This window comes from Kribbella sp. NPDC002412, from assembly GCF_053592935.1.
This window is the reverse complement of sequence record NZ_JBSFBL010000005.1, coordinates 113,558-167,377: the sequence shown is the minus strand read 5'-3', so window position 1 is coordinate 167,377 and position 53,820 is coordinate 113,558. Positions and strand designations below refer to the sequence as shown.

Sequence of the window (53,820 nt, the reverse complement as noted above, 5' to 3'; positions counted from 1 at the left end):
ACCTCGCCCGCCAGTCCGCGGTCGAGACCCACCTGGTCGCCTGCGCCGACTGCCGCCGGCTGACCTCGGCCAAGGCGCCGGAGGACCTGCTCGCCGACATCTGGCAAGGCATCGAGATCGCCACCGCCCGGCCGCGGCTGCCCTGGCCGCTCCGGCTGGTGCAGAAGCTCGGCCTCGCCGAGACCGACGCCATCGTCCTGCGTGCCTCGAGTGCGCTCTACCGGCCCTGGTTGCTCTCGCTCGTCGGCGCGTTCGTGATCGGGATCGGCGGGTCGATGCTGCCGGCCGCGCAGCAGCGCGCGTTCTACCTGCTCTTCGCTCCGTTGCTCCCGGCAATCACGGTCGCGGCGGCCTACGACACGACTGACCCGATCCGCGAGCTGGCGGCGGCCACGCCGTTCAGCAAGATCCGAATCGCCCTGCTGCGCACCGCATCCGCAGTCGCTGTTGCGCTGCCCGTCGTACTGCTCGCTGGGCTGGTCCTGCCGTTCGTCGGCGCGGACGCCTTCGCCTGGCTGCTGCCGTCACTGACTCTCACGCTGCTCGCGCTCACGCTGCTGACCTGGTGGACCGCACCGGTCACCGCCTGGGTCGTCGCCGTTCTCTGGCTCTCAGTGGTCGGAGTGCTGCGGTCGGCCGATCAGCTCAGTGCAGTCGACACCCCGTTCGCTCAGTTGGCCTTCGCTGTCGCAGCCCTCCTGGCGCTGGCCGCTCTTGCCATCCGGCTCACCTCGCACCATGCACCAGGAGGCTACGCATGACACCCCAGATCGCCGTCCTCGACGGCGTCACCAAGTCGTACGGCGGTACCGAGGTGCTGCACCGCACCGACCTCGGCTTCGACCGCGGTGTGATCGGCCTGCTCGGCCCGAACGGCGCCGGCAAGTCGACGATGCTCCGGCTGCTCGCCACCGCGATGCCGCCGACCGCCGGCCGGATCGTGGTCAGCGGCCACGTCGTCACTGGTGGGATCGCCGACCGTACGGCGGCCCGTCGCCGGCTCAGCTACCTGCCACAGGAGGTCGGCATCCCGCGCCGGATGACCAGCTTCGGCTTCCTCGACTACATCGCCGTACTGAAGGAGTGGAAGGACACCGACGCACGGCACCGCGAGGTCAACCGCGTCCTCGGCCTGGTCGGACTGGCCGACCGGCGCACGAAGCGCGTGGCCGCGCTGTCCGGCGGCCAACGCCGGCGACTCGCCCTCGCGCAAGCGCTGATGGGTGAGCCCGAACTGGTCGTGCTCGACGAACCGACGACCGGCCTCGACCCGGAGCAACGGGCGTCGCTGCGCGGCATCCTGTCGTCGTACGCCGATCGCGGCGCCGTGCTGATCGCGACCCACCAGACCGAGGACGTGTCCGCGCTCTGCGACCGGGTGATCATCCTCGACGACGGCCGGATCCGGTTCGACGGCTCGGTCGCCTCGCTGATCGCGATGGCCGAAGGACAGGTGTGGATCGGCGCCGAGGTGAACCCCGGCGCCTTGTCCTCCTGGCGTACCGGAACCGGTGAGGTGCGATCTCTCGGCGGCGTTCCGGCCGTGGGCAGCCGCCCGGCCGAACCGGCGGTCGAGGACGCGTACCTGCTCGTCCGGAGCGAGACGATGATCGGAGAACCGCGATGACTACCGCTGTGGTCGCCGCCCGGCCGGCGTCGATGCTCGGCCAGTTGGCGCGCAAGGAGATCGCCCGCTACGCGTCCCACCCGCTGTTCCTGGTCGGCGCCGCGCTGGTCGCGCTGAGCTCGATCGGGAAGCCGGACGGGAACATGTCGTCACTCGGCAACGTGATCGCTCCGGCGGCGGGGTTCGGCGTGATCGGCCTGCTGGTGATGGCGTCGCTGACCCGGACCTCCGACCAGATCGCAGCGGCCGCCGGCGCGGTCGCGGTGACCGAACGGACCCGGACGCTTGGGCTGGTCTGTGCGCTGATCGTGCCGTTCGCGGCCGGCCTGTGCTGGCTCGCCTGGGCGATCTGGGCCTACCGGCACTGGCCGCCGCCTCCCTACGGGGCGCCGTTCGGCGGCATCGGCGACGGCTGGGTCGTCGCGAACTTCGTCGCGCTCGGCGTGCTCCCGGCTCTTGGCGGCCCGGTCCTCGGGCTGTTGGTCGGGCGCTGGGTGCCGCGGCGTGGTGCCGCACCGCTGTTCGCCGTACTGCTGGTGGCCGAGACGATCCTCATGCAGGGGCTGTTCGAGTCGCTGCGGTACATCCGGCTGGTCGTGCCGTGGACCTACTTCAGCGGTCCGTACGGCGTGGAGGGCGACGCCGACCGGATGATGATCCTGACCGGGTCGCCGTACTGGTACTGCGTGTACCTGGTGGTGCTGTGCGCGCTGGGCGTCGTACTCGCGTTGCTGCACGACCGTGAGCGTCCACGCCGCCCGTTGCTGATCCTGCTCGGTGTCATCGCGCTGGTCGCGGTGGTCACGGCGACGCTGGCGATCACCACCGGGGTGCAGAACGTCATGATCAACCCGCTGCCGTCACAGCCATGATCCGGTACGCCGCCCGCGCCGTCCCCTGGGGTCTCCTCGGGATCGGCACAGGGCTTGTGGTTGGGCTGCTCTTGCTGGTAGAGCGCTGGCCGTACGAGCTGTGGCCGTTGCAGGGCGCCGCTGTCGGGTTGCTCGCGGCAACAGTCGTCTGGTGCTACCCGGAACCGGCCGCCGCGGTCGTCGACACGTTGCCGCGTGGTCTCGGCTGGCGTACGGCGGCACGCTCGGCCGGTGCAGTCGCGGTCGTGTTGCTGTGGCTGGTCGCCGTACGGGAGACGCGGCCTGGGTACTTCGGTCACGCGCTCGACGTCGCCTGGCAGGGGATCGCCCTGGCGGTCGCGGCGGCTGGGTTCCTCACTTGGCTGCGGTCCCGCGGATCCGACGGCCCGGCGCGAGCGGTGTCGGCCGGGATCGTCGGAGTCGCGTTGTTCGTCGCCTTGGCCCGCCCGTTCGCGGACGCCGTACCCGTGTTTCCTTACATGGCGGACGACGACTGGGCCAGGAGCCGCTGGCTCTGGGCATCACTGCCCGCGGCCGTCGTCCTGCTCACCCTGGTCAGCTTGGCGCACCCTCGCCGACCAGGCCGTCGATGGACTCGCGGATGAGGTCGGCGTGGCCGGTGTGGCGCGCGTACTCCTCGATCATGTCGACCAGGATGTAGCGCAGGCTCGCCGACCGGCCGTTGCGGGACCGCTTCGCGAGCTGGTCGATGCCGCCGGTGCTCAGCGCCTCCTCGACGGCCTTCCGGGACCGATCGACCGCGTCCTGCCAGAGCGTCATGAGCTGCTCGGGGGAGTCGGCGGCGGCGCTCTCCCACTCCCAGTCCGGGTTCGCGTCCCAGTCCACCGCGTCCCACGGCGCAGGCAGCTCCCGGTCGTGCAGCCGGCCGGTGAAGTAGTCGTCCTCGACCAGGGCAAGATGCTTGAGCAGGCCGCCCAGCGTCAGGGTCGACGGCGGGTGCTTGGCCGCGAGCCCGTCCGCGTCGAGGCCGCCGCACTTCCAGGCGAAGGTCCGGCGGTTGCGCTCCAGCGCGCCGATCAGGGTGTCGACCTCGCTGCCGGCGATCGGCGGCTCCTGCGGAATCCCGTTCTCCATGGCGCCACCCTACAAACTGTTCCGGACGGTTCCCTTCCGGAATAGTGTCCCTATGGCGTACGACGAGAGTCCGACGGCGCGGACGCTGATGGTGCTCGAGCTGATCCAGAACAGTCCGGGGATCACCGCCGAGCAGCTCGGGGACAAGCTCGGCGTCTCCGAGCGAGCCGCCCGGCGGTACGTGGCGATCCTGCGCGAGGCCGACGTGCCGATCGAGTCCGTCCGCGGCCCGTACGGCGGTTACCGGGTCGGACGCGGGTTGCGGCTGCCACCGCTGATGTTCAGCACCACCGAGGCGCTCGGCCTGGTGATGGCCGTGCTCGAGGGGCCGCGTGGCGCGGACGACCCGGTCGAGGTCGCGCTCGGCAAGATCATCCGGGTGCTGCCGGAGCCGATCGCCCGCGCGACGGACGCCGTACGGCGGGTGAGCGCGCGCGGGCCTGACCCGGGGGCGCGGACACCCGACCCCGAGATCACCGCGCAGCTCGTGACGCACAGCACCGCCCAGCGCCGAGTGCAGCTGTACTACGAGCGCTGCCCGGGGGAGGGCTGGACGATGGACGTCGACCCATGGGCGGTCGTCGTACGACGGGGCCGCTGGTACCTGCTGTGCTGGTCGCACACGAAGTCGGCCAAGCGTGTGCTGCGCGTGGACAAGGTCAAGCGGGTCGATCCGCTGGACACGACATTCGTCCCACCCGGGGACCTCGATCCGCTGGCGGCGGTGGAGGAGCATCTCGCGCTGGGCTGGAAGTACAAGATCGAGGTCGTCATCGACGCTCCGATCGCGGACGCGGCCTGGTGGATCCCGCGCAGCATGGGCCGGCTGGAGGCGATCGACGCGGACCACACCCGCCTGCTGGCCAGCACCGACGAGCCGGACTGGTACGCGTCGCAGCTGACCGCGATCAAGGCGCCGTACCGTATTCTCGGCTCGCCCGAGTTGCAGGAGGCCAGTCACGCGCTGGGCCGACGTTTGCTGGAGGCAAGCAGCTGTGACTGAGATCGAGTTCGCCGGGGAGATCTGGTACTGGCGCGGGCCGGCGCCGTTCTTCTTCATCACGGTCCCGGAGCAGGAGAGCGCCTACTTCGAGGCCGAGTCGAACTTCGTCACCTACGGCTGGGGGATGATCCCGGTCCAGGCCGAGATCGGCGGCACCGTCTGGGACACCTCGATGTTCCCGAAGGACGGCCGGTACATCCTGCCGGTCAAGACCGCGGTCCGGCGGGCCGAGGACCTCGACGACGGGGACGTGCCGACCGTGCGGCTCCGGCTGCGCAGCTGGAAGGTCAGCTGAAAAACTGTCGGCGGCCCGGTCTAGCGTTCTTCGAGCACTCGGCAAGAGGGAGGGAACCCCCAGATGTCCACGTTGTCAGGACGGCCAAACACAGCACTGCTCGTCATCGATGTCCAGACCGGCGTCGTGTCGGAAGGGCACGAGCGCGACCAGGTGGTGGCGAACATCAACACACTGGTCGACAAGGCCCGTGCCGGCGGCGTGCCGGTGGTGTGGGTTCAGCACAACAGCGAGAACCTGGTGAAGGACAGCGAGGACTGGCAGCTCGTCCCGGAGCTGAAACGGTCCGAGTCCGAGCCGCTCGTCCACAAAACCTTCGCCGACTCCTTCGAGGACACCGACCTCGAGAACGTGCTCGCCCAGGCCGGGATCGGCCGGCTGTTCGTCAGCGGCGCGCAGACCGACGAGTGCATCCGCTCGACCATCCACGGCGCCTTCGTCCGCGGGTACGACGTGACGCTCGTCGGCGACGCGCACACCACCGAGGACCTCTCCGAGTACGGCGCCCCGACGCCGGACAAGGTGATCGCCCACACCAACCTGTACTGGCAGTACCACAAGGCCCCCGGCCGGACCGCCGCGGTCGAGAACACCGCGGAAGTGACCTTCAAGGAGTCCTAAGCCGACGTCTGCCCGTCGACCCAGGCAGGGAAGCCGTCGCGCCAGCTCGGGTACTTCGGCGTCCAGTCGAGCTCCTTGCGCGCCTTCTCGTTGGATGCGCCGCGCACACTGGTCATCTGGGCGAGCACGAACTCACCGGCGAGCAACCGGCCGAGCCACCCCGGCACGTGCATCGGCGGCTTCGCGCCGGCCACCTCGGCCAGGTACGGCAGCCACTCGGCGACCGGTGCCGGATCGTCGTCGACGATGTTGTAGACGCCAGGTTTCCCGCGCTCGATCGCGGCGAGCGTGGCGGCTGCGGCGTCCCTGGTCTCGATGAACGACCAGATTCCGGCGCCACCGGCGACGACCGGCATCTGCCGTTTGCGCACCATCTCGACCATCGCGTCCGAGGCGCCCGGCCCGTAGAAGGTGCCGTAGCGCAGGACGATTCCCTCCGGGGCCTTCTGCTGCACGGTCGCGTCGACGTACTTGATCGCGGCGAGCGTCTGGGCCGCCGACGGCACCGGCTTGCTGATGACCGGATCGGTCTCGGTCTTCACCGGGCCGCCGGACTGGTCGTAGATGAAGTTGTGGCCCTGGGCGACGACCCGGCGGACGCCGGCGCGCTCCGCGGCCGCCAGCAGGTTGTCCGTGCCGCGGGTCCGCAGCTCGTTGGTCGCCGCGAACACCTGGTCGACCTTGCGGAGGCTGCGCATCTCGGTCAGCGCGGTCATCTGGTGCACGATCACCTCGGGCTCGGCGGCGCCGACGGCGGCGATCACCGCCTCGCGATCCAGCCCGTCCACGACGACCGCCTCGGCGCCCGCCGTACGCAGCTGCGCGACCTTGCCGGGGGACCTCGTCGTGGCAGTGACCTGGTGACCCGCCGCGACCAGCCCGGTGACCAGGTGCCGGCCGAGTGCGCCGGTCGCTCCGGTGACGAAAACACGCATTGTCGTTCCCTTCCCATCGTGTTGTCGTCTTCCAGACACCGCCTGCCGCCTCCCTGTGACATCCGGTCTCCGGAGGATCCCCCAGGCGGGTCCGATCGGCGCGGACATAGGATCGGCGGCATGGCGACACGGCTGGTTCAGGTGACGATCAAGGCGCGGGACGACTCCGCCGTCGGCAGGTTCTGGGCCGACGCGCTCGGCTGGGGCATCGACAGCGAGGGACCCGGCGTGACCAACGTCGAGCCGGAGGGCTTCAGCTACCCCGATCCCGTCGCCGTGTGCATCGACGTCCTGGCCGTCCCGGAGCCCAAGACGGTGAAGAACCGCGTGCACCTCGACCTCGCCACCACCTCGGCGGCCCACCAGGAAGAACTGGTCGCACGCCTGAAGGAGCTCGGCGCGACGCCGGCCGACGTCGGCCAGGGAAACGTGCCGTGGACGGTCCTCGCCGACCCGGAGGGCAACGAGTTCTGCGTGCTCGAGCCTCGAGCGATCTACCAGGAGACCGGACCGATCGCCACCGTGGTCGTCGACTGCACGGATCCGCGGGCGATGGCCCGGTTCTGGGGCGAGGCGATGGACTGGACCGTGCACGAGGTGACCGACGATCATGCGCGGTTGCGTTCGGCCAAGGGCGTCGGGCCCTACCTGGAGTTCGTCCCCACGCCCGATCAGAAGACGGGGTTGAACCGCGTCCATCTCGACGTCCGGCCGTACCCCGGTGACGATCATGCCGCGGAGGTGGCACGACTGAAGGCTCTCGGCGCCACCGACGCCGACGTCGGCCAGGGCGACGTCCCGTGGGCCGTCCTCGCCGACCCCGAGGGCAACGAGTTCTGCGTCCTCACCCCACGCTGAAATCCGGTGCCCCGGTGGCCGGGGCACCGGTAGGCTGACCGGACACGACTGGCGCGGGTGGGCCGACCACCGGGGAGTGACAGCAGGGCATCGACCGCCTGGGTGCCCGAGGCAACGATGCTGAGGAGCCTGGTCGTGCCCCGTGTTCCGCACCGTGTTCTGCACCTGTCCGATACCCATGTCAGCCGGACCGGACCGGATGAGGACGGCGTCGACGGCGTCGCCGCACTGCGGCAGCTGCTGTACGACGTCCGCGACGTTCCGGCGCTGGACCTGGTGGTGGTCAGCGGTGATGTCGCCGACGACGGTTCCCGTGAGGGATGTGAGGTTGTCCGGTCGCTGGTCGGCGCGTTCGCGGCCGAGCGGGGGATCCCGCACATCTACAGCACCGGGAACCACGACCGGCGGGAAGGCTTCGCGGCCGCTCTCGGCTTCGGCCACCTCGGCCCGGATGGCTCACCGATCGGGCGCCGGGCCGACGTCGAAGGTGTGATCGCGGGCGTGAGCGAGGTGGACGGGCTGCGCGTGATCACGCTCGACAGCCTGGTCCCTGGTGAGACGCACGGCGTGTTGGGTCGGGATCAGCTCGACTGGCTCGCCGCGGAGTTGGCGACTCCGGCGCCGGCCGGCTCGATCGTCGTACTGCACCATCCGCCGATCTTCGTGGACGCGATCCCTTACATGGAGGCCGTCGTACTGCAGGAGCCTTCGGCACTGGGCGACGTACTCGCGGGGACGGATGTGCGCGCCGTGCTCTGCGGTCATCTGCATCACCAACTGTCGGGCGCGGTGGGGGACAAGCCGGTGTGGGTGACGCCGGGTGTCGTCACCCGGATCGACCTGACTGCTCCGAGCACGCTTGCCCGCGGTGTTCTCGGCGCCGGCGCGAGCGTCGTCGACCTGGGCGCGTCGCCGATGGTCTACACGTTGCACGCGCGCGACCCGCGCGCCAACACCGAGGTCTACACCTACAACCCGCTCACCGGCGAAGTTCTATGAGACTGCCGTCGGCGGCCATCCTGGACCGTCCACGGCGACAGGGACAGCCGCTCGGCGAGGACTTCGGTGCACAGGCCGACCCCGGCCACCAGGCGATCTGCTTCCCAGGCCGCCATGAGCGCATTGTCAGCCCGGCGCTGTCGTGGCCGGCAAGCCGCGTGCGGCGTGGTTGCCCGGGGCGACGTGGTCAGCGGTCGACGGCGAGCCGAGCGACGGCGGCGTCGAGGTCGTCCTCGGTGGGCAGGGTGTAGACCCGGGTTGAGTCGAGCGAGGCGTGGCCGAGGAGTTCGGCGACGGTGACCAGGTCGATGCCGGCGCGGACCAGGTCGGTGCCGAAGGAGTGTCGTAGCACGTGTGGGGTGACCTGGTCTGTCAGGCCGGCGGCGTGCGCGATGCGGGCGATGATCGTGTCGGCCGCACGCGCAGACAGTCGGCCACCGGTGCGGTTGAGGAACACCGCGGGGTTGGTGTCGCTGCCGGGCCAGCTGGGCCGCTCGGCGAGCCAGGCGTCGAGTGCGGTGCCGAGTTCGGTGTGGACCGGGACGCTGCGGTGTTTGCGGCCCTTCCCGCGGATCCGCAGCCGGCGTCGCCGCTGGGTGGTGGGCAGGTCGTTCAGGTCCAGGCCGACGGTCTCGGCGATCCGGGTGCCGGCCAGCCGCATCAGCGCCGCCACCGCGCGTTCCCGCGGCGGCGCGGACTGGGCGGCGCGTTGCCAGCGCAGGTCGTCGCGACCGACCAGTGCCCTGGGTGCCCGCCGGGCGGGGAGGTCGATGCGGGCGACCTGGTCGCCGTCGAGCTTGCCGAGGCCGCGGCGGATCGCCAGGTCCGATACGGCGGCGAGCGCGCCGTTCACGGTCGCCGGCGCCCGCTGCAGCGTGCCGTGAAGGTAGGTCTTGTAGTCGCGGGCGGCCCAGGTGGCCGCGGCTGGGTCGGTGAGTGGGTCGCCGTCGACCGCGGCGTCGGCCAGCCAGGCCAGGTACATCCTGACCCTGGACAGGTAGGTACGCCGGGCCTGCGCGGTCAGGTCCGCCCGGGCGAGGTCGCCGGCGTATTGGTCGAGCACCGCCATCAGCGGCGTCGGCAGAGACGTCGGTCTGCGACCCCGCCGGCCGGGCACCTTGTTCGCTGAATCGGTTGTGGGTGGTTCCACCGGCGCCGGGGAGGTGTTCTCTGAACTCACAAGAGCGATCGTATTAGAGAATCCATGTTCTCTGAACCGGCGTAGGATAGAGGGTGTCCGGACCGACGACACTCCAATCCTGAGGTGCCAGCCACACCGGCTTCCCGCAAGGAAGACGCCATGTCCGTCTTGCACCGCAACCGAAAATCACCGAAGACCCCGGCGGATCCCGCTGATACGGCCGCTGCGGATCCAACACCCGCAACAATCCTCACCCCTGCAACCTCGACCGAGCCAGCAGCGGCACCGGCGCCTCGCACCCGCACGGGTGCCACCTGGGTCGGGATCAGCGCCGCCGTGCTCACGCTCGTGGTGCTGATCGTCATCTTGCTGCAGAACACCGGCAGCGTCGCGGTCAGCTTCCTGTGGATGGACGGGTCCGTGCCGCTGGCGCCGGCCCTGCTGATCGCCGGCGTCGGCATCGGCGCCATGGTGGTCGGCACCGTTCGGAGTGCGTCGTGATCGTCATCCTGGGGCTCATCATCTTGCTCGCCGCGGTGATCGTCGGCGTGGCCGGTGTTCTCGGCAACGGTGGCGGAGCGCATACGCTCACCGACGACGGGTTCGCGGTGTTCGGCTACCACGTGACCGGCTCCACAGGCACGCTGTTCCTCTACGGCATCGTGGTCGGGGCGGTCGCCCTGTTCGGGTTGACGCTGCTGCTGGCCGGCGCGCGCCGTACCTCCCGCCGCGGCAGCGTGGCGCGCCGCGGGCTCAAGCAGTCCCGCCGCGAGACCGCCGCTGCCAGCCAGGCTCGCGACGACCTCATCGATGAGCGCGACACCGCCCGCGCCTACACGGCGAGCGCGCTGGGGAGCGGCACGCCCCGCGGCGACCACCGCCAGCTCAACCCAGACGACGGTCGCCGGAGCAGACTGCACCTGTTCGGACGGCGATCCGCTCCCCGGCAGGGGGACGCCACACACCCAGAGTCGCCGACCGTCAGGCCGCCCTCCGATGGCCCTGGCGATCCGCCCGCTCCCGCAGAATGACTCACGAAAGGTCGCACCCATGGGTATCGCCAAGAAGATCGCGCAGAAGGCCGAAGCGGTCAAAGGCGGCGCCAAGAAGATCGTCGGCCGCGCCACCGGCAACCGGCGCCTGCAGGCCGAAGGCCGCGGTGACCATGCCAAGGCCGACGCCAGACAGGCCGGCGCGAAGATCAAGGACGCCTTCAAGGCCTTCAGGCGCTGACCACTCCCCACCGTCGACCCGAATCCACAGCCGGCGGCGCGAGCCAACGTCCTCCGTCGGGCGATGCGTGACAGCTGTACGCCACCTGATGCGCGTAGGTGAGGTTGGCGCAGTCGGACTCGTCCACGACGTACTCGACCTACGGGCCCGACCTGAGCGCGGTCGTTACCTGCGCCAGTGAACACGCGGCCACAAGACGCGTGAGACGTGGCTGACGCTCCCGCATGCCGGCCATGTCAGTGAGCTCAGGAGTAGTCGCGCGTTTCCAGTTCGGTGTGGGCGAGGGTGTCCACCAGTTGGCCGACCGTTCGCTGTCGCAGCAGAGCCTCTGGCAGGGGTTTGTCGACCTGGACTCCGTAGCGGTTGCGGCGGCCGTGCTTGTCCTTGACCACGTATCCGGCTTCCACCAGATCGGTGACGATGCCGAATGCCGCGCGCTCGGTGATGCCGAGCGCGCTCGCGATCTCCCGCAGCCGCACGCCAGGGTCGTGGGCGATGCACAGCAGCGCCAGCGCATGGTTCGTCAGGAAGCCCCAAGCCATGACCTAGAGCATACCGGATGTCCAGATCTAGGAACTGTATTGCCAGTATTGAAGTACTAGCGTAGGTTCGGTTGTGGAACTGGTTTACGGGTCTACGTGAGCCGCTCCACCACAGGAAGGCACATCATGCGCTGCACGCGCGTCGCTCTGTATGACATCAAGTCCGGCACCTTCGACGAGGTAGTCAGCCAGACCAAGTCCGGGATGGTTCCCTTGTTCAAGGACAGCAACGGCTTCGTGTCCTACGGGGTTGCCCAGGTCGACAAGGCCGCTTTCGTCTCCATCAGCACCTGGGAGACCCGGGCGCAGGCTGACGCGGCCGCCGAGAAGGCCGCGGACTGGGTGAAGGCCAACAGTCGGGACCGTTTCACCCTTCGCGACAACTACGTCGGTGACCTCGCCATCGACACCGGCCATCGCGAGCCGGCGCCGATCACCCACTAGATCGTCCAGGTAGCGAGCCCCGCCGCGCATCGCGGCGGGGCTCGCCCCATTGTCTGACCGCCACCAGGGCGCTGCGACGTGCTGACGCCGACGCAGACGCCGGCGGTCTGTGAAAGCCGGCGGCGTTTGTTCGTCGAATCGGAGGGCAGTTGCGCTGGCCGGTGGCAGAAGTCAGCGGGTCGCCTCGGCGGCCTCCTCGATCAGGCCGGCGGTGGTCTGGGGGTGACTGATCATCACGACGTGGGACGAGGTCGGCACTTCGACGACTTTGCGGAACTTCGCACGGCGGTACATCCAGCGCTCGCACTCCGGCGGGATAGCCTTGTCCTGGCCGGCGACCAGACCCCACGACGGGATCGTCCGCCACGCGGCGGCTTGAGTCGGGTAGATGAACGAGTCTGCATCGAACGGACGCTGCGTGGCCTGCAGCAGCCGGAACGCACTTGTGGACAAGTCGGCGGCGAAGGCTGCCTGGCCATCCTTGCTCAGGTACAGGTCGATGCCGGTGGTGCCGTCGGGCTTGGTGTACGGGAGGCCGACGCTTACTGGCGCGACGAGGCTGCCTGGGAACTTGTTGATGAGCTGGCCCTGTGTCTCGCCCACATCGGGCGCGAACGCCGCGACGTAGACCAGCGCTTTGACGTTGCTCTTTCCGGCAGCGGCGTTGGTGATGACAGTTCCACCCATGGAGTGTGCGACCAGCACGATCGGTCCACTGATGGAGTCCAGCAGACTCGCGATGTACGGGGCGTCTGTGGGGATACCTCTCAGCGGGTTCGATCCCGCGATCGTGGTGTAGCCCTTGCGCTGCAGTGCCTGGATCGTTCCGTTCCAGCACGACGAATCGGCGTAGCCACCGTGCACCAAGACGATGGTCGGCTTGGCCCTCGACCCCGACTTGACAGTCTGGCTTGTGGCAGCGGTTGCTGCGTCCGCACCGAGGGCGGTCGTCATGAGTGCGGCTGACCCGGCGATCGCGGCGCCGGACGCCAGCACCTGGCGGCGTGAGATATTCGTGCCCATGGTGATTTCCTCATTTCATTGACTGTGCCGACTTGGTTGGGCGGCGCCAGCCTGGGTCAGCTGAGTGACTGGACGGCGGTGTGGATGAGGTCGGCGACCGCGTCGGGTTGGGAGATGTAGACCGAGTGGCTGCCGCTGATCTCGCGGACTGTGGCGCCGGTCCGCTCGGCCATGGCCCGCTGTGCCGGTGGCGGGATCATCCGGTCGTCACTGGCGACGAGGTACCAGCTCGGCTTGAACCGCCACGCAGGCTCGGTGACCGTGCCATCGAGGGCGCCGACTCCCCAGGGGACTTGCGATTCGGCCATGAAGGCCGCCTCGTCGGCGGACAGGTCGCCGGCGAATGAGTCGTGGAACTTGTCGCGGTCCAGGAACAGGTGGCCGTCTCGCGGCGGCAGGATCGGCGGGACCGGTGCCCCCGGCGGCGGGTCGGCGATGAGGCTGTTCACCGACTCGCCCTTGTCCGGGGCAAAGGCTGCGATGTAGACGAGGCCGGCAACCCGGGAGTCGCTGCCGGTCTCGGTGATCACCACGCCACCGTAGGAGTGACCCACCAACAGCACACGCCCCTCGACGTCGTCGAGGACCTGCTTCGTCGCCGCGACGTCGCCTTCGAGGGAGACGGTGGGATTTTGGACGACCGCGACGCGGTGTCCTTGGGTGCGGAGCCGGTCGTAGACACCTCGCCACCCCGACCCGTCGACGAAACCGCCGTGCACCAGCACGACCGTAGGACTGCTGCTCATGGTGACCTCCTTGTCACAGGAGTGCGACGCCTGCGCACTGACGACCTGTTGCCATCAGCCTCTGCGCGCCACCGCCGCGATCCACGGACGAAAGCGCACACGTTGCGGACCACAGTGCACACCCGAACCGGACGATTGCCGGGTGCCTGTGGCGGTGGTCTACTGGGCTCGTCGAGGAGGAAGGCATGGGGGAGTCTGTTGTCAGCACCGACACGGTCGATCCGTCCGACCGCGAAGCCTTCTGGCACCACGTGCTCGCCGACACCTTCGCCGCGGTCCAGCTCGGGCAGTGGACCGGTCACGGATTGGAACCAGCCGCCCAGCTGAGCGCGACACGGCGCGGGCGGCTGCTGTTCGCCGAGTTGGAAGCCACTCCGCACGTGCACCGGCGGACGCCTCGACAGATCCGGCAGGCAGATGCCATGTTCTTTCAGGCGGCGATCCTCACCAAGGGTGCAGCCTCGCTGGAACAAGAGGGACGGATCGCACAGCTCAGCCCCGGCGACCTGGTGGTCTACGAGAACTCGCGACCGTTCACGTGGACCTTCGCCGATCCGTGGGCGGTCACGGTCCTGTCGATCCCTAGCGAGGCAGTCAGCCTCACCGACTCGGAGCGGCGAGCCATGAGCGCGCGGCGACTCTCCGGGCAGAACGGTCTGTCCGGCGTCGTCGCGCGGCTCGTCCTGGATCTCACTCGCCATGCCTCCGAGATTCCTGAGGGTCAGTCGGAGCGCTTCCTCGCGCATACGACCGACCTGGCAATCTCGCTGTTCGCGACCTCCGCCAACGCCGAGTACATCGACGCGCGGCATCGCACCATGCTCGATCGCATCAAGGGGCACATCGATACGCACTTCCGCTACCCCGGCCTGACACCCGACGACATCGCGGCGGCCGCGAACATCTCGACGCGTTACCTCCACAAGCTGTTCGAGGCCGAGCACCAAACCGTCACTCTTTACCTGCGGGGCCTGCGACTGCGGTGCGCACGACAAGAACTGCTCGACCGGCGGCTCGCTCACCGCAGCGTCGCCGACATCGCGCACGGCTGCGGCTTCGGCGACCTCAGCGGCTTCAACCGCGCCTTCAAGGCTGCATACGGAACGACTCCGAGCGACCTACGACGCCGAGCTGACTCCAGGTCCCCCTAGCCCAGGCCACTCCGATCTGTCGCGGCCGGTCACTGCCACCAGGCGGGCCGCACGGTGCCGGCGGTCCCGCTGCTGGCTTCAGTTGCTCCTCGGCTTCGGTGCGGCGCTGGCGCAGGTGCTTCAGGGAGTCCTCCAGCGCGGCGACCTCGCCAAGCCAAGCGCGCGTGCGGACCACGTCGGCGTAGAGCAGCAGATCCTCGTCCTGAAGCTGGTCCAGGCGCTTCGCCCGGAGGCGGATCATCGGAACCTGCTGCTGAAGTCATGGTTCACTCCTAGATGCTGGTCTCCTCGGACCGGCACCCGAGCACGGATGGGGCACGCATGACCACCTCCGTGGTTCCACGCGCTCAGACCGACCCGTGGACATCGCGAGGCGGGGACGCGCAGGTCGACCGCTATGAGAACAGAGTCCACAGTGTGGTGCCCGATGTCCATGGACCAGAGACCCGGTGAACAGCGGACAGCGCGGCTCCTCAAGGCCGAACCATGGCGCCCGGGCGCCGCCCCGGGCTGCCTCGAGGTGCACCCGGCTGTGCGTCGTCGCGCAACCGGATGACCCTACAGCACCGATTCGTTGCCCTCAGCCACGTCGAGTCTGGACGCCACGCTGGCCGCGGTGAGGTCGATCCGGCTGTCCCTGTCGAGTCGGAACCGCCCGTATGGGTTGGTGTGTGACCAGAACAGCGGGCCGCGGCGGCTGGTGACCTTCACACCGCCGGCGGTGCCGTCGACCAAGGCCTGGTCCAGCCGGGTGAGCGCATCGGTCAGTCGTTGCTTCAGGCCCGTGATGAAAGCGGTCGGGTCGACCGGCTGCCGCAGCGCGGCGTAGTGCACCTCGCGGGCGTGCTCGAAGTCGCCGGGCAGGTCGTCCTCGGAGTTGCAGCGAGCCAGTCAGCCTTGGGCCGCTTCGGTGAGGGCGGCGACGAGGGCTGCGGTGGCGGGTGGGTCGGGCGGTTCGCCGTACGTCGCCGCGTAGACGTGGCGACGTGATCCCGGGAGCTCGGTCGCGAAGATCCCGTCGGTCCGATGGGCACGGAGGGCCAGTCCGGGCATCGTGGTCACGCCGAGACCGGCGGCGACCAGGGTCTGCATGACGACCATGTCGTCGGAGGTGTAGCCGATCGTCGGCTCGTAGCCTTCCTCGGCGCACACCGACAGCAGGTGGCTGCGGCACCGGGCACAGCCCGCGATCCACGTGGCGTCGTGGAGGTCGGCAAGTTGTTGCTCTTGGCTCGGTGACAGCAGGTAGACCGGGTCGTCGAGTAGGTGGTGCAATCGGACGCCGCTCGGTTCGGGCTCGGTCTCGTCGTACCGGAAGATCACCGCGACGTCGACCTTGCCGGTGCGAAGCAGCTCGAGCGCCTCGGGTGGATGCATGTCGGTGAGACCGATCTGCAGACCGGGATGCGTCCCGGCGAGCGCAGTCACCGCGTGCGGGATCAGCGATCCGATCGCGGACGAGAACCCGGCGAGCCGGACTCGCCCGGCGGTGAGCCCGACGTGCGCGGCAAGCTCCGCGTCGACGGCATCGATCCGCCCGAGGATCTCGGCCGCCCGGTCGGCCAGCAGCTGACCGGCCGCCGTGAGCCGGATACCGCGTCCGACCCGTTGCAGCAGCTGCGCACCCGTCTCGGCCTCGAGCCGAGCCAGATGATGGGTCACCGACGGCTGCGAGTAGTGGAGCTCCCTCGCGGCTGCCGTGACGGAACCGTGTCGCGCGACCGCCTCGATCACGCGCAAGCGAGTGACGTCCAGCATGCATCAACTCTATCTATCGATGAGCATGAAGATTGGCATTGGACGTTATAGGTCCGCCGCGCGCACGCTCGATACATGACAACCACACTGATTCACCCACTGACCGCGTTGATCGACGGCGTACGGACTGCCGTCAGCAAGCACGCGAACTGGTCGGACACTGCCGAGCTCGTGTCCGACCAGCTCCGCCTGCACCTGCCGCGCCCGGAGGACGTCCTGACCGCCGAGCAGCGCGACGGCTCACCCGAGAGCTACCGCAGCCACACCCTGCACGTCGAACCCGACGGCTCGTTCTCGATCATCGGACTGGTCTGGCGACCCGGCCAGATCACCCGCATCCACGACCACGTGACGTGGTGCGTGTTCGGCGTACTCCAAGGAGTCGAGCACGAGGAGCTGTTCGACGCCGACCTCCGGCTGCTCGGGGAGAGCGACAACAACGTCGGCGACGTCAGCGGCTTCGCCCCACCCGGCGACATCCATCGCGTCCACAACACCACCGACACCACCGCGATCTCCCTCCACATCTACGGCACCGACGTGACCCGCATCGGCTCGAGCGTCCGCCGGTACTACGACTGACTAGTCCTTGAGCGCGTCCAGTACTGCGACCTGCTCGGGAGTGAGCTGGATGTCGCCGGCTGCCACGTTCTCGGCCAGGTGGTCGCGGTTGCCGGTGCCCGGGATCGCGAGCACATGCTGCCCACGGGTCAGCGTCCAGGCGATCCGGATCTGGGCCGGGGTCGCGTCGTGGTCACGAGCGATGGCGAGCACGGTGTCGTCCGCGGAGACACCGCCCGCCTCGCGACCAGCCGCTGTCACCGCGAAGAACGGGACGAACGCCATCCCCTCCCTGCCGCAGAAGTCGAGAACCTCGTCGTTCACCCGGCCGAAGCCCACGCCGTACCTGTTCTGCACCGCCACCACCGGCGCGATCGCCCGCGCCTCCTCGATGTGCTGCATCCGGACGTTCGACACCGCCAGGTGCCGGATCAGGCCCTTGTCCCGAAGCTCGGCCAGGACCCCGAAATGCTCGGCGATGGAGTCGAGACCTTGCTGCCGCAGGTAGACGATGTCGAGCGCTTCCCGACCGAGCGAGCGCAGGTCACGCTCGACCAACCCCGGCAACTGATCCGGTCGCGCCATCCCGGCCTTGGTCGGCCCGACCTTCGTGGCGACGACGATCTCGTCCGGGTACGGCGCCAGCGCGCGGCGGACCACGTCGTTCGCCCAGCCGAGGCTGACGAAGTCGTTGTGCGGACCGGGACCGACGGTGGCCGGGTCGCGTGGACGGGACACGCCGTACGACGGGTAGAAGTCGGCGGTGTCGATGTGGTCGACGCCGAGCTCGACGGCGTAGCGGAGCAGGACGATCGCCTGCTCCTGCGCGTCCGGCCCGTTGCTCCCGGCCAGCCGCTTCGTCCCGAACCCGACCCGGCCGACGGCGCGGTCGCCGATCACCGACTTGCGCCGCGCATTTTCTGGTGCTAAGTTAATTGGTAAGAGCGTATTCTTTTGCGCTTTCTGCATTTCGCCAGGATAAGCCCGGCTGTGAATTCCGTCCAGCTTTTGCGGCGACTTTTTCTCGCCATTGGCTCGTTGCCGGCCGAGCCTTGGGGGAGGCGGCGTGGAGTTCGGGGCGCATCTGCCGTTGATGGAGTTCGGCGCCGAGCGGGTGTCGCTGGCCGGCCTGCAGGCGACCGTCGACGCCGCGCGCGACTGCGGCTTCACCACCATCTCGGCCAACGATCACTTCCTGTTCTCGACGCCGTGGCTCGACGGGCCGACCGCGCTCGCCGCCGTACTGGATCGCTCCGGAGACCTGACGCTGGCCACGACGATCTCGCTGCTCGCCCTGCGTGGACCCGTGCCGTTGGCAAAGACTCTGGTTGCTCTTGACGTGCTGTCGGGTGGGCGGGTCGTTGCCGGGGTCGGGCCTGGTTCGTCACGGCGTGACTATGACGCGGTCGGTGTGCCTTTCGAGGACCGCTGGAATAGGTTCGACGAGGCGGTGACGATTCTGCGGGCGCTTCTCGGCCGCGGCCCGATGCCATCGCAGACGCGCTTCTACGCGTTACCGGACGGCGAATTGCAGCCTGTTCCGGTCCGGGACGGTGGAATCCCGGTGTGGATCGGAAGCTGGGGCTCGCCGGCGGGGCTCCGGCGGGTCGCCCGGCTCGCGGACGGCTGGCTCGCGTCGGCGTACAACACCAGCCCGGAGGAGTTCGCGACCGCACAACAGCTCTTGGCCGGCCTCCCGAACGCGCTCGTGACGATGTGGACCTGGATCACCGAGGACCCAGCGGAGCGCGAACGCGTCCTCCACGACATCCTCGGGCCGCTGCTCAAGCGCGACCCCGGCGAGCTTCGCGACCGCGTGTGCGTCGGGCCGGCAGGTCACTGCGCCGACCTGCTGTCCCGCTACGCCCAGGCCAACTGCCACCGGGTCCACCTGTGGCCGCTGGGGGAGTCGCCCAGGCAGCTGGAGCTCTTCGCCGCCCAGGTCGCGCCACGCATCGACACGGTCTATGGATAACCGGTGGCATTGGCATTAGACGCCATAGTCCGGAGCGGGCAGGCTGTTTGACACCCAGCAGAATGCTCCGGAGGGAAATGACCATGGGCAAGCTGATTTACTCGATGCAGACCTCGCTCGACGGTTTTGTGACCGCTGAGGACAGCAAATCCGACTGGAGCGGACTGGACGCGGAATCGCACCAATTCATCAACGACAGGAGCCGGGCGATCGGCACGTATCTCTACGGCCGGCGAATGTACGAGACGATGGTCTATGGGAGGACCCACCCGCCGAGGCGGATGCGCCGTACCTGCGGGAGTACGCGCGGATCTGGCAGGCGACCGAGAAGATCGTCTACTCGACCACCCTGACCGACGTCAGCAGCAAGCGGACCCGGATCGAGCGGTCGTTCGACCCGGACGCCGTCCGCAAGCTCAAGGCCGAGTCGGAGCTGGACCTCGGCATCGACGGCCCGAATCTGGCGGCCCAGGCGATCCGGGCCGGACTGGTCGACGAGTACCAGCTGTACGTCGGACCGGCGATCGTCGGCGGCGGCAAACGATTCTTCCCCGACGGCGTCTGGGTCGACCTGGACCTTCTCGACCTCCACCGTTTCACCAGCGGCGCCCTGTACCTGCGCTACGCCGTCAAGCCCTGAATATCCACTTGGCAGCGGAGTTGTTCACCCACCAGCATTCGGAGCATGAGCGACCAACCCGAGCGCTGGAGCCAGGCGACCGTCTACCCCGACATGTGGGCCGACCCCGACCAGGACCCACGCAACAACGACTCGAGTCCGGACGGCGAGCTGGCCACATTGCTGGACTTTCTCGACGGCTACCGCCTGACGCTGCTGATGAAGTGCGAGGGCCTGGATCCGGACCAGCTCGCTCGTCGCTCGGTGCCGCCGTCCACCATGTCGCTGCTCGGACTGCTGCGCCATCTCGCCGAGGTCGAGCGGGACTGGCGGACCTGGATCGACGGCGAGCCGCTGCCGAAGCTGTACGGCAAGCGTGACGCCGACTTCGACGAGGCAGTCGCCGACCAGGCGATGGTCGACGCCGCCTACGCCGACCTCGCCCGTGAACAAGCCGCCACCGACGCGGCCCTGGCCGAACACCCGGACCTCAGCGAGCGCCTGCCCATGGACGACACCGCGGTCCGGGAGCTCATGGTCCACCGCATCGAGGAGTACGCCCGGCACTGCGGCCACGCCGACCTGCTCCGAGAGTGCGTCGACGGCCGCGTCGGCCAGTAGGGCTACCTGATCGGCGCCACGTCGTACACGAGGTGGGTGACCCGCTTGCCTTGTGCGACCAGCGACGGGTCGGCGAGCGTGACCTCGCCGTCGGCGCCGCCGAAGAACGGCCGGCCCGCGCCGAACACCACGGGTACGACGTTCATCACGACCCGGTCGATCAGGCCCAGCCGCAGTGCCTGCCCGCCGACGTTCCCGGCCGCGACATCGACGATCCGGTCGCCGGCAACCTCGCGGGCCTGGGCGATGGCCGACTCGACCCCGTCGGTCACGAACGTGAACGGCGCGGTGTCGATGAACTCCCAGCTCTTCGGCTCCTCGTGGGTGACCACGAAGACGCGGTCACCGGCCACCGCCTGACCGTCCCAGCCGTTGGTCTGGTCGAACACGAACCGGCCGACCACCATCGCGCCGATGTCATTGGGGTAGACGGCCTGGATGAAGTCCTTGGAGGCCTGGCTGGTGCGCATCTCGCCCCCATTCCACTCCCAGACCACGTCGCCGTTCTGGAGCCAGTCGAAGAGCGGGCCGATCCCGCCGTCGGGTGTCGCGACGTAGCCGTCAGCCGACACGACGGCGTACATGATCGTCTGTGCCATCATCCTGCTCCGTTCAGGCCCCGGCCGGCCGGTAGCGCAGCCAGACGACTCCGGACCGGTACGGCGTGAGCGACACCAGCTGGAGGCGGATCGGGCCGACCCCGTCGAGGATCCGCGGTCCGGACGGCCACAGGTGCGGGTTCATCCAGAACCAGTACTCGTCGACGAGTCCCTCCTGCGCGAGGGTGTGCGCCAGCTCCCCGCAGCCGGAGACGACCAGGTTGCCTTTGTGCTTCTCCTTGAGCGCGGGAATCGCCTGGACGACCTCGCCCTCGACGAGGGTGGCGTTCCAGTCCAGCGGCCCGGTGAGCGTCCGCGAGGCGACGTACTTCGGCATGCCGTTGACCCGCTCGGCGTAGTAGCCCATCGAGGGGTCGTCGCCGAGGTGCGGCCAGACGGCGGCCAGCCCTTCGTACGTCTTGCGTCCGAGGAGGAGCGCGTCAGCCAGGATCAGTTGCTCGAGGCCCGCGTCGCCGCTGTCGGCGTCGAGCTCGAGCCACTCCTCGGGCGAGGGCGCCTCGAAGGCGCCGTTGACAGTGATCTGGTTGTGCACGATGACCTTTCCCATGCCTTCGAGGCTAGGAATCGGGCCGGTCCGTCCGCATCTGTCGAACGACTGGCGCCGCGCCGTCGAACATCGTGCGCCCGGCAGCCGTCATAGGTCGAGGTGCCCGAGCTCGGCCCGTCGTCTGACCCCGAGTTTCGGATAGGCCTTGTAGAGGTGGTGGCCGACTGTGCGCGGGCTGAGGAACAGCTCGGCCGCGATCTCCCGGTTGCTCAGGCCCAGGGCCGCGCGACGCACCACCTGCAGCTCCTGCGGGGTGAGCCCGCCGGAGCTCTCGGCGTCCCCGGGAGCGGTCTCGCCGAGCGCGGTCAGTTCGCCGCGTACGCGCGGGAGCCAGCCCTGGGCGCCGATCCGGTCGAACGTCTCGTGGGCGTGGACGAGTTGTTCCTTGGCTGCGCTGGGACGCCGGTGCCGGCGCAGCCATTCGCCGTACACGAGCCGGGTCCGTGCCTGGTCGTAGGGACCGCAGGACTCGGTCGCCAGGGACTCCTCGAACAGTCGATCCGCCGCCGCACCGTCGTCGAGCAGCGCCTGGCAACGCAGCAGCAGTGCGGAGGCTATCGGGCTCTTGGTGTACGTCGCCCAGTCGGTGAGCCCGCCCAGGAACCGCCGGGCCCGGTCGGAGTCGCCGATCCGCACCGCGGCCTCGACCTGGTCAGGGATCGCGCGCACGGTGACGTCGCGACCAGGTGGACCTTCGCAGGCGCCTTCGAGTCGCCCGAGTGCGCGGTGCGGGTCGCCGTTCATGAGGTCGAGCAGGCCGAGTGTCCAAGTGGCCTGCGCTGCCGCCATGCCGTGCTGCCGTGAGTCGTCCAGAACGCGTACTGCGAGTCGCTCGGCGCCGGCGCGGTCGCCACGAGCTGCAGCGAGCCAGGCCGCCATGGCGGAGAGGACGATGACCTCAAGGTGCTGGCCCAGTTCCTCGGCGAGTGCCATTGCCTCCGCGACGTTGCTGTCTGCGTCGCGGAGGCGGCCCGTCACCAGCTGCGCGAGTACCAGTGGCTCCTGAGCGTAGGGCAGCCAGCCGAGCTCGCCGCGGCTGCGCACCTGCGCAACAAGCGCGTCCAGCATCGTCACAGCTGCCTCGTCCTCGCCGATCAGCAAGCCCAGGAACGCCGCGCTCAGTCGCTCCAAGGTGTCGCCGTCCGCAGTCTCCCGGTCGGCAAGTACTGCGCTGCGCATCGGGTCGACCGCCGCCGCGACGTCACCACACAGCAGGTCGGCGAAGCCCACCAGCCCCTCGATCACGGGGGTCGGACCCTCCGGGACCGAGCGAAGCCGCTCCGCGCAGCGACGCAGCAGAACGGGGTCCGCCGCGTCGCGTGCGCACCAGGTGGCCTCGGTCAGGATCGAAACAGCAAGGTCCGGCTCGGTTGCGAGGACCGGAGCGGCGGCCTCCAGCGCGATCCGGGTCGCTTCGGCCGGCGACGTACGCTCATAGGCCACCTGCGCGCGGATCCAGCCGGCCTCCGCCACTTCACCGGGTGCGTCGGTCAGCTCGGCACCTGCGGCTGCCAGCTCGACGGCCCGGTCCAGCTGCCCAGCGTCGTACGCCGCCCGCGCGGCAGCGACCAGCCGCTTGCCACGAAGCGTCGGTGCTCCGGTCAGTTGGGCTGCGCGATCGAGCGCCCTGGCCGCAGCAGCTGCCGCGCCACGTCCCGTTGCTCGCCGGGCTACCTGCTCCAGGCCGTCTGCGGCTGCGTCGTCCGGTCCGCCGGCCGCGGCTGCGAAGTGCCACGCGCGCCGGTCGGCGTCATGTGGATCGGTCAGCACCCCGGCGAGGGCCCGGTGCGCCGCGACCCGGCGGGCGAAGGGCGCTTCTTGATAAGTCGCCGACCGGATCAAGGGATGCCGGAACACCACGCCGTCGGCAGTCACCTGGACGAGTCGGCTCCGCTCGGCCGGCTCGAAGTCGCCGGCGTCGCCCCCGAGTTCAGCTGCGGCCGCGATGAGCGTCGGCAGGGCCGAGCCGTGGTCGGCCGCGGCCAGGAGGAGGACCGTCCGGGTCGGCTCTTCGAGAGCGCGGATCTGCCGTCGGAAGTGTTCCTCGAGCCGTCCCGCGGCAGGCAGCGGCGCAACGGGCGCCGGGACCGCTGAGGAATCGGTCGCGTGGGCCGCCAGCTCGACGATGGCGAGCGGATTGCCCGCGGACTCCGCGAGGATGCGGTCGGCGACATCGCTCGGGAGCGTCGCTGCGGCCGCCGCGAGCCGAGCAGCGTCGGCGGGACCCAGCCGGGGGAGTGTGACGCTCTCCAGCCCGGGCGCGGGGAACGGTCGTTCCCCATCGCGGGCGGCGAAGATCGTCGCTACCGAGTCGGCGTGCAAGCGCCGTACGGCGAACAGCAGAGCGTCGATCGACGACTGGTCGAACCATTGAGCGTCGTCGAGCAGGCACAGGAGCGGCCGGTCGCCGGCGATCTCGGACAGCAACGATAGGGTCGCCGCGCCCGGGAGCATCCGGTCGACCGGCACACTGCTTGCGCCGAACGCGGCCCGGAGAGCCTCCGCCTGCGCGCCGGGGAGCGCGTCCAAGCGGTCGAGATCGCGCACGAACATCAGCTGGAGAGCGGCGTACGCGACCTCGGCCTCGGACTCGATGCCCACCACGCGCAGCACGCGCATGCCACCGGCGACGCTCTCCGCGTAGTCGAGCAGCGCGGTCTTGCCGATCCCGGCTTCGCCGCGCAGCACCAGCGAGCGGCTCCGGCCGTCCTTGGCATCGGCTACGAGGCGATTGATCCGGGACTGCTCGGCGTACCGTCCGACTATCACAGCGGCACGCTAGACGCTCGCCTCGCCGATCAACAGCCCCTCCATCCAGGTCGAAGCCAGGGGAGTGGGCACTACCCCAGCTGGTCGCGGCGGCGGGTCAGGTGGGCGACCTCGGCGGTGTTGCCCGCCAGCTCGATCGCTTTGTCGTACGCCGCGTGGGCCTCCTCGCTGCGGCGCATCCGGCGCAGCAGCTCGGCGCGGGTCGCGTGGAAGGCGTGATACCCGGTCAGCTTGTCCTCGAGACGGTCGATGGTCGCCAGCGCGACCTCCGGGCCGTCGAGCTCGGCGACGGCGATCGCCCGGTTGAGGGCGACGATCGGCGAGGCGTCGATGCGGACGAGTTGGTCGTAGAGGGCAACGACCTGCGACCAGTCGGTGTCGCGCGCCTCGCGAGCGTCGGTGTGTACGGCGTTGATGGCCGCGAGGATCTGGTACGGACCAGGGGCCACGCCGGCCGCCAGGCGCTCGCGCACCAGCCGATGGCCCTCGGCGATCAGCTCCGCGTCCCAGGATCCACGGTCCTGCTGATCGAGCGGGACCAGCTCGCCGGTTGCCGAAACCCGGGCGGTACGGCGAGCCTCGGTCAGCAGCATCAGCGCCAGCAGACCGGCCACCTCGCCGTCGTTCGGCAGGAGGCCGCGGATCAGACGCGCGAGCCGGATGGCTTCGGCGGTCAGCTCGTGACGCACCGGGTCGGTGTCGGGGCCGGTCGCCAAGTAGCCCTCGTTGAAGACGAGGAAGAGGACGGCGAGCACGCCGGAGACGCGGGTCGGGAGATCCTCCGCGGACGGGACCCGGTAGGGGATGCGAGCCGCCTTGATCTTGGCCTTGGCGCGGGTGATCCGCTGGCCCATGGCGGTTTCCTGTACCAGAAAGGCCCGGGCGATCTCGGGCACGGTCAGGCCGCCGACCATGCGCAGCGTCAGCGCCACCCGGGTCTCCATCGCGAGGGCCGGATGGCAACAGGTGAAGATCAGCCGGAGCCGCTCGTCGTCGATGATCCCGAGAGGCTCGGGCGGCTCGTCGTACACCATCTGAGCCTCCTTGTGCTTGTCGTCGCGCTTGCTCTCCCGCCGGATCCGGTCGATGGCCTTGCGGTTCGCGGTCGTGGTCAGCCAGGCGCCGGGATTGGGCGGCACGCCGTCGGACGGCCAGCGTTCGACGGCGGTCGCGAACGCCTCGGCGGCCGACTCCTCGGCGATGTCGAGGTCGCCGAAACGTTTGGTGAGGGAGGCAACCACCCGTGCCCACTCCTCGTGGTGGACCCGGGTGATCGTCTCCTCGACGTCGCTCACTGGAACGGCCGCACCTCGATCTTGCGATCGCAGACCTTCGACGCCTCGGTGGCGAGCCTGAGCGCCACATCGAGATCGGGGGCCTCCCACACCCAGACGCCGGCCAGGTACTCCTTCGACTCCACGAACGGCCCGTCGGTGACGACCGGCTGCTCGCCGCGGTTGTCGATGACCGTGGCCGCGCTGGTGTCGGCGAGTCCGCCCGCGAAAACCCAGTAGCCCTCGGCGATCAGCCGGTCGTTGAACTCGCTGATGGCTGGCTGCCGGTCCGTGCTGCCGGGATTGCTCTTGTCGTCGATCACGGAAACCAGATACTGCATCTCGGTCATCTCCTGTGCTGTGGGCGTCCCTGTGAGCCGCCATTCACCCCTGCAACGAACACCTCGGTCCCGATCCGACACAGCCTCCCAGATTTCATTCGAAGAAGCAGGGGAGTGGCTCGAGCGCCGCGACACCGGCCGGCGGAAACTGCCGCGGGGGATCGACGGACCCCTTCTCGGTGGCCCGCAGGTGCCGGTCCACGAATCGCTGCGTCGTGCTGAGCACGGTGGCGCACTCAGCAGCCGTGATGTGCCCAGCACTGAGCGCATCCGCAAGCTCGTCCAGATCCAGCACGTGATAGCGGTCGGCACCGGGAGGGACCAGGAAGTCCACGTAGCGGTCGCGCACGACGTATCCGCCGTCAGCACGTTCGATGTCGACCAGGTCGACGTACCACCAGCCTTCGACCGGACCTTCGAACACCACAGGCTTCGTCAACTGAATACCTTCACCGAGCAGCAGATAACTGCGATCGATCGTCGGCCGCCCGACCACCTGGTACTCGGGCAGGATCCGCACGTCGTACGCGACAACATCTCCGACCCGCCGTCCAGGACACCACTGACCCGTCCGGTGGAGGACCCGAACGCTCTCCATGCTCTCCCGATCCCCACTAGTTGACATAATGTCGCTTATCGGCGCTCTGTCAGGGGTAGTTCAGAGCGGTGAGTAGTTGACTGTGCAGGCTCGCATTCGAGTACAGACCGCCGCCTTGATCGCTTGCGTTCCCGCCGGTTCGGTCCGTGAAGCGGCCGCCGGCTTCCTCGACCAGCAGAATCCACGGCGCGTGATCCCAGCTGAAATATCGCTCGGCCAGGAACGCGTCGATCTCGCCACGGACGAGTTCGACCAGCGGCAACGGGCTCGCCGGCGCTGGACGAGCGCTCGGTGGCATGCGGGCTCTGGACTCGTTGTCCAGAGCATCGAGTACGGCGGCAGCGAGCGTCTCCGTCGTACTCACCTCGAGACGCCGCGTCTCGCTGTCCACGCGTGGCCAGGACGACTCGAAGGCGCCGCCACCTCGGGTCGCCCACCAACAGCGCCGCAGCGCCGGAGACGCGACGACCGCGACCTGCAGGGTCCCTTCAACTTCTAAAGCGAGCTGGATCCGCCAGTTCGGATCGCGCCGACTGAAGTATCCGGTGCCATCGATCGGGTCGAGGATCCAGACCCGGTCGGACTCGCCGAGCCGACCAAGCTCCTCACCCAGGAACGCATCGCCCGGCCGCGCCGCAGACAACGTCTCGCGCAGCAAGCGCTCAACGGCTCGATCGGCCTCGGTGACCGGCGAACCGTCAGCTTTCAACGTCGCCGAAACTCCGGCCTCGAAGTGCTCGAGCGCAAGCTCGGCCGCCAGATCAGCAGCTTCGAACGCCAGCCGGAGGTCGTCCACAATGTCCATCGCAGCGGACGCTATCAGCCCGGCCTCGTGGGTCAGTCCAGGCAGAATTCGTTGCCTTCGGGGTCTTGCATGGTGATGAAGCCGGCTTCCATGGGGGGCTCGGGTTCGAAGCGGCGGACTCGGGTGGCTCCGAGGGCTTCGAGGCGGGTGCATTCGGCTTCCAGGGCCGCCATGCGCTCGTCGCCTTCGAGGCCGGGGGCCACGCGGACGTCCAGGTGAACGCGGTTCTTGACCGACTTGCCTTCCGGGACTTGCTGGAAGAAGACGCGCGGCCGGTTGCCGTCCGGGTCCTCGATGGCCGACCTGGTGTTCCGCTGATCTTCCGGTACGCCGATGCGCGCCAGCAACTCGTCCCACGCGGCCAGCGGATCGGCGCCCTCGGCAAGTTCGACCCCGGGCGGCCCGGGATGCACGTACCCCAGGACGTCACGCCAGAAGGTCGACAGTGCCCGCGGGTCGTGGGCGTCGAAGGTGATCTGGACCTCGCGGCTCATCAGGTCGCTCCGTTCTTGCGGCTTCGGTGACAGTCACCCTGCCATCCCCGACCGACAAGTTCGCGAACCCACCGAAGCTATTCCTTGACACGAATATTCGTCTCAGCGAATAATCGGGTTCATGGACGGAGTGATCAGTGCATTGGCGGATCCGGCGCGGTGGCGCCTGGTGACGCTGCTGGCGGAGCGGCCGAGGTCAGTCGGCGTACTGGCTGAGCTGGCGCAGGCGCGGCAGCCGCAGACGACGAAGCACCTGCAGACGCTCGAGCGGGCCGGCATCGTGATCTCGCAGCGGACGGGGCAGCGGCGCATCTACGCGTTGCAGTCCACTCCCCTGCGCGATCTGGCGAGCGCGCTCAGCCGGCTCGCCGACGCTGCGGACCAACCGGGTACCTCGCGTACGGCGTTCGACCGCCACGGACTCAGCCTCGAAGCCGAGCGGCTCGCCGCCGAAGCGCCGGGATGGGCGGACGGCCGGACGTTCGGGTTCCACCGCTCGCTGACCGGCGATCCCGAGTTGGTCTGGCGGCATCTCACCGAGACGACGTTGCTGACCCGCTGGTGGACGCCGGACGATCTGCGCGTCTCCGAGCTGATCTTCGAGCCGCGTCCCGGCGGCCGGATCGTCCTGGAGTACCGCGACATCGAGGACACCGGCGCCACCGAGCAGGCCGCCGGACGCGGCGAGGGAACGGTCGACGAGGCGCGGCCAGGGGAGCGCCTCTCCTACCGCCTCTCCCCCACGCTGCCCGACGGCAGCATCGCCTTCACGGCGCAGGTCGACTTCGACCTCCGCCGTACCGAGGCCGGCACCGACTTGGACGTTCTGTACCGCATCACCGACAGCACCGTCGACTCCGCGGACTTCATCGCCGGAATCGAACTGGGCTTCGGCCAGAGCCTCGACAAGCTCGTGGCAACCCTGCAAGACACAGACGTGAGGAGCAAGAAATGACCGAGCAGACCAGCGGCCGCCGGGTCGTGACCAGCATCAACCTGTCCCTCGACGGCCACTACGACGGGCCTGGCGCGCCCACCGACATGCGCTGGGTGTTGCCGTACGCCGTCACGGACGTCGCCCGCAACCACATGACGAGCCTGTTCGAGCCCGCGACGACGGCGTTGCTCGGCCGGGTCAACGCCGAAGGCTTCCTCGGCTTCTGGCCGACGATCATCGGCACCGAAGGCGCCGACCCTCGCGACGAGGCGTTCGCGCAGTGGCTCGTCGACACCGAGAAGGTGGTGCTGTCGTCGACGCTCGGCGACGCGCCGTGGGAGCGTACGACGATCGTCGACAAGCCGGCCGCCGAGGTCGTCGAGGACCTGAAGGCGGGCGAGGGCGGCGACATCGTCGTGTTCTCCAGCGCCAGTGTCATCAAGGCGCTCCTGGCCGCCGACAAGGTGGACCGGCTGGCCCTGATGATCTTCCCGGTCTTCCTCGGCGGCGGCCCCCGCCTCTTCGAGGACGGCCTCCCCGCGAACCAGTGGACCCTGACCAGCCAGACTACCGGCCCGGACGGCGAAATCGCCCTGATCTACGACCGCGCCCGCTGACCAGCCCAGCCGCGCACGACGGACGCGGGCCGGACGACGTACCTTGTGGCAGCCGTCAGGCGACGTACGCTGCCAGGTGCTCTCCGGTGAGGGTGGATTTCTTGGCGACCAGGTCGGAGGGGGTGCCTTCGAAGACGACCTTGCCGCCGTCGTGGCCGGCGCCGGGGCCGAGGTCGATGATCCAGTCGGCGTGCGCCATCACGGCTTGGTGGTGCTCGATGACAATCACCGACTTGCCGGAGTCGACCAGGCGGTCGAGCAGGCCGAGGAGCTGCTCGACGTCGGCCAGGTGCAGGCCGGTTGTGGGCTCGTCGAGGATGTAGACGTCGCCCTTCTCGCCCATCTGCGTGGCCAGCTTGAGCCGCTGGCGCTCGCCGCCGGACAGCGTGGTCAGCGGCTGGCCGAGCGTCAGGTAGCCGAGGCCGACGTCGGCCATCCGGTCCAGGATCTTCTCGGCGGCCGGCGTCCGCGCCTCACCCTCGGCGAAGAAGTCCACGGCCTCGGAGACGGGCATCGCGAGCACCTCCGCGATGTTCCGTCCGCCGAGCGTGTACTCGAGCACCGACGCCTGGAACCGGCGGCCTTCGCACTCCTCGCAGGTCGACTCGACGGTCGCCATCACGCCCAGCTCGGTGTAGATGATGCCGGCGCCGTTGCAGGTCGGGCAGGCGCCTTCGGAGTTCGAGCTGAACAGCGCGGGCTTCACGCCGTTGGCCTTGGCGAACGCCTTGCGGATCGGGTCCAGCAGACCCGTGTACGTCGCCGGGTTGGAACGACGGGATCCCCGAATCGCAGCCTGGTCGATCACGACGACGCCTTCGCGGCCGGCGACCGAGCCGTGGATCAGCGAGCTCTTGCCGGAGCCGGCCACGCCGGTGACGACACACAGCATGCCGAGCGGGATGTCGACGTTGACGTTGCGCAGGTTGTTGGTCGACGCGCGCCGTACCTCGAGCTTGCCGGTGGAGTCGCGGACCGTCTCCTTCAGCTTCGCGCGGTCGTCGAGGTGGCGGCCGGTGGTCGTGTCGCTCTTGCGCAGGCCCTCGACGGTGCCCTCGTAACAGACGGTGCCCCCGGCCGAACCGGCGCCAGGGCCGAGGTCGACGACGTGGTCGCCGATCGCGATGGTCTCGGGCTTGTGCTCGACGACGAGGACCGTGTTGCCCTTGTCGCGGAGCTGCAGCAGCAGTTTGTTCATCCGCTCGATGTCGTGCGGGTGCAGCCCGATCGTCGGCTCGTCGAACACGTACGTCACGTCGGTGAGCGAGGAGCCGAGGTGGCGGATCATCTTGGTCCGCTGCGCCTCTCCCCCGGACAGCGTGCTCGCGGGCCGGTCCAGCGACAGGTACCCGAGACCGATCTCGGCGAACGAGTCGAGCAGGTGCTGCAGGCCGGCCAGCAGCGGCGCCACCGACGGCTCGTCGAGGCCGCGGATCCACTCGGCCAGGTCGCTGATCTGCATCGTGCACAGGTCGGCGATGTTCTTGCCCTTGATCTTCGACGACAGCGCTTCCTGGCTGAGCCGGGTGCCCTTGCAGTCCGGGCAGAGCGTGAACGTCACCGCGCGCTCGACGAAGGCGCGGATGTGCGGTTGCATCGCCTCGACGTCCTTGGACAGGAACGACTTCTGGATCTGCGGGATCAGGCCGGTGTAGGTCAGGTTGATGCCCTCGACCTTGACCTTCGTCGGCTCCCGGTAGAGCAGGTCGTGCAGTTCCTTCTTGGTGTACTTCTTGATCGGCTTGTCCGGGTTGAAGTAGCCGCAGCCGCGGTAGATCCGGCCGTACCAGCCCTCCATGCTGTAGCCCGGGATGGTCAGCGCGCCCTCGTTCAGCGACTTGTTCTCGTCGTACAGCGCGGTCAGGTCGAAGTCGTTGACCGAGCCCATGCCCTCGCACTTCGGGCACATGCCGCCGTGATAGACCGCGTTGCGGACGACGGTCTTCTCGCCGGCGCCCTTGTCGGCGACCATCGAGCCGGTCGCCGTGCGCTTCGGGACGTTGAAGGAGTACGCCGTCGGCGGGCCGACGTGTGGTTTGCCGAGCCGGCTGAACAGGATCCGCAGCATCGCGTTGGCGTCGGTGGCGGTGCCGACGGTGGAGCGGGGGTTGGCGCCCATCCGCTCCTGGTCCACGATGATCGCCGTGGTCAGGCCGTCCATCATGTCGACCTCGGGACGCGACAGGTTCGGCATGAAGCCCTGCAGGAACGCGCTGTAGGTCTCGTTGATCATCCGCTGCGACTCCGCGGCGATCGTCTCGAACACCAGCGAGCTCTTGCCGGAGCCGGACACCCCGGTGAACACCGTGAGCCGGCGCTTCGGGAGCTCGACGCTGATGTCCTTGAGGTTGTTCTCGCGGGCGCCCTGGACCCGGATCAGGTCGTGGCTGTCAGCGGCGTGCTGCGCAGACTTGGCGCTGGCCTTGGGCATCGTGGTCTCCATCCGTCGGGCGGGGGCATGCGTGTGCTGCCCCCGTCGCGTCCCCTGGGTCGATTTAATCAGGTCCGTCGGTCAGGACTGGGCGATCCGCACCATGTTGCCGGCCGGGTCGCGGAACGCGCAGTCGCGGACGCCGTACGGCTGGTCGGTCGGCTCCTGGACGACCTCGGCGTCGGTGGCCTCGATCTTGGCGAAGGTGGCGTCCAGGTCCGGGGTGCCCAGGTTGATGCTGGCGTAGGTGCCCTTGGCCATCATCTCGGTGACGGCGCGGCGCTCGTCGTCGGTGAGGCCCGGCGTGGCCTCCGGCGGGTAGAGCACGATCGACACCGGCTGGCCGACCGGTCCGACGGTGATCCAGCGCAGGCCCTGGTAGCCGACGTCGTTGCGGACCTCGAAGCCGAGCACGTCGCGGTAGAAGGCGATCGCGGCATCCGGGTCGTTGTGCGGGAGGTAGGTCTGGTTGATCGTGATGTCCATGACCGTCACGCTAGTTGGCGGTCACCGGCCGGCGCTTCTCGATTCCTGATCGGTCTGGTGACCTGTTTGGCCATGCACGCCGGGATCCCGTCGGTCGCGTCCGCCTCCTGCTCGCGGTACACGCTCGGCGGCACCCCGACCAGCTCGGTGAACCGGGTGCTGAAGGTCCCCAGCGACGAGCACCCGACCGCGAAGCAGATCTCGGTCACGCTCATCTCGCCCATCCGCAGCAGCGCCATCGCGCGCTCGATCCGCCGCGTCATGAGGTAGCTGTACGGCGCCTCGCCGTACGCCTGCTTGAACTGCCGGCTCAGGTGTCCCGCCGACATGTTCACGCCACGTGCCAGCGCCTCGACGTCCAGCGGCTGCGCGTACTCCCGGTCGATCCGGTCCTTCACCCGCCGCAGCAACGCCAGGTCGCGCACATCCTTCACCCCGGCCACCCCCCGATCATGCCATGGCGAAGGTCGATCACGCTTCGTAGTCAGTTGGCGAACTTTGCGCCCCAGTTGAGGTAGGCGACGTTGGCCAGCAGCCAGCCGAAGCCGATGGCTTGCTGGCCGTCGCGTTCGGGGGTGGGTTGGTAGCGGTTGTAGAGGGCGAGGCAGTGGGTGTGGACTGCCGGGTCCCAGGGGGTGGCTTGCATCCAGCGCGGTGCCTGGTGGGCTACGGAGGCGGCGCCGAGGGTGGTGCCGGCGACGGTGGTGTGGATCGCGGAGAGGCCGTCGGCGGCCGTCGTCGCGACGTTCTGGGTATAGGTGCGGGCGAGCCGGGCCATGTCGTTGCCGGTGAAGCCGAGGCGAGCCCGGAAGGCGCGGACGGCGAACTCGACGTCGACGGCGCCGTGGCTGATGTCCTCGAACTGCCGGGCCGGCCCACCGGACGGCGTGAAGATCGAGACATCCGTGTCCGGCGAGCCCGTCTTCACGAAGCCGTCGTGCACCTTGCCGCCCACCGGCCAGTACCGCCACTGGTAGGCGTCGCCGGCGTCCACAGCCAGCTGCCCGGCGAACATCTTCGCTAGCGCGGCCACCTTCCGCCGATACTCCCGATCGCCGGTCGCCAGGGCGAGCTCGACGAGCGTCTGCCCGAGGCCGAGCGACTGGTTGATCGGCTGCTCGCACCCGTCATACGCGAGCGGCTGCTCCTTCGGCCAGATCAGGTAGCCGCCGCCCGCCGCCGTCTCGCGATACTCCCAGTCATGTACGGCGACCGCCTCGCGGCACGCGGTCAGATACTCGGCCGCCTTCGCCCGGTATCGCTGTCGCAGCGCCGGCGAGCCGCACACCAGCCGTACGAAACTCGCGATCGGGTACGTGATCATCCCGGTGTGTACGGCGAAGATCACCGGCTTGGTCAGCATCGGGAACTGCCCTTGGACCGGCACGCCTCCGGACATGGCGCGCGCAGTCAACTGCAACGGCCCGGGCGCGGCCGCGTAGATCCGGTTCACCGCGAAGTCCGGGCTGGCCGGTTCCATCGACAGATCGGTGTGCGTGACCGTTCGATTCACCTGGGTGTTGCCCAGCTTGACCGTGAAGGTGTCCGGCCGGGATCCCGCCGTCACAGTCACTGTGGTGTCCTCGGCGTACGGCAGCGCCTGCCGAAGCTCCAGCACCGGCTGCCCGTTGCTGTCGGCAAGTGTCGTGTAGCCGGTGGTGTACGGGTGATCCGCACGCCACGCCGGGAGCGACAAACCGCGGTAGTCGGTCACCCCGCGATCGCTGTCACGGACCGCCAGGACCTGGTCGACGTTGTCGATCAACCGGTCCAGGTAATAGATGTCCCGGTACGTCTCGTACATCCGGACCAGCCCCAGCAGCACGTACGACTGGCTCCACGCGAGCATGCCGGACCGGCCGTCGGCGTTGGTGTTGTCGTTCGGCTGGTCCGGCTGACCCGGTCCGCCCTGCTGGAACAGCCGGTCCCAGTCGTCGAACGTCGTCCGGGCCGTGTAGTCGATCTCCGCGGTCGTTGCCAAGGCGGGAGCGGCGGTGAGTCCTGATCCGGCGACAGCAGCGGCTACGCCGCTCACCTTGAGAAAATCGCGACGATTGAGCGGCATGGTGGGCGGCCTCCAGCTGGACGTGGGCGGTACGTGCTGCAGGGAGGCTCACATCTTCTCGCAGCCAGGGGGTTATGGCAGCTCGACCTCGATGTACGGCGTCAGCGCCCGGAGGAAATCGGCTGCGTCGAACATCGCCCCCGCCGAGGCCACACCCGTCGTCCGGGTCTGCCCCTTCAGCAGCCGCTGGACGGCCTCGACCGCGAGCGGCGCGGTCACCGCGTAGATGTCCCGGCCACGCGCGACGGCCCGCCGCTCGACTCCATCGGTCCGCACCACGACGTCGACGACGAAGCTCTGGTCGGGGTCAGCCTCGTCACGCGCCGGCGTGCCGGGCGCCAAGAGGTCGGTCGCGGCCTCGACGGCCATGTACGTGCGCACGTCGCGTACGGCGAGGTGGCTGGGCACCGTGACGATGTCGGCCATGCTGAACTCGGCGATCACCTCACGCCTCCCCAGCGGCGACGGGAAGTCCCAGTCCTGCCGCACCGGCTGGTCCTCGTGGTCCTCCAGCGCGGAGTTCCGGAAGCGAACGCGGCGCCCGGCCCGGCGGTCGTGCGAGACCTGCCCGGCGATCCGGGTGCCCTCCGTCGGACGCCAGCTCGACAGGCCGTAGGCGACGTGCACCTCGTCGGCCGCGGTCCGCTCCCCCATCGCGGCAGTCACGAGCAGGTCGCCGAGGCCGCCGAAGAACGCCATCGCCGGCACGATCGGGATCTCGGCCTCGGCGTGGTCGGCGAAGGTCGAGACGTTCGCCTCGATCTCGGCAGCGACGTCGACGTACGGGATCCCGGCCCGCAGCGCCGCCGCGACCAGCGGTCCGGCCGTGGTGGCGAACGGTCCGGCGGCGTTGATGACCGCCTCGGCGCCGTCGAGCGCGCGGTCGAGCGAGTCCGGGTCGTCCACGCTCGCCCGGCGTCCGGCCTCGGCCCGGCGGCCGGATCCGATCGGCGTGTAGCCGCGGGCGGCGAGCTCGGCGACGACGAACCGGCCGGTGTGGCCGGTGGCTCCGTAGACGGCGACTGCAGTCATGATTTCGTTCCTCCGGTGGTGGGTTCGACCGTAAGTCTCGCGGTCCGGCGACCTCCGGCGTGATAGTCCGGAACGACACCATGCGTACACTTTCGGACATGCACACCGTCGCACTGGCGACCGCCGGTCACCTCCTGCACTTCGAGCTCGGCGTCGCGTACGAGATCTTCGGCAACCCGCCGCGAGAGGCTGCCGAGACGTGGTACGACGTCCAGCTCTGCGGACCGGGACCGGTCAAGGTCGGCCCGTTCTCCGTCGAACCGGACCATGGCCTGGATCGACTCGTCAGCGCCGACACCGTGATCGTGCCGGCCTGTGCCGATGTGGACGAACCGCCGCCGGCTGAGCTGATCGACGCCGTACGCGCGGCCCATGACGCGGGTGCGCGGATCGCGTCTCTGTGCACGGGTGCGTTCGTGCTCGGTGCGGCCGGCCTGCTCGATGGCCGGCGGGCCACGACGCACTGGGCGCACACTGACGTGCTCAGTGCGCGCTATCCGCTGGCCGAGGTCGATCGGGACGTGCTCTACACGGACAACGGCAGCGTGCTCACGTCAGCCGGCAAGGCGGCCGCGGTGGACCTCAGTCTGCATCTGATCCACCTCGACCACGGCGCGAGCGTCGCCAACAGTGTTGCTCGGCGGCTCGTTGTACCGCCGCACCGGTCAGGTGGTCAGGCGCAGTTCGTGGCGACACCGTTGGAGGTAAGCGGTGACAACAGGCTCGCGCAGCTGCAGTCGTGGGTGCTCGACCGACTGGACCAGCCGTTGACCGTGACGGACATGGCTCGGCGGGTGAACACGAGTCCTCGGCATCTCGGTCGGCAGTTCCGGGCGGTGACTGGGCAGACGCCGCTGCAGTGGTTGCTGACGCAGCGGGTGCGGCGTGCGCAGGAGCTGCTGGAGAAGACGGATCAGAGTGTGGAGTCGATCGCGGTCGCCACCGGCATGGGTACGGCGACCACGTTGCGGCGGCAGTTCAAGCGGGTTGTGGCCGTGCCGCCGGACAGTTATCGGCGGGCGTTCCGCAGTACCAGCGCCAACTGACGGCGGGCGCTGGCGTTGGCCAGCAGGGCGACGTTGTCCGAGTGCTGCTCGACGCTGCCTCGGCCTCTGGGGAGGTCGGGTGCGTCGGCCAGGAGTGCGGTGATGATCTGCTCGTTCGGGTGCAGGTAGGGGCGGTCCCAGAAGTCGACCGTCGCCGGACCGGGCGCAGGGAGGCCGATGGCGCGCTGGCGGTTCAGCAGGTGGTCGAGGGCGCGGCCCAGTTGCTGCTGCCGGTAGCGCCAGTGGTCGGCCTTCAATGCCTTCCGGAGCGCGTCACCCACCTCGCGGGCGCAGGGCAGCTCCGCGAACATGATCCCGCGCCATTTCGGGTACGGCGGCCAGCGCCGCTCGATCATGAACGCGAGATGCATCGCGAAGTCGGCCAGCCGGGCCGCTATCACCCGCGAGCCCAGGTCGTCGCCGCGGTCGCCGGCCCGGCTCATCAGCGGCATCTCCTCCGCGAGCCGGATCCAGTCGCAGGCGACGACGTACCGCCAGACGTCGTCCGGGTACCACTGCAGGCAGTCGCGGACGGCGGTGAGGTCGCCGGCGTGATCGACGAACACCGGTCCGCCGACCACCTCGAGGACCGCCTGACCGGTCAACGACAGCCAGTCGATTGTCGACAATCCATCGCGGGGGTCGAATCCGAGCCGGTGGGTGACGAAGCCTTCGACCGAGTCGACCTCGACGTGGTGCACGCTGTCGGTCTGGCCGCTGAAGGGGAACCTGGTCGGCAGGCCGGCGTACGTCTCGGGGAGCTCGGCGGCCAGGTAGTCGTCGACCTCCTGGCGGCGGCTCTCGTCGACCAGGAGCGTCAGGCGCAGACCCCAGTCGTGATCCTTCGACGTGGTGTCGTCGAGTCCGAGCACGTCGGACCCGCCGCCGAGCCGGCCGGCCGCGTGCGGCAGCCCCTTTGCCACCAGCAACGGCCCGACTACGTCGTCGTAGTACCCGCGAGCCAACCCCCGACCGTTCACACTCCGATCCTGCCCGACTGTCCCCGCCACGCACGAGCGGATTTCGGTTCGGGTTCCGGTCGCGGTTACGGTGAGCCCCGTGACGAGGGGTTGGACGCTGGGCGATGGGGTGGGTGTTGTCGCGATCGTGCTGGGGTTGGCGGCGCCGGCAACGCTCGGGCTGTCGCGCACCGTGCGAACACCGCTCCTGGAGACCGGATGGGCAACTGTGACGGCTGCCGTCTTCATGCTCGCCGCCGTCGCGCTGTTCCGTTGGATCGCGCCCCAGCGCGACAGCCTCCGGCTCGCGCGCGACGGCACCCTCGGGCCGAGGCTCTTCGTGTTTCTCGGCTGTCTCTGGCTCCTCTGCCCGTTCCTCTCGATCGTCCGGCTCGCCGACGATCCGTCGGCGGTTGCCTTCGTCGGCCTGTTCCTGCAACTCGCCGCCATCGTCGCTGTCTTTCGGCACGCGCAGCGATCGCCTGCTCGGTCGTAGGGTGAGCTGCGGACGAGGAGGCAACTGTGCAGGCTTATCCGCGGCGGATGCATACGGCGCTGGACACGACCGACGTCCGCGGGCTGGCGGAGTTCTACCGCGAGCTGCTCGGCCTGCAGTACCGGCCCGGTGACGAGCCGCCTGCAGACGGCACCGTGGACGAGGCCGACTGGCTGGTGCTGGTCGACGACGACGGCAACCGCCAGCTCGCCTTCCAGCAGGTCGACGCCCTGCCCCGCTCCACCTGGCCGTCCCAGGACGTACCGATGCAGCTCCACATCGACTACGCCGTACCAACCCTCGAGGACCTGCACCACCACCGCCGCCGAGCCGAGGCGTTGGGCGCCGAACTCCTCCTGGACCGCACCACCACCCCCGGGGAACCCCTCTACGTCCTGGCCGACCCCGCCGGCCACCCCTTCTGCCTCCTCGTCGGTTGATCCCGGTCACCCGGTTCCGCGAACCCTGAGCTTCGGCGTCACAAGCGGGTGGTGGGCGGTGTCTTGTGGCTGTTCGGCAGCTACTAGATGAGGACATGACATGACGGTTGCGTTGGTTACCGGGGCTAACAGGTGACGTTGGACGTGACTGATGCCGGCACGATCCGCGAGGCGGCTCGGTGGATCGACGAGCGGTTCGGGCGGCTCGACGTACTGATCAACAACGCGGGGATCACCGGCTCCGGGCAGGTCTCGCCGCAGGACGCGTACGACCAGGTGCCGAGCACGGTGAACCTGGACATGGTGCGCGAGGTGTTCGAGACCAACGTGTTCGGGGTGATCGCGGTGACCAACGCGATGCTGCCGTTGCTCAGGCGGTCGTCGGCGCCGCGCATCGTCAACGTCAGCAGCCACGGCGCATCCCTCGCGCTGACCAGCGACCCGGACGGCCCGTTCACGGCGCTGCTGCCGTCGGCCGCGTACATGCCGTCCAAGACTGCGTTGTCCGCGCTCACCGTCCAGTACGCCAACGAACTCCGCAAGGACGGCATCCTGGTCAACGCCGCCGCCCCCGGGTACGTCGACACCGACAGCAACAACCACACCGGCTCCGCACGATCGCCGAGGGCGCCACCGCCTTGGTCCACCTCGCCACCCTCCCCGCCGACGGCCCCACCGCCACCTTCCACGCCGAGGAAGGCCCCGTCCCCTGGTGACGCCGTAGGCTGCTGCCCATGTTTCGCGAGGCCGGTGCCGACGATTTCGACGCTGTCATGGGGCTCTACCGCCAACTGCATCCCGCTGATCCGGTACGGCGCGACGGCCGCGACGCCGACGTGTTCGCCGAGATCCTGAAGACCCCCGGGCTGCGGTTGTTCGTCCTCGAGGTCGACGGGCGCGTCGTGGCCACGACGTACCTCAACCTGATCCCGAACCTCACCCGCGCGGCCGCGCCGTACGCGGTGATCGAGAACGTCGTCGTCGACGCGGGCCTGCGCGGAACCGGTCTCGGCAAGCAGATCATGGCCGCCACCCTGCAGACCGCCTGGGACGCCGGCTGCTACAAGGTCATGCTGATGACCGGCTCCCGCCGCGAATCCACCCACGCCTTCTACCAAGCCTGCGGCTTCGACGGCACCGCAAAGACCGCCTACGTCGCCCGCAAGCAGTCAGCCGAGCTCGCGGAAGGTGGTCCGTAGGTCCGGGTCGAACCCGCCTTCGACCCGGACGTCACCCGGCTGGGTTGTCACCCCTTGGCGTGTTCCAGGGCCCAGTCGAGGGACTCGTCGGCGATTCGTTCCCAGCCTTCCTGTGCCGGGATCAGGTGCGCGAAGCCGTCGTACTCGCGGGTTTCAGTGAGCGACTTCGACTTGTAGTGCTTGGCGTTCGAGCGCTGGACCTCGGGCGGCATGATGTGGTCCTCGGACGCGGACACGAACAGCAGCGGCGCGCGGGAGTCGTTGTGGTAGTCGACCCAGGTGTCCTGGTGCCCGGGCTGGAAGTTCGCCAGCACGCTGCCCCACAGGATCCCGCCGTTGGCCGGGATCGCGTACCGCTCGTACGCCCGGCGCGCCTCGTCCTCGGGGAAGGTGTTGGTGAAGGCGTAGTTCCACTGCTCGAAGCTCAGCGGGATAGCCTTGTGCCGGTTGGCCGGCGACTTCAGCACCGGGAACGTCGACTTGACCTGCGACAGCGGCACGACGCGCACCCCCTCGGTCGGCGCCGAGCACATCGCCACCCCGGCCGCGCCGAAGCCGTGGTCGAGCAGGATCTGGGTGAACGCGCCGCCGGCCGAGTGCCCGATGATGATCGGCGGCTGGTCGAGCTCGCGGATCACCGACTCCAGGTGCTCGATGATGGCCGGCACGGTCAGCTTCAGGATCGGCGTCGGGTCGGCGTTCAGCGATTCCACCTCGACCTCGAAACCGGGGTACCCGGGGGCCAGGACCTTGAAGCCGCGCGCCTCGTAGTGCCTGATGTAGTTCTCCCAGCTTCGCGGTGTCACCCAGAAGCCGTGTACCAGCACGATGGTGTCTGCAGGCATGGTGGTGCGTCCTTCCGTCCGGGAGGTTTGCCGGAAACGTAGCTGCCGGCACCGAGTCCTTCGTAGGATGTGCGTGCACGGATCTGGGCTGTGTGTGCACAGTTCGCCCCCCAGATTCCAGGGGTGGAGGGGGTTGGGGAATGGCCGTGCTGCTCGACACCGCCGTACTGCCGCGGCGGGACCGGCTCGAGGCGTTCTACGCGGCGATGATGTCGGCGAGTGTTCCGTCGCGGGTCGAGCACGAGAACCCGGGCGGTGAGGTGCACGCGCGGATGGACTTCTGGCGGCTCGGGACACCGGACCTGTTCCGCAACGAGGGGTCCGGCATCCGCCTGGTTCGAACTCCGAAGCACGTGCGGATCGGCGGTCCGGAGCGGCTCGCGCTGGCGGTCCAGGTGGTCGGGTCCGGGGTGTTCAGCCAGGGCGGCGCGGACCAGCGGGTGCGGACCGGCGAGTTGATGCTGGTCGACCTGACCGCGCCGTACGACTTCGCCTGGAGCGGTCACGGCGCGTCGCAGGCGTTCCAGATCGACTACGCCGATCTCGGGCTGAGTGTCGAGACGGTCCGCGCGGCCGCGCAACGGTTGCCGAGCAGCCCGCTGTACGAGCTGATGCTGCACCATCTGACGTTGCTGCCCGGCATCATCGACGCACTCCAGGGGACGGAATCAGCTGAGATGGTCGGTACGGCGACCACCCAGCTCGTCCGCGCGTTGCTGACGTCGGCGGCGGACGACGTACAGCAGCCCCCGGCGATGGCCGACGTACTGTTCACGCGCATCACTTGGTACGCGCGGCAGCACCTGGCCGATCCGGATCTCACCCCGGCCCGGATCGCGGCGGAGCACAACATCTCGGTCCGCTACCTCTACAAACTGTTCGCCGAGCAGCACCTCAGCCTCGAGCAGTGGTTGATCGCCGAGCGCCTCAAAGGCGCCGCCCGCCAGCTCGCCGACCCGACGTACCGGCACCGCTCGATCGCGGCGATCGCGGCCGACTGGGGCTTCCTGGACCCCGGCCACTTCACCCGGCGGTTCCGCAAGGCGCACGGCATGACGCCGCACGAGTGGCGCCGTACTAACCAACCCTGAACACGGGCCACCCGATCTCGGTCCGCCAGCTCGCCGGATTCGGGTTGTCTCGCGGACCGACGACGTACGTCTCGTGCACCGGACCGGCGACGGCGAGCGCATGCTCGACCACCCACGCGCCCAACCGTCCGTACGTCACGTCGATGTCGTCATGCGCGCCGTCATGCACGGTCGCGGCCAGCTCGACCGCGGGCAGCTGGACCGGCCGGACCCGCCCGTACGTCGGCGGGTCCGCGATCACGCGATAGACCAGGACCCTTCCGTGGCCGGCCGCGAACAGCTCGTTGTCGTAGTGCCCGCCCGGCGGCCCCAACCCCGTGCCACCGACCGCATCGAGCTCGTCCATCGCGTCGTCGTACCACTCCAGCACGTTGCCGAGCTCAACCAGATCGGTGATCGCGGCAACGACCCGGGCAGGTTCGGAGCGGACCGCCACCGGGAGCTCACCGGGCTCGGGACGCAGCAGCCGCTGCAGCGAGTTGACCGCCGCGCGCGTCCGGTCGAGAGACGTCTGCAGCCGGTCGAGGTGGCCGGCGATCAGCTCGGCCCGGACACCCGGATCGTCGGTCGCGAGGATCTTGCCGACCTCGGCCAGCGGTACGTCTAGCTCGCGCAACCGGTGGATCACCTGGGCCGACGGGATCTGACCGGTGCTGTAGTACCGGTACCCGGTCGACGGATCGACCGTGGCCGGCTCGAGCAGCCCGCTCTCGTGGTAGCGGCGAAGGGTCCGCACGCTCAGATGGGTGAGCTGCGCGAACTCGCCGATCGTCAGCCCGCCCCGCACCCAGCCACTGTGCACCCTCCCCCGGGGCGAGAGTCAACCTCCTTGACCCTCTCCCTGCGGGAGACCGCAGAGTCGGAGCCATGTTGCCTTCGACGATCACCAGCTACCTGGCCCAGCCCGCCCTGTCCCTGTACGCCGACGACGCGGTCGTCACCGACGACGGCAAGACCTACCGCGGCCGCGACGAGATCGCGGTCTGGCTGGAGACGGCGGCCGGCGAGTACACCTACACCACCGAGCTCGTCGCCACCCGGCAGGTCGACGCGAACACCTGGGTCGCGGTCAACCACCTCGAGGGGAACTTCCCCGGCGGCACCGTCGACCTCCAGTACACCTTCACCCTCGAGGACGACCTCATTACGCGACTCGTCATCGCACCCTGAGGTCGAAGTTGAGAGGATCGTGCAAGCCGCCGCCAGCAATGGTCTACGAGAACACCAGGCTGGCGGCGTGTACTGGTCGTGTACCCATTAACGACTCAGTAGGAGATTGCACGATCATGCAGGTAGCTGTGGTCACCGGCGGAAGCTCCGGTATCGGGCAGAGCGCGGCCTTCGAGCTGGCGAAACGCGGTACCGGGGTCATCCTCACCTACAACGGCAACCCGGCCGGCGGCCTGGAGACGGCCGACCGCATCGAGAAGGACGGCGGTACGGCGGTCGCGCTGCCACTCGACGTGGGTCGCAGCGACACGTTCGCCGACTTCCGGGCGAAGGTCGAGCAGGCCCTGGCCGAGCGGTGGGACCGGACCTCGTTCGACTTCCTGGTCAACAACGCCGGGGTCGGGCAGCACCCGGTCCCGTTCGAAGAGACCACTGAGGAGCTCTTCGACCAGATGCTCCGGATCCACCTGAAGGGCCCGTACTTCCTCACCCAGACCCTGCTGCCGCTGCTCGCGGACGGCGGCGCGATCGTCAACACGAGCAGCAGCTCGGCACTCGACAACACCAAGCCCGAGCCCGGCTACTCGGTCTACGCCAGCATGAAGGGCGCCCAGCTGGTGCTGACGCGGTACCTCGCGAAGGAGTTCAGCGCCCGCGGCATCCGGGTGAACGCGGTCGCGCCCGGCGTCACCCGCACCCGGCTCGGCGACGACGCGTTCGCGAAGTACCCCGAGCTGATCCCACCGCTGGCCGCCCGCACCGCCCTCGGCCGAATCGGCGAACCCGACGACGTCGGCAAGGTGATCGCCTTCCTCCTCTCCCCCGACGCCGCCTGGCTCACCGCCCAAACCATCGAAGCCAGCGGCGGCTACGACCTCTGACCCGGCGGCCAGGAATCTCCCCAGACGACTGACCGTGCGGCCCGGTAGTCACCGGAGGATTTGCTGATCGTCACGCGTTCCCTGACGCCGGCCGGGAGGCAGACATCCAGCAAGACCTGGCCTTTCGGCTGGGTTGGCCGGCCGATGATGCGCCCCGGAGCCGGCCGGACCGTTCTCCGTGTGGCCACGAGGTAGGCAAACTTCTCGTCCTCGTAGTTGCGCGTGCCGTGCTTGGCAAGGCGGTGAAGTTCGGTGCGAGACAGTCGTACGGCGAAGTGGCACCAGTCGCCTGTGGTCAGCGGGCAGCGCTGCTGATGTGGGCACGGCGCGGCAATCTGCAGGCCGGCCGCGATGAGTTGCCGGCGGGCGTCGAGGATCCGCTGGAAGCCGCGTGGGGTACCCGGCTCGACAATGACCACGGTGCCGGCGGTCGCGGCTGCGGTCGCGATCAGCCGGAGGCGGTCGGCCTCGGTGAGCTCGTTCAGGACGTAGGCGATGGTGATGAGGTCGACTCGGCGATCCGGCTTCCACTGACGGAGGTCGGCCGTCGTCCACCGTTGATTGCTGGTGGCAAGAGTTGCGCCGAGGCGGACGGCGGCTGGTTGCCGCTCGACGGTTTCGGTGGCGATGCCGGGCCACACGTCGGCGGCGGCCCAGGCGGCGGCTCCGGTGCCGCCGCCGAGGTCGAGGTGGGCGCCGAACGCGCCGACGTGGACGTCCGCCGCGAGCAGCGCGGAGCGGATCGCGGCGTAGGTGGCCGGCATCCGGAAGACGGCGTACGCGAGACAGTCGAGGTGATCGGTCATCCCGGGCGTTGTGTCATCCACCTGCTCGGCGCGGTAACGAGCCGACATCGCGGCCGCGCGAGCACGCAAGTCGTCGTACGTCACGCCCTTGAGGGCAGCATGCAGTTGGGTGTCCAGAGCGGACATGCGAGAACTCCGGTTCGGTCGGTACGGGCGCACGCAACTGGGCGTGCAGGACCCGCGGCCTACGCCGCGACGTACCAACCGGTCCGGAGCTTCAGAGGATCAGGCAGCGCACCCGGAGGGGTCGGCACGGAACCGGATAGCCATGCAGGTCATGACCCACCTCCTCGAGAGACAACCCACCCTAGCCAACAACCACGTCGGGGTGCTGCTGGTTTTCAGCGGGCGAGGCAGGTGCAGATGCAGGCGTTGTTGCCTTGCGGATCAGCCAAGACGGTGAACGAGGGCGCCTCCTTGTCGTAGACGATGCGGCCGCCTGCGGCGAGGCCGGCCGCGATGCGTTGCTCGGCTACGTCGTGAGGCACCCACAGGTCGACGTGGAAGCGTTGCCGCGGCGTCTCGTGCGCGTCCGTGCCCTGGAACCACATGTTCGGCACCCGCGCCGTCGGGTCGAACACGTCGTCGCCCTTGAACGACTCCGTGCTTCCCGTGAGTACGGCGGCCCAGAACGGCCCGATCGCCGCGACGTCGGCCGTGTCCAGCGCGAGCTCGAACTGGGTCACCGCCGACGGATCGGACCCGAGCCCCATCGACCGCGCGATCGAACTGATCCGCCGAGCCAGTCCCAGATCCCGATCAGTCACCCCCGGCACGACCTGCTCGGCACCCGAGTCGTCGACGTAGACGGCTTCCTTGCTGATCAGCTTCAGCTCGACGAACCCGTCCCCGATCCTGACCTCCGCACAGCCCTCGCCGACGGCCTCCACGAACCGGAGGCCGTCGGCGAAGGAATCGATCAGAAACCGTGCATGCAGGGCCTGGGCGAGCTTCCGCCAGTCGTCCAGCCCGGCATCCAGAATCACCTGCGTCGTCACCATGTCCATGCCTTCCCCCAATCACGAGAAGGCTAGGACACCCCACCGACAAACCCTCAGATCAGGACTTCCTTGCCGTCCTCGACCACGATGTCGCCGGTGCCGATCGAGCCGAACCCCTCCTGCCGCAGCGTCAGCGACACCGCCCCCGAACCGCCCTCGCGGACCTCGGCCGCGGTGATCTTGTACGTCGACGGCACGGCGCCGTCCTCGAACAGCCGCTTCCCCGTGCCGACCACCACCGGGAGCTGGATCAACCGGTAGGTGTCGACCAGGCCGGCGTCGTGCAGGGTCCGGGCGAGCTGCCAGCTCCCGTGCACCTGCAGCTCACGGCCCGGCTGTTCCTTCAGCCGCCGTACCTGCTCGACGATGTCGTCGCCGCGCAGCACGGTCGTGTCGCCCCAGGCCGCGTCCTCGTCGGACAGCGTGTTGCTGACGACGTACTTCTTCCAGGTGTTCAGCGCGGTGGCGACGAGGTTGTCCTCGACGTCGACCTGCGACCAGAACGTGCGCATCATCTCGAACGTCGACCGGCCGAGCAGAATCGCGTCCGCCTCGCGGAACCACCCGTCGACCGGGTCCAGCTGACCGTCGCCGGCGTGCGGCACGATCCAGCCGCCGTGCTCGAACCCGTTGCTTCGGTCCTCGTCCGGGCCGCCCGGCCCCTGCATGACGCCGTCCAGGCTGACGAAGGTGTTGACGCTGAGTTCCATGGCTTTCTCCCAAGCTCGTAGGTGCGTTCTCGCCTACGCGTCGAACCGCTCGGGCCGGACTCGACATTTTTCAGTGCACAGATTTCTCCAGTACGGCGAGATCGCGCTCGGCGTACATCCGGTGCTCCCACTCCTCGCTCAGGATGCACCCCAGGCAGTCACTGACCTGGTAACTCTCCGAAGCGGGGTACCCGGGCTCGGTGACGGGCTCGGTCATCGTCGCGAGCTGCTCGTCGGTGAGCTCCGCGATGACCGTCCGGACCGTCGCCATCCGGTCCGCCCGGAGCACGAGCACCTCGTCCAGCGACGGCCGTACGGCGCGGTCGCGTGGGATCGGCGGCGTGTCGCGCATCTCGTCGTGCGGCAGGTCCAGCGGGTCCCACGGAGCCGGGTCGCCGAGGACGGTACGCCGTACCCAGGCATCCGTCGCGAACACCAGGTGCCGCAGCGTCTCGATGAACGACCACTCCCCATCCACCGACTCGTGCAACTTCTCCGCCGGCAACCGGCGCGCTCGCTCGACCGTCTCGCCCCACAACCCCTCGAGCAACGCCCAAGCCTCGCGATACCCCTCCGCATCACTCGGCCGCATCTTCTCCCGCCCCGGATACCGCCGATTCAACTCCGCATCGATCAACGGCACCACATCAACACCCCACACCTTGAGGTTGCGGACCTCCCCGTCAATCGCCACGTCGGCCACCAGCGCCCCCCGAATGGTCACCCCACTGAAGTTCACGATGTCGAACCGCGCCCCCGCCAGATCAACGTCGTGAAACATCGCCCCCCGCAACGACGACCCCTCAAAACGAGCCCCAGCAAGATCCTGCTCCCTGAACTCGGTCATACCGCCACCCTGGCCCGCATCCTCAGCCAGGTCCAGCATCAGCTGAGGTTGTAGGCGCGGGCCTGGAGGTTGTAGAGGGTGGCGTAGTGAGAGGGGTGGGTCATTAGTTGATCGTGGGTGCCGTACTCGACTACTTGGCCGGCGTGGAGGACGACTATGAGGTCGGCTGCGCGGACGGTGGAGAAGCGGTGGGTGACGAGGAGGGTTACGGCGCCGGTGGTGCGGGCTTGGTGGGCGGCTTGGGTGTAGCGCTGGAAGAGTTGGTGTTCGGTGGTGGGGTCCAGGGCGGAGGTTGGTTCGTCCAGGACCAGTAGGAGGGGATCGCGGCGCATCAGGCCGCGGGCGATGGCCAGGCGTTGGCGTTGGCCGCCGGAGAGGTCGACGCCGCCGTCCCAGGTGGTGCCGAGCTGGGTCGACAACCCGTCCGGGAGCGCGCGCAGGACATCCTCCGCGGCTCCGTCGCGCAACGCCTGATGGACGCGGGGCTCGTCGTCGATCGCGGTCAGGTCGCCGAGGCCGACCGCTTCGCGCGCGATCAGCTCGAAGTCGGCGAAGTCCTGGAACGCCCCCGACAACCGCGCCCGCCACGCCCCCGGATCCAGCTCGGCGAGATCGATGCCGTCGACAAGGATCCGTCCCTCGGTCGGGCGATACAGCCCGGTCAGCAACTTCACCAGCGTCGACTTCCCCGCGCCGTTCTCCCCGACCAGGGCAACCACGGTCCCGGCCGGCAACTCCAGATCCACTGACGCGACCGCGTCCGTCTCCGACCCGGCATGCCGAAAGCGAACGCCCTCGAACCGGATCCCCGACTTCAGTGCGCCGGGCGGCTCCGCCGTACCACCCCCAGCCGCTTGTACGGCGTAGTCCTGCAACCAAACGAACCGCGACACGTTCCGCAGCAGCCGAGCCGTGTCCTGTACGGCGTTCGTCAGGATGTTGCTCACGTTCTCCAGTCCGCGCACCGCGGTCACCGCCACCACGAGTGCCGACACCGGGACGACTCCGTGCACAGCGTCGTACGTCATCCACCCGAGCACCCCGATCGCGGTGCCGAAGAACACCACCGCGATCCCAGCCGACAGCAACGCGTTCTTGTAAGCACTCCGCACCGCAGGCTCCCGCCAGGCGTTCGCGCTGTCGCGAACCCGCCGCCGCAACTCCTGCCGCTGTCCGAAGACCCGCGCCTCCGCCCCGCCGTACGGCGAGGTGACCAGGTCGACCAGGTGTTGCGTCAGCCGAGCCGGCGCCGCGCTCTGCTCCTCGGTCTGCCGGCCCCAGCGAGTGGTCCAGCGGCCGGTCAGCAACCGCGGGAACCCGAGCGCCGCGAGGATCAGCAGCCGCCAGTCCGCAGTCACCGCGACGACCAGGATGCCGCCCGCGAAGGCAAGGTTGTTCACGATGTTCAGCAGCATGTTGAGCGCGCCGCCGAGCGTCCCCTGCCCGTCGCGGAGACTCTGCGTCTGATCCAGGTACTCGGGCGACTCCAGATGTTCCAGCGTCGGCACCCGCCCGATCAGCTCGGCCACCTTGGCGTCGAACTCGAAGCCGATCCGCTCCATCAGCCCGATCCGCGCGTTCGAGCCGACCATGACCAGCAGACTCTGCAACCCGGCCACAGCCACCAGCGCAGCGGCCGCGACCAGCATCTGCCCGCGGTCGGCCGCGATCGCCCCGGCCACGAGCAGCCCGAGGAACCACGGCACCGCCGCGCGCACCAACCGGCCGACGGTCTCGGCGAAACACGCGAGCACCAGCCCCGGGCTGGTCCGAAACGCCGCCGTCAGCACCATCCACAGCCCGCGCCTCACTGGAACCGCCCCGCCTGCAACCGGAACAACCCCGCGAACACCCCGCCGGCTGCCATCAGCTCGTCGTAGCTCCCGTCCTCCACGATCCCCTGCTCCGGATCCAGTACGACGATCCGCTCAGCGTGCCGCACACTCGACAGCCGATGCGTCACCAGGATCGTCGTTACCCCGGCCGTCGTGTCCAGGAAGCGGTCGAACAGCGCAGCCTCGGTCCGTACGTCGAGCTCCGCAGTCGGCTCGTCCAGGATCAGTACGCCGGCGCCACACCCGAGACAGCCGCCAGAGCACGGGCCAGCGCGACTCGTTGCCACTGACCACCTGACAGGTCGGTTCCGCCGTCGTACTCGGCCGACAGCACCGTGTCCCACCCGACGCGCTTGAGCAATACACCGCCCGCCGCATCAGCGAGCGCCTTGTCCAGCCGGTCCTGCGCAACCGAACCGAAGCCGACGTTGTCGCGCAGCGGCAGGTGGTAGCGGACGAAGTCCTGGAAGATCGCCGCCACCCGCGGCTGCCCGGTGATCTCCTCGACCGGGTCGATGCCGCCGACCGTGATGGTGCCGCTGTCCGGCCGGTAGAGGCCGCAGAGCAGCTTGATCAGCGTCGACTTCCCGGCGCCGTTGGCCCCGACGACCGCGACCGACTGCCCGGCCGGGATGTTCAGAGTCAGCCCGGACAACGTCGGCGACGACCGAGTCGGATAGGTGAAGGTGACGTCCGTCAACTCGATCGCCAGGGCGCCTTCGACCTTCCGCGCAGCAGACGAGCCAGGTGCCGCGAGGTCGATGCCCGGCAGACCGGCCTCGCGTCGCAGTCCGACCAGGGCCGCGACCGTCGCGGCGTACTGTCCGAGCGCCCGCTGCGTATCGCCCAGGATCCCGAACGCGTCCATCGCCAGCAGAGCCTGGGCCAGCGTCAGCACAGCGGCCACCCCGACCTGCCGATCGGTCACGTCATGGATCAGCAAGGCCAGAACGCCGGCGATAACCGCCGCGGTCACGAGGCAGCTGGCGTACACCGGCCGCAGACCACGTCGACGGGCCGGCCAGAGTTCACTCATCGCCGACAACCACGTGAACCGGTAGCGCTCGAGCAACCAGTCCGCCACCCCGAACAGCCGCACCTCTTTCGCGGCCGGCGCCCGGGTCAGCAGACCATGCAGGTACGACGCTCGCCGTCGCGGGCCGGCCGACGACTGCAGGACCTTGTCGAACGACGCGTCCACCCACTGCCTGAAAGCCCGTGCGATCAGCATGAACGCACCCGCCACCACGAACGGCACCCACCAACGCCAGGTAAGCAGAACGGCGAACGCGCCCAGCCCGGTCAACCGCGTGCCGAGCACCTGCCACGCGTTGCTCAACCCGAACAGGAACGTCCAGTCGCGGGTCGCGTCCACGACAGCCTGCAGGCGACCCGAGAACCCCGGCGAGTCGAGCAGCTCGAGACCTCGCGGCTGCAGGCCCGTTTCGGCGAGCAACTCCAGCACGTACGCCGCCGTCGCGGCCGTCGTCTTCGCGGTCAGCCAGCCCTGCAGCGAGGCCAGCAACGGACCACTGAGCATCAGCCCAGCCGTCACCCCGAACCACAACCACACCGACCCGTCGCCGGACAGCGCTGCAATGAACTGCCCGATAGCGACCATCAGACCGGTCCCGACAGCAGCGCCCAGAACCACGACGACGAGCGTCGCCACCACCCACCCTGGGCACGCCCGCCACATCACCCGGGCTTGCAGCCAGTACCGCGTCACGCGGCCAGCTCTCGCGTGATCGTCGTGACGTGGGCGGCGAACCAGTCGCCGCCCGCTTCGTGCTCGGCGTGCAAGGCCATCAGCGACCAGAGCACCCGGTAGTACGACAGCGTCCGGTCGAGCACCGGCGTACGGCGAAGGTCGTAGCCGGCCAGGAACGCCTCGGTCGCCGCCTCCCCGGCCATCGAGAACCGCGCCACGTCGAACAGCGGGTCGCCGTACATCGCGTCACCCCAGTCGATGACGCCCGTCAGTTCGTTGCCCACGGCATACAGATGACGCGGGTGGAGATCGCCGTGCAGCAACACGGGCTCGACCTCGGCCACGGTGTCGATGAACGGCGGCACCGTCTCGCGGAGCCGCCGTACCAAGTCCTGAGGAACGATGTCGGCGAGCACGTCGAGCCGATCGATCGTCCGCCGGAGCCGCGCGGCCCAACTGCCATCGCCATGAAGACTGTGCAGTCGGCGGAACCCGCGGCCGGCTGTCTCGAAGACTGCAGGCGCCGACGACGGGGTGCCGGGGACCTCGGCGCAGATCAGGTACGTCGGCTCGACGGCCAGGATCTCCGGCGCCGGCACACCGACGGACCGGGCCAGCGAGCAGGCGCGAGCCTCGGCCTCGACCGTGTCGCCCGACTTCAGGTAGTAGACGCCCGACGAGGTGTGCAGCCGGAAGGTCTGGTTGCCGACGAACCCGTCGACCGGCTCGACCTTCGCGATTGGGCCGACGACGGCGGCAGCGAGCGCGCGGGCGTCGAGTGGGGGCGGCGGCACGACGTCAGCGTAGTCGTGAACGGTGAAGCCCACAGCTAAATTGCTTGCCGGTCGAAAACCGTCGCTGCTGTACTCGTGCGGTAAGCACAGGTGCCGAGTCAAGGAGAGCAGCGATGCGACCTCGCTTCATGTCAATCGCGGACCGTACTCACACCTGTGCAAGGGACATGAAGCGTTGTGAAATTACTGAACCTTGGGATCCTGGCGCATGTCGACGCCGGTAAAACCAGCCTGACCGAGCGGCTGCTGTACGCCGCCGGGGTCATCGACGAGGTCGGCAGCGTCGACGACGGCAGCACCCAGACCGACTCGCTCGCGCTGGAACGCCAGCGCGGGATCACCATCAAGTCCGCGGTCGTGTCGTTCACGATCGCCGACGTCACGGTCAACCTGATCGACACCCCCGGGCACCCGGACTTCATCGCCGAGGTGGAGCGCGCGCTCAGCGTGCTCGACGGCGCCGTCCTCGTCATCTCGGCGGTCGAAGGCGTGCAGGCGCAGACCCGCGTGCTGATGCGGACGCTGCAGCGACTCCGGATCCCGACGCTGATCTTCGTCAACAAGGCCGACCGGGCGGGCGCGCAGTACGACGGCGTTCTGAAGAGCATCGCGGACAAGCTGTCACCCGCGATCGTGCCGATGGGCTCGGCGGACAGCCTCGGCAGCCGGTCGGCGACGTTCACGCCGTACGGGCCGGATCATCACCCGCACCTGCTCGAGGTCCTCGCGGAGCGCGACGACGAACTGCTCGCGACCTTCGTGGAGAACGAGAAGGCCATCTCGTACGACGACCTGCGCCACAAGCTCGCCGCACAGACGCAGCAAGCGCTGGTGCACCCCGTCTACTTCGGCTCCGCGATCACGGGCGCTGGGACAGACGCACTGACCGAGGGCATCCGGGACCTCCTCCCGCTCGCCGCCCAGGACCTCGACGCGCCCGTCGACGGGTCGGTCTTCAAGGTCGAGCGCGGTCCGGCCGGCGAGAAGGTCGCCTACGCCCGGATGTTCTCCGGTACGGCGCGCGTCCGCGACCGGCTGCGCTTCGGCGACGACCGCGAGGCGAAGCTGACCGCGCTGGAGGTCTTCGGCGAACCGGCGGCCACCGAGGTGCGAGCCGGCCAGATCGGCAAGCTGTGGGGCCTGGCCGACATCCAGATCGGCGACCGGCTCGGCTCCAGCCGGCACGAGGGCGGCGGGTTCTTCGCGCCGCCGACGCTCGAGACGGTGATCTCGCCCGTGCGGCGGTCCGACAAGGGCAACCTGCAGGTCGCGCTCACCCAGCTGGCCGAGCAGGACCCGCTGATCAACCTGCGCCAGGACGACCTGCGGCAGGAGACCTACGTGTCGCTGTACGGCGAGGTGCAGAAGGAGGTCATCCAGACGACGCTGGCCACCGAGTTCGGGATCGACGTCGAGTTCCGGGAGACCACCACGATCTGCATCGAGCGGATCGACGGCGTCGGGCAGGCGGTCGAGTTCAACAAGAAGGACGAGAACCCGTTCCTGGCCACGGTCGGGCTGCGGGTCGAGCCGGCGCCGGTCGGGACCGGAGTCGGCTTCGAGCTGGAGGTCGAGCTCGGGTCGATGCCGTTCGCGTTCATCAAGGCGGTCGAGGAGACTGTCCGCGAGACCCTCGAACAGGGCATCCACGGCTGGGCGATCCCGGACGCGCGGGTGGTGATGACGCACTCGGGGTACTCGGCGCGGCAGAGTCACGCGCATGCCGTCTTCGACAAGAGCATGTCGAGCACGGCCGGCGACTTCCGGTTCCTCACGCCGCTCGTCCTGATGACCGCGCTGCAGCAGGCCGGTACGACGGTCCACGAGCCGATGCACCGCTTCCAGCTCGAGATCCCGACCGACACGACCCGCGCCGTACTGGCTGCCCTCGCCCGCCTGCGCGCGATTCCGCAAGTGCCGGCGCTGGCCGCCGAAACCTCAACCCTGGAAGGAGAAATCCCGGCAGCCGCCGTCTACCGCCTCGAACAGCAACTCCCCGCCCTCACCCGCGGCGAGGGCGTCCTGGAGTCGGCCTTCGAGCGCTACCAGCCTGTGGCCGGCCCCATCCCGGACCGGCCACGCACGGATCACGATCCGCTCAACCGGCGGGAGTACCTCCTCCACGTCCAGCGGCGGGTGTGACAAGGCCGCGCCGACCAGTGGTCGGCGCGGCCTGGCATCAGTTCGGGGTCGACCACTCGACGAACTGGATGACGACACCGTTGGGGTCGGTGACCTGGAACAGGCGTTCGCCCCAGGGCTCCTCCCGCAGCGGCATGGTGATCTCGACACCTTCGTCGAGCAGCCGCTTCAACTCCGCGTCGAGCCCGTCGACGGTGAACGCGAGGATCAGCCCCGACGCCTGCTGGTCGCGCTGCTCCGGTGGCAGCACCTCGATCCCCCGCTGCAGCAGTACGACGTCGACCGCATCGTCCCGCGTCAGCGAGGCGAACCCCTCGGCCGCGACACGCTCCTCGTAGCCGAGGTGCCCGACGAAGAACCCGCGCGACGCGGCCACGTCGGCGATGGTCAGGGAAATGGTGGAGGCGTTGATCTTCACAGCTGTTCCTTTCGTAGAGGCGAGGACGGTCAGCGGGCGCCACGCCGCGGGAGGCCGCGACGGGGGCTGGTGACCGGGAAACGCACGGTGCGGGGCTGCGCCGTACGCCGCTCGTCACGGCGTCGGTGCGGGACCGCGCCGGACGGGGAACTGCCGAGACCAGTGGTTCGCATCCACTACTTCCTTTCGGAGTAACTTTACGACGGTGGTAACTTTAGCCCGGCCGGAGTGTGCTGTCAACATACTTTTACGACGAGGGTAAGATTGCGCCCATGGACACCACGAGCGCCCCGA

At 69.1% G+C, this 53,820-nt stretch carries 63 protein-coding genes, 1 pseudogene and 1 riboswitch (2 of these 65 only partly in view); of the genes and pseudogenes, 30 read left to right on the top strand and 34 right to left on the bottom strand.

The genetic code is table 11. The features are described from left to right. The 4 genes in view from ACWCOV_RS06205 to ACWCOV_RS06190 are tightly spaced (each overlapping or abutting the next) and all read left to right on the top strand, a layout consistent with a single transcriptional unit that may run on beyond the window. Positions 1-761, top strand: partial view of a zf-HC2 domain-containing protein gene (locus tag ACWCOV_RS06205; RefSeq protein WP_449828145.1) — the 3' portion only. 55 nt of this gene lie to the left of the window's left edge; the window shows 761 of its 816 coding nt (coding positions 56-816); its start codon lies off the left edge, out of view; the stop codon is at positions 759-761. Further along, a complete protein-coding gene (locus ACWCOV_RS06200) occupies positions 758-1,627 on the top strand; it encodes an ATP-binding cassette domain-containing protein (RefSeq protein WP_449828144.1) in 870 nt (289 codons plus the stop codon). Before ACWCOV_RS06205 ends, ACWCOV_RS06200 begins: the two co-directional genes overlap by 4 nt. Then, positions 1,624-2,499, top strand: a complete 876-nt coding sequence (locus ACWCOV_RS06195; protein ID WP_449828143.1) for a hypothetical protein — start codon at positions 1,624-1,626, stop codon at positions 2,497-2,499. The genes ACWCOV_RS06200 and ACWCOV_RS06195 overlap by 4 nt, the downstream gene beginning before the upstream one ends. Beyond that, positions 2,496-3,104 carry a hypothetical protein gene (locus tag ACWCOV_RS06190; RefSeq protein WP_449828142.1) on the top strand — a complete coding sequence of 203 codons (609 nt, stop codon included), beginning with the start codon at positions 2,496-2,498 and terminating at the stop codon, positions 3,102-3,104. Before ACWCOV_RS06195 ends, ACWCOV_RS06190 begins: the two co-directional genes overlap by 4 nt. Here ACWCOV_RS06190 and ACWCOV_RS06185 read toward each other — a convergent pair. Beyond that, positions 3,055-3,594, bottom strand: a complete 540-nt coding sequence (locus ACWCOV_RS06185) for a DinB family protein (RefSeq protein ID WP_449828141.1) — start codon at positions 3,592-3,594, stop codon at positions 3,055-3,057. The two genes, ACWCOV_RS06190 and ACWCOV_RS06185, sit on opposite strands and share 50 nt — an antisense overlap. Positions 3,595-3,646: 52 nt before the next feature. On the opposite strand from ACWCOV_RS06185, the gene ACWCOV_RS06180 reads away from it, so the two are divergent. From ACWCOV_RS06180 to ACWCOV_RS06170, 3 genes are all read left to right on the top strand, one after another. Next, the gene (locus tag ACWCOV_RS06180; RefSeq protein WP_449828140.1) at positions 3,647-4,597 is read left to right on the top strand and encodes a helix-turn-helix transcriptional regulator; all 951 of its coding nucleotides are present in this window, start codon (positions 3,647-3,649) and stop codon (positions 4,595-4,597) included. Continuing rightward, complete coding sequence (locus ACWCOV_RS06175; protein ID WP_449828139.1) at positions 4,590-4,892, top strand: DUF1905 domain-containing protein; 303 nt, start codon at positions 4,590-4,592, stop codon at positions 4,890-4,892. The genes ACWCOV_RS06180 and ACWCOV_RS06175 overlap by 8 nt, the downstream gene beginning before the upstream one ends. Positions 4,893-4,955: 63 nt before the next feature. Next, entirely contained in the window at positions 4,956-5,513 is a 558-nt protein-coding gene (locus ACWCOV_RS06170; protein WP_449828138.1) for a cysteine hydrolase family protein, read from the top strand. Here ACWCOV_RS06170 and ACWCOV_RS06165 read toward each other — a convergent pair. Further along, positions 5,510-6,448 (bottom strand): NAD-dependent epimerase/dehydratase family protein, encoded by a 939-nt coding sequence (locus ACWCOV_RS06165; RefSeq protein ID WP_449828137.1) that lies wholly within the window; start codon positions 6,446-6,448, stop codon positions 5,510-5,512. The genes ACWCOV_RS06170 and ACWCOV_RS06165 overlap by 4 nt on opposite strands. A gap of 120 nt (positions 6,449-6,568) precedes the next feature. Here ACWCOV_RS06165 and ACWCOV_RS06160 point away from each other — a divergent pair, with 120 nt between their 5' ends. Both ACWCOV_RS06160 and ACWCOV_RS06155 read left to right on the top strand, forming a co-directional pair. Continuing rightward, positions 6,569-7,306 carry a VOC family protein gene (locus tag ACWCOV_RS06160; protein ID WP_449828136.1) on the top strand — a complete coding sequence of 246 codons (738 nt, stop codon included), beginning with the start codon at positions 6,569-6,571 and terminating at the stop codon, positions 7,304-7,306. A 34-nt stretch (positions 7,307-7,340) separates the two neighbouring features. Continuing rightward, a riboswitch (ZMP/ZTP riboswitch) is annotated at positions 7,341-7,417 on the top strand. 24 nt (positions 7,418-7,441) lie between these two features. Then, positions 7,442-8,305, top strand: coding sequence for a metallophosphoesterase (locus ACWCOV_RS06155; RefSeq protein ID WP_449828135.1), 864 nt, complete (start codon positions 7,442-7,444; stop codon positions 8,303-8,305). Between the two features lie 187 nt (positions 8,306-8,492). Here ACWCOV_RS06155 and ACWCOV_RS06150 read toward each other — a convergent pair whose 3' ends face one another. Continuing rightward, positions 8,493-9,485: a tyrosine-type recombinase/integrase gene (locus tag ACWCOV_RS06150; RefSeq protein WP_449828134.1), complete on the bottom strand. Its 993-nt coding sequence runs from the start codon at positions 9,483-9,485 to the stop codon at positions 8,493-8,495. Positions 9,486-9,782: 297 nt separating this feature from the next. On the opposite strand from ACWCOV_RS06150, the gene ACWCOV_RS06145 reads away from it, so the two are divergent. The 3 genes from ACWCOV_RS06145 to ACWCOV_RS06135 are packed head-to-tail and all read left to right on the top strand — an operon-like array spanning position 9,783 to position 10,679. After that, complete coding sequence (locus tag ACWCOV_RS06145) at positions 9,783-9,947, top strand: hypothetical protein (protein WP_449828133.1); 165 nt, start codon at positions 9,783-9,785, stop codon at positions 9,945-9,947. Continuing rightward, positions 9,944-10,477 (top strand): hypothetical protein, encoded by a 534-nt coding sequence (locus ACWCOV_RS06140; RefSeq protein ID WP_449828132.1) that lies wholly within the window; start codon positions 9,944-9,946, stop codon positions 10,475-10,477. The genes ACWCOV_RS06145 and ACWCOV_RS06140 overlap by 4 nt, the downstream gene beginning before the upstream one ends. Positions 10,478-10,496: 19 nt before the next feature. After that, positions 10,497-10,679, top strand: a complete 183-nt coding sequence (locus tag ACWCOV_RS06135) for a CsbD family protein (RefSeq protein WP_449828131.1) — start codon at positions 10,497-10,499, stop codon at positions 10,677-10,679. 245 nt (positions 10,680-10,924) lie between these two features. Here the strand turns inward: ACWCOV_RS06135 and ACWCOV_RS06130 are convergent, their stop codons facing one another. Continuing rightward, complete coding sequence (locus tag ACWCOV_RS06130; RefSeq protein WP_449828130.1) at positions 10,925-11,221, bottom strand: helix-turn-helix transcriptional regulator; 297 nt, start codon at positions 11,219-11,221, stop codon at positions 10,925-10,927. Between the two features lie 126 nt (positions 11,222-11,347). Between ACWCOV_RS06130 and ACWCOV_RS06125 the strand changes: the two genes are divergently transcribed. Continuing rightward, positions 11,348-11,665 (top strand): hypothetical protein, encoded by a 318-nt coding sequence (locus ACWCOV_RS06125; protein WP_449828129.1) that lies wholly within the window; start codon positions 11,348-11,350, stop codon positions 11,663-11,665. 171 nt (positions 11,666-11,836) lie between these two features. On the opposite strand, the gene ACWCOV_RS06120 is transcribed toward ACWCOV_RS06125, so the two are convergent. Both ACWCOV_RS06120 and ACWCOV_RS06115 read right to left on the bottom strand, forming a co-directional pair. Beyond that, the gene (locus tag ACWCOV_RS06120; RefSeq protein WP_449828128.1) at positions 11,837-12,688 is read right to left on the bottom strand and encodes an alpha/beta fold hydrolase; all 852 of its coding nucleotides are present in this window, start codon (positions 12,686-12,688) and stop codon (positions 11,837-11,839) included. Positions 12,689-12,744: 56 nt separating this feature from the next. Then, positions 12,745-13,434 carry an alpha/beta fold hydrolase gene (locus ACWCOV_RS06115; RefSeq protein WP_449828127.1) on the bottom strand — a complete coding sequence of 230 codons (690 nt, stop codon included), beginning with the start codon at positions 13,432-13,434 and terminating at the stop codon, positions 12,745-12,747. A 185-nt stretch (positions 13,435-13,619) separates the two neighbouring features. Here ACWCOV_RS06115 and ACWCOV_RS06110 point away from each other — a divergent pair, with 185 nt between their 5' ends. Further along, positions 13,620-14,585, top strand: coding sequence for a helix-turn-helix domain-containing protein (locus ACWCOV_RS06110; RefSeq protein ID WP_449828126.1), 966 nt, complete (start codon positions 13,620-13,622; stop codon positions 14,583-14,585). Positions 14,586-15,143: 558 nt separating this feature from the next. On the opposite strand, the gene ACWCOV_RS06105 is transcribed toward ACWCOV_RS06110, so the two are convergent. Beyond that, positions 15,144-15,419 (bottom strand): hypothetical protein, encoded by a 276-nt coding sequence (locus ACWCOV_RS06105; protein ID WP_449828125.1) that lies wholly within the window; start codon positions 15,417-15,419, stop codon positions 15,144-15,146. A 57-nt stretch (positions 15,420-15,476) separates the two neighbouring features. Continuing rightward, positions 15,477-16,343: a LysR family transcriptional regulator gene (locus ACWCOV_RS06100; protein WP_449828124.1), complete on the bottom strand. Its 867-nt coding sequence runs from the start codon at positions 16,341-16,343 to the stop codon at positions 15,477-15,479. 75 nt (positions 16,344-16,418) lie between these two features. Between ACWCOV_RS06100 and ACWCOV_RS06095 the strand changes: the two genes are divergently transcribed. Then, the gene (locus ACWCOV_RS06095; RefSeq protein WP_449828123.1) at positions 16,419-16,925 is read left to right on the top strand and encodes a hypothetical protein; all 507 of its coding nucleotides are present in this window, start codon (positions 16,419-16,421) and stop codon (positions 16,923-16,925) included. On the opposite strand, the gene ACWCOV_RS06090 is transcribed toward ACWCOV_RS06095, so the two are convergent. Then, a complete protein-coding gene (locus ACWCOV_RS06090) occupies positions 16,926-17,804 on the bottom strand; it encodes an aldo/keto reductase (protein WP_449828122.1) in 879 nt (292 codons plus the stop codon). Between the two features lie 166 nt (positions 17,805-17,970). Between ACWCOV_RS06090 and ACWCOV_RS06085 the strand changes: the two genes are divergently transcribed. The 3 genes from ACWCOV_RS06085 (at position 17,971) to ACWCOV_RS06075 (ending at position 20,119) form a co-directional block, all read left to right on the top strand. Continuing rightward, positions 17,971-18,879: an LLM class flavin-dependent oxidoreductase gene (locus ACWCOV_RS06085; RefSeq protein ID WP_449828121.1), complete on the top strand. Its 909-nt coding sequence runs from the start codon at positions 17,971-17,973 to the stop codon at positions 18,877-18,879. A 148-nt stretch (positions 18,880-19,027) separates the two neighbouring features. Further along, entirely contained in the window at positions 19,028-19,519 is a 492-nt protein-coding gene (locus ACWCOV_RS06080) for a dihydrofolate reductase family protein (RefSeq protein WP_449828206.1), read from the top strand. 45 nt (positions 19,520-19,564) lie between these two features. Then, positions 19,565-20,119, top strand: coding sequence for a DinB family protein (locus ACWCOV_RS06075; RefSeq protein ID WP_449828120.1), 555 nt, complete (start codon positions 19,565-19,567; stop codon positions 20,117-20,119). A gap of 2 nt (positions 20,120-20,121) precedes the next feature. Here the strand turns inward: ACWCOV_RS06075 and ACWCOV_RS06070 are convergent, their stop codons facing one another. The 8 genes from ACWCOV_RS06070 to ACWCOV_RS06035 all read right to left on the bottom strand — a co-directional run bounded on the left by ACWCOV_RS06070 (position 20,122) and on the right by ACWCOV_RS06035 (position 27,567). After that, complete coding sequence (locus tag ACWCOV_RS06070; protein ID WP_449828119.1) at positions 20,122-20,718, bottom strand: dihydrofolate reductase family protein; 597 nt, start codon at positions 20,716-20,718, stop codon at positions 20,122-20,124. A 13-nt stretch (positions 20,719-20,731) separates the two neighbouring features. After that, entirely contained in the window at positions 20,732-21,286 is a 555-nt protein-coding gene (locus ACWCOV_RS06065; RefSeq protein ID WP_449828118.1) for a dihydrofolate reductase family protein, read from the bottom strand. An 87-nt stretch (positions 21,287-21,373) separates the two neighbouring features. Then, entirely contained in the window at positions 21,374-24,055 is a 2,682-nt protein-coding gene (locus ACWCOV_RS06060; protein WP_449828117.1) for an AAA family ATPase, read from the bottom strand. Between the two features lie 71 nt (positions 24,056-24,126). After that, positions 24,127-25,350 (bottom strand): RNA polymerase sigma factor, encoded by a 1,224-nt coding sequence (locus ACWCOV_RS06055; RefSeq protein WP_449828116.1) that lies wholly within the window; start codon positions 25,348-25,350, stop codon positions 24,127-24,129. Further along, positions 25,347-25,670: a YciI family protein gene (locus ACWCOV_RS06050; protein ID WP_449828115.1), complete on the bottom strand. Its 324-nt coding sequence runs from the start codon at positions 25,668-25,670 to the stop codon at positions 25,347-25,349. Before ACWCOV_RS06050 ends, ACWCOV_RS06055 begins: the two co-directional genes overlap by 4 nt. A 94-nt stretch (positions 25,671-25,764) precedes the next feature. After that, the gene (locus ACWCOV_RS06045; protein WP_449828114.1) at positions 25,765-26,268 is read right to left on the bottom strand and encodes a hypothetical protein; all 504 of its coding nucleotides are present in this window, start codon (positions 26,266-26,268) and stop codon (positions 25,765-25,767) included. Positions 26,269-26,317: 49 nt separating this feature from the next. Next, a complete protein-coding gene (locus tag ACWCOV_RS06040) occupies positions 26,318-27,073 on the bottom strand; it encodes an inositol monophosphatase family protein (protein WP_449828113.1) in 756 nt (251 codons plus the stop codon). 32 nt (positions 27,074-27,105) lie between these two features. Continuing rightward, positions 27,106-27,567, bottom strand: a complete 462-nt coding sequence (locus ACWCOV_RS06035; RefSeq protein ID WP_449828112.1) for a VOC family protein — start codon at positions 27,565-27,567, stop codon at positions 27,106-27,108. 121 nt (positions 27,568-27,688) lie between these two features. Here ACWCOV_RS06035 and ACWCOV_RS06030 point away from each other — a divergent pair, with 121 nt between their 5' ends. Next, entirely contained in the window at positions 27,689-28,522 is an 834-nt protein-coding gene (locus ACWCOV_RS06030) for a metalloregulator ArsR/SmtB family transcription factor (RefSeq protein ID WP_449828111.1), read from the top strand. Then, entirely contained in the window at positions 28,519-29,121 is a 603-nt protein-coding gene (locus ACWCOV_RS06025) for a dihydrofolate reductase family protein (RefSeq protein ID WP_449828110.1), read from the top strand. Before ACWCOV_RS06030 ends, ACWCOV_RS06025 begins: the two co-directional genes overlap by 4 nt. A gap of 55 nt (positions 29,122-29,176) precedes the next feature. On the opposite strand, the gene ACWCOV_RS06020 is transcribed toward ACWCOV_RS06025, so the two are convergent. From ACWCOV_RS06020 to ACWCOV_RS06000, 5 genes are all read right to left on the bottom strand, one after another. Beyond that, a complete protein-coding gene (locus tag ACWCOV_RS06020) occupies positions 29,177-31,552 on the bottom strand; it encodes an ATP-binding cassette domain-containing protein (RefSeq protein WP_449828109.1) in 2,376 nt (791 codons plus the stop codon). 81 nt (positions 31,553-31,633) lie between these two features. Then, entirely contained in the window at positions 31,634-32,038 is a 405-nt protein-coding gene (locus ACWCOV_RS06015; protein WP_449828108.1) for a VOC family protein, read from the bottom strand. A gap of 5 nt (positions 32,039-32,043) precedes the next feature. Continuing rightward, complete coding sequence (locus ACWCOV_RS06010) at positions 32,044-32,472, bottom strand: helix-turn-helix transcriptional regulator (protein ID WP_449828107.1); 429 nt, start codon at positions 32,470-32,472, stop codon at positions 32,044-32,046. A gap of 50 nt (positions 32,473-32,522) precedes the next feature. Beyond that, positions 32,523-34,073 (bottom strand): hypothetical protein, encoded by a 1,551-nt coding sequence (locus ACWCOV_RS06005; RefSeq protein ID WP_449828106.1) that lies wholly within the window; start codon positions 34,071-34,073, stop codon positions 32,523-32,525. A gap of 102 nt (positions 34,074-34,175) precedes the next feature. Further along, positions 34,176-35,135 (bottom strand): NAD-dependent epimerase/dehydratase family protein, encoded by a 960-nt coding sequence (locus ACWCOV_RS06000; RefSeq protein ID WP_449828105.1) that lies wholly within the window; start codon positions 35,133-35,135, stop codon positions 34,176-34,178. A 98-nt stretch (positions 35,136-35,233) separates the two neighbouring features. On the opposite strand from ACWCOV_RS06000, the gene ACWCOV_RS05995 reads away from it, so the two are divergent. Beyond that, entirely contained in the window at positions 35,234-36,181 is a 948-nt protein-coding gene (locus ACWCOV_RS05995; RefSeq protein WP_449828104.1) for a helix-turn-helix domain-containing protein, read from the top strand. Here ACWCOV_RS05995 and ACWCOV_RS05990 read toward each other — a convergent pair. After that, positions 36,145-37,161, bottom strand: coding sequence for a DUF4037 domain-containing protein (locus tag ACWCOV_RS05990; RefSeq protein ID WP_449828103.1), 1,017 nt, complete (start codon positions 37,159-37,161; stop codon positions 36,145-36,147). The two genes, ACWCOV_RS05995 and ACWCOV_RS05990, sit on opposite strands and share 37 nt — an antisense overlap. Positions 37,162-37,240: 79 nt before the next feature. Here ACWCOV_RS05990 and ACWCOV_RS05985 point away from each other — a divergent pair, with 79 nt between their 5' ends. From ACWCOV_RS05985 to ACWCOV_RS05970, 4 genes and pseudogenes are all read left to right on the top strand, one after another. Continuing rightward, complete coding sequence (locus ACWCOV_RS05985) at positions 37,241-37,636, top strand: hypothetical protein (RefSeq protein ID WP_449828102.1); 396 nt, start codon at positions 37,241-37,243, stop codon at positions 37,634-37,636. Between the two features lie 26 nt (positions 37,637-37,662). Next, positions 37,663-38,076 (top strand): VOC family protein, encoded by a 414-nt coding sequence (locus ACWCOV_RS05980; RefSeq protein WP_449828101.1) that lies wholly within the window; start codon positions 37,663-37,665, stop codon positions 38,074-38,076. Positions 38,077-38,208: 132 nt separating this feature from the next. Then, positions 38,209-38,625, top strand: a pseudogene (locus tag ACWCOV_RS05975) (SDR family NAD(P)-dependent oxidoreductase); the annotation flags it as partial. 185 nt (positions 38,626-38,810) lie between these two features. Next, on the top strand, positions 38,811-39,275 hold the full coding sequence (locus ACWCOV_RS05970) for an N-acetyltransferase family protein (RefSeq protein ID WP_449828100.1): 465 nt from the start codon (positions 38,811-38,813) through the stop codon (positions 39,273-39,275). Positions 39,276-39,322: 47 nt separating this feature from the next. On the opposite strand, the gene ACWCOV_RS05965 is transcribed toward ACWCOV_RS05970, so the two are convergent. Further along, a complete protein-coding gene (locus ACWCOV_RS05965; protein WP_449828099.1) occupies positions 39,323-40,120 on the bottom strand; it encodes an alpha/beta hydrolase in 798 nt (265 codons plus the stop codon). A gap of 140 nt (positions 40,121-40,260) precedes the next feature. Here ACWCOV_RS05965 and ACWCOV_RS05960 point away from each other — a divergent pair, with 140 nt between their 5' ends. Next, a complete protein-coding gene (locus ACWCOV_RS05960) occupies positions 40,261-41,211 on the top strand; it encodes a helix-turn-helix domain-containing protein (RefSeq protein ID WP_449828098.1) in 951 nt (316 codons plus the stop codon). On the opposite strand, the gene ACWCOV_RS05955 is transcribed toward ACWCOV_RS05960, so the two are convergent. Continuing rightward, positions 41,198-41,998 (bottom strand): MerR family transcriptional regulator, encoded by an 801-nt coding sequence (locus ACWCOV_RS05955; protein ID WP_449828097.1) that lies wholly within the window; start codon positions 41,996-41,998, stop codon positions 41,198-41,200. The two genes, ACWCOV_RS05960 and ACWCOV_RS05955, sit on opposite strands and share 14 nt — an antisense overlap. Positions 41,999-42,078: 80 nt before the next feature. On the opposite strand from ACWCOV_RS05955, the gene ACWCOV_RS05950 reads away from it, so the two are divergent. Then, complete coding sequence (locus ACWCOV_RS05950) at positions 42,079-42,381, top strand: nuclear transport factor 2 family protein (protein WP_449828096.1); 303 nt, start codon at positions 42,079-42,081, stop codon at positions 42,379-42,381. Positions 42,382-42,497: 116 nt separating this feature from the next. Beyond that, positions 42,498-43,262 carry an SDR family NAD(P)-dependent oxidoreductase gene (locus tag ACWCOV_RS05945; protein ID WP_449828095.1) on the top strand — a complete coding sequence of 255 codons (765 nt, stop codon included), beginning with the start codon at positions 42,498-42,500 and terminating at the stop codon, positions 43,260-43,262. Here ACWCOV_RS05945 and ACWCOV_RS05940 read toward each other — a convergent pair. The 8 genes from ACWCOV_RS05940 to ACWCOV_RS05905 all read right to left on the bottom strand — a co-directional run bounded on the left by ACWCOV_RS05940 (position 43,250) and on the right by ACWCOV_RS05905 (position 50,966). Beyond that, entirely contained in the window at positions 43,250-44,194 is a 945-nt protein-coding gene (locus ACWCOV_RS05940) for a small ribosomal subunit Rsm22 family protein (protein WP_449828094.1), read from the bottom strand. The two genes, ACWCOV_RS05945 and ACWCOV_RS05940, sit on opposite strands and share 13 nt — an antisense overlap. 215 nt (positions 44,195-44,409) lie before the next feature. Further along, positions 44,410-45,087 (bottom strand): VOC family protein, encoded by a 678-nt coding sequence (locus ACWCOV_RS05935; RefSeq protein ID WP_449828093.1) that lies wholly within the window; start codon positions 45,085-45,087, stop codon positions 44,410-44,412. Between the two features lie 35 nt (positions 45,088-45,122). After that, the gene (locus ACWCOV_RS05930) at positions 45,123-45,779 is read right to left on the bottom strand and encodes a dihydrofolate reductase family protein (protein ID WP_449828092.1); all 657 of its coding nucleotides are present in this window, start codon (positions 45,777-45,779) and stop codon (positions 45,123-45,125) included. A gap of 70 nt (positions 45,780-45,849) precedes the next feature. Then, positions 45,850-46,626: a DinB family protein gene (locus ACWCOV_RS05925; RefSeq protein WP_449828091.1), complete on the bottom strand. Its 777-nt coding sequence runs from the start codon at positions 46,624-46,626 to the stop codon at positions 45,850-45,852. Between the two features lie 38 nt (positions 46,627-46,664). Then, complete coding sequence (locus tag ACWCOV_RS05920; RefSeq protein WP_449828090.1) at positions 46,665-48,437, bottom strand: ABC transporter ATP-binding protein; 1,773 nt, start codon at positions 48,435-48,437, stop codon at positions 46,665-46,667. Next, positions 48,434-48,748 (bottom strand): hypothetical protein, encoded by a 315-nt coding sequence (locus ACWCOV_RS05915; RefSeq protein ID WP_449828089.1) that lies wholly within the window; start codon positions 48,746-48,748, stop codon positions 48,434-48,436. Before ACWCOV_RS05915 ends, ACWCOV_RS05920 begins: the two co-directional genes overlap by 4 nt. Beyond that, positions 48,685-50,190 (bottom strand): ATP-binding cassette domain-containing protein, encoded by a 1,506-nt coding sequence (locus tag ACWCOV_RS05910; protein ID WP_449828088.1) that lies wholly within the window; start codon positions 50,188-50,190, stop codon positions 48,685-48,687. The genes ACWCOV_RS05915 and ACWCOV_RS05910 overlap by 64 nt, the downstream gene beginning before the upstream one ends. Continuing rightward, the gene (locus ACWCOV_RS05905) at positions 50,187-50,966 is read right to left on the bottom strand and encodes a phosphotransferase family protein (protein ID WP_449828087.1); all 780 of its coding nucleotides are present in this window, start codon (positions 50,964-50,966) and stop codon (positions 50,187-50,189) included. Before ACWCOV_RS05905 ends, ACWCOV_RS05910 begins: the two co-directional genes overlap by 4 nt. Before the next feature lie 177 nt (positions 50,967-51,143). On the opposite strand from ACWCOV_RS05905, the gene ACWCOV_RS05900 reads away from it, so the two are divergent. Continuing rightward, positions 51,144-53,108, top strand: coding sequence for a GTP-binding protein (locus ACWCOV_RS05900; protein WP_449828086.1), 1,965 nt, complete (start codon positions 51,144-51,146; stop codon positions 53,106-53,108). Between the two features lie 37 nt (positions 53,109-53,145). Here the strand turns inward: ACWCOV_RS05900 and ACWCOV_RS05895 are convergent, their stop codons facing one another. Beyond that, positions 53,146-53,526 (bottom strand): VOC family protein, encoded by a 381-nt coding sequence (locus tag ACWCOV_RS05895; RefSeq protein WP_449828085.1) that lies wholly within the window; start codon positions 53,524-53,526, stop codon positions 53,146-53,148. Positions 53,527-53,798: 272 nt separating this feature from the next. Here ACWCOV_RS05895 and ACWCOV_RS05890 point away from each other — a divergent pair, with 272 nt between their 5' ends. After that, positions 53,799-53,820 carry the beginning of a TetR/AcrR family transcriptional regulator gene (locus tag ACWCOV_RS05890; RefSeq protein WP_449828084.1) on the top strand. 620 nt of this gene lie beyond the right edge of the window, so 22 of the gene's 642 nt are visible here — the first part of the coding sequence; the start codon lies at positions 53,799-53,801; the stop codon falls past the right edge of the window.

Coding starts and splice junctions, on each gene's coding strand:
- ACWCOV_RS06200 (WP_449828144.1), top strand. CDS start 758: ATGACACCCCAGATCGCCGTCCTCGACGGCGTCACCAAGTCGTACGGC.
- ACWCOV_RS06195 (WP_449828143.1), top strand. CDS start 1,624: ATGACTACCGCTGTGGTCGCCGCCCGGCCGGCGTCGATGCTCGGCCAG.
- ACWCOV_RS06190 (WP_449828142.1), top strand. CDS start 2,496: ATGATCCGGTACGCCGCCCGCGCCGTCCCCTGGGGTCTCCTCGGGATC.
- ACWCOV_RS06185 (WP_449828141.1), bottom strand. CDS start 3,594: ATGGAGAACGGGATTCCGCAGGAGCCGCCGATCGCCGGCAGCGAGGTC.
- ACWCOV_RS06180 (WP_449828140.1), top strand. CDS start 3,647: ATGGCGTACGACGAGAGTCCGACGGCGCGGACGCTGATGGTGCTCGAG.
- ACWCOV_RS06170 (WP_449828138.1), top strand. CDS start 4,956: ATGTCCACGTTGTCAGGACGGCCAAACACAGCACTGCTCGTCATCGAT.
- ACWCOV_RS06165 (WP_449828137.1), bottom strand. CDS start 6,448: ATGCGTGTTTTCGTCACCGGAGCGACCGGCGCACTCGGCCGGCACCTG.
- ACWCOV_RS06160 (WP_449828136.1), top strand. CDS start 6,569: ATGGCGACACGGCTGGTTCAGGTGACGATCAAGGCGCGGGACGACTCC.
- ACWCOV_RS06135 (WP_449828131.1), top strand. CDS start 10,497: ATGGGTATCGCCAAGAAGATCGCGCAGAAGGCCGAAGCGGTCAAAGGC.
- ACWCOV_RS06130 (WP_449828130.1), bottom strand. CDS start 11,221: ATGGCTTGGGGCTTCCTGACGAACCATGCGCTGGCGCTGCTGTGCATC.
- ACWCOV_RS06125 (WP_449828129.1), top strand. CDS start 11,348: ATGCGCTGCACGCGCGTCGCTCTGTATGACATCAAGTCCGGCACCTTC.
- ACWCOV_RS06120 (WP_449828128.1), bottom strand. CDS start 12,688: ATGGGCACGAATATCTCACGCCGCCAGGTGCTGGCGTCCGGCGCCGCG.
- ACWCOV_RS06115 (WP_449828127.1), bottom strand. CDS start 13,434: ATGAGCAGCAGTCCTACGGTCGTGCTGGTGCACGGCGGTTTCGTCGAC.
- ACWCOV_RS06110 (WP_449828126.1), top strand. CDS start 13,620: ATGGGGGAGTCTGTTGTCAGCACCGACACGGTCGATCCGTCCGACCGC.
- ACWCOV_RS06100 (WP_449828124.1), bottom strand. CDS start 16,343: ATGCTGGACGTCACTCGCTTGCGCGTGATCGAGGCGGTCGCGCGACAC.
- ACWCOV_RS06095 (WP_449828123.1), top strand. CDS start 16,419: ATGACAACCACACTGATTCACCCACTGACCGCGTTGATCGACGGCGTA.
- ACWCOV_RS06075 (WP_449828120.1), top strand. CDS start 19,565: ATGAGCGACCAACCCGAGCGCTGGAGCCAGGCGACCGTCTACCCCGAC.
- ACWCOV_RS06070 (WP_449828119.1), bottom strand. CDS start 20,718: ATGGCACAGACGATCATGTACGCCGTCGTGTCGGCTGACGGCTACGTC.
- ACWCOV_RS06065 (WP_449828118.1), bottom strand. CDS start 21,286: ATGGGAAAGGTCATCGTGCACAACCAGATCACTGTCAACGGCGCCTTC.
- ACWCOV_RS06050 (WP_449828115.1), bottom strand. CDS start 25,670: ATGCAGTATCTGGTTTCCGTGATCGACGACAAGAGCAATCCCGGCAGC.
- ACWCOV_RS06045 (WP_449828114.1), bottom strand. CDS start 26,268: ATGGAGAGCGTTCGGGTCCTCCACCGGACGGGTCAGTGGTGTCCTGGA.
- ACWCOV_RS06040 (WP_449828113.1), bottom strand. CDS start 27,073: ATGGACATTGTGGACGACCTCCGGCTGGCGTTCGAAGCTGCTGATCTG.
- ACWCOV_RS06035 (WP_449828112.1), bottom strand. CDS start 27,567: ATGAGCCGCGAGGTCCAGATCACCTTCGACGCCCACGACCCGCGGGCA.
- ACWCOV_RS06030 (WP_449828111.1), top strand. CDS start 27,689: ATGGACGGAGTGATCAGTGCATTGGCGGATCCGGCGCGGTGGCGCCTG.
- ACWCOV_RS06025 (WP_449828110.1), top strand. CDS start 28,519: ATGACCGAGCAGACCAGCGGCCGCCGGGTCGTGACCAGCATCAACCTG.
- ACWCOV_RS06020 (WP_449828109.1), bottom strand. CDS start 31,552: ATGCCCAAGGCCAGCGCCAAGTCTGCGCAGCACGCCGCTGACAGCCAC.
- ACWCOV_RS06015 (WP_449828108.1), bottom strand. CDS start 32,038: ATGGACATCACGATCAACCAGACCTACCTCCCGCACAACGACCCGGAT.
- ACWCOV_RS06000 (WP_449828105.1), bottom strand. CDS start 35,135: ATGACTGCAGTCGCCGTCTACGGAGCCACCGGCCACACCGGCCGGTTC.
- ACWCOV_RS05995 (WP_449828104.1), top strand. CDS start 35,234: ATGCACACCGTCGCACTGGCGACCGCCGGTCACCTCCTGCACTTCGAG.
- ACWCOV_RS05970 (WP_449828100.1), top strand. CDS start 38,811: ATGTTTCGCGAGGCCGGTGCCGACGATTTCGACGCTGTCATGGGGCTC.
- ACWCOV_RS05965 (WP_449828099.1), bottom strand. CDS start 40,120: ATGCCTGCAGACACCATCGTGCTGGTACACGGCTTCTGGGTGACACCG.
- ACWCOV_RS05960 (WP_449828098.1), top strand. CDS start 40,261: ATGGCCGTGCTGCTCGACACCGCCGTACTGCCGCGGCGGGACCGGCTC.
- ACWCOV_RS05950 (WP_449828096.1), top strand. CDS start 42,079: ATGTTGCCTTCGACGATCACCAGCTACCTGGCCCAGCCCGCCCTGTCC.
- ACWCOV_RS05945 (WP_449828095.1), top strand. CDS start 42,498: ATGCAGGTAGCTGTGGTCACCGGCGGAAGCTCCGGTATCGGGCAGAGC.
- ACWCOV_RS05940 (WP_449828094.1), bottom strand. CDS start 44,194: ATGTCCGCTCTGGACACCCAACTGCATGCTGCCCTCAAGGGCGTGACG.
- ACWCOV_RS05930 (WP_449828092.1), bottom strand. CDS start 45,779: ATGGAACTCAGCGTCAACACCTTCGTCAGCCTGGACGGCGTCATGCAG.
- ACWCOV_RS05925 (WP_449828091.1), bottom strand. CDS start 46,626: ATGACCGAGTTCAGGGAGCAGGATCTTGCTGGGGCTCGTTTTGAGGGG.